Below are 57671 nucleotides of genomic sequence, written 5' to 3'. Positions count from 1 at the left end.
GGTCTCAGTGTGTCACCGAAGGGCGCTACCTGCCGTTGAGAAAGGCCAGCACGGCCAGCACGCGGCGGTTGTCGTCATCCGAGGGGGCGAGACCCAGCTTGGCGAAGATGCTCGCCGTGTGCTTGCCGACCGCGCTGTCGCTGAGATACAGCCGCTGGCCGATCGCGGTGTTGGACCGGCCCTCCGCCATGAGTTCGAGCACCTCGCGCTCGCGCGGGGTGAGGCGGCCCACGGGCTCGTTGCGGGCGTTGCTGACCAGGAGCTTGGCGATGACCTCCGGGTCCATCGCCGTCCCGCCGGCGGCCACGCGGCGGACGGCGTCGATGAACTGCTCGCCGTTGAAGACCCGGTCCTTCAGCAGGTAGCCGATCCCGCCCGTGCCGTCGGCGAGCAACTCCCTGGCGTAGAGCTGCTCGACGTGCTGCGAGAGCACCAGGATCGGCAGTCCCGGGATCCGCCGCCTGGCGGCCAGCGACGCTTGGAGGCCCTCGTCGGTGAACGTGGGCGGGAGCCGTACGTCGACGACCGCGACGTCGGGGCGCTCCCTGACCAGGGCGTCGAGCAGCTCGGGGCCGGACTCGACCGCCGCGACGACCTCGCAGCCGTGCGCGCGCAGCAGATGGACGAGCCCCTCCCGGAGAAGGTGCAGATCCTCGGCCAGCACTACTCGCACGAGGCTCCCTCTTCCCGATGCTGCGCGGTCAGGACCGAGGCGACGGTGAGCATCGTGGCCCCGAGGGCGATCATGCCGACGATCACGGGCCATTGCCAGGGCTCGGGCAGGTAGAGCGCGAGGAACCAGGCCTTCTCTGACGCCCCGGCCAGCTTGAAGCCCATCGTGACAAATCCCTGAGGAATCAGCGGGATCCAGCACAGGGCCCAGCACAGGGCCATCGTGATCGCCCGCCACTTCGGAATCGGCGGCAGCCGGACCTCGAAGGCACGCGGCAGCTCGATCGTGACGGTGGTCGGGCCGCCGGCCGGGCTGCTCAGCGCCAGGACGCCGTCGAAGGCGGCGATCCTGCGCTCGATGCCCTGGAGGCCGGTGCCCCGCGACGGGTCGGCGCCGCCCTGGCCGTCGTCGGACACCATGATCCGCAGGGCCGTGCCCTGGTGGCTGAGGTCGATCCACGCCTCGGTCGCGCCGCCGTGCCGTACGGCGTTGGTGAGCAGTTCGCTGACGGCGAAGTAGGCAGCCGACTCCAGGGGAGGGTCGGGCCTCGCGGCCAGGTCGACGGTGACATGGGTCCGCAGCGGGCTGTCCAGGGCCATGGCCCGTACGGCGTCGCCGAGCCCGCGCTCGGCGAGCACCGGCGGGTGGATGCCGCGCACGAGCCGGCGGATCTCCTGGAGCGCGTCCGAGGAGGCGTCCCTCGCCTTGGCGAGCAGCGCCTTCGCGGCGGCCGGGTCCGACTCCATGAGCTGCTCCGCCGCGCCGATCGTCATGCCGACCGCCACCAGGCGCGCTTGGGCGCCGTCGTGCAGGTCGCGCTCGATCCGGCGCAACTCGGCGGCCTGCGAGTCGACGACCTCGGTGCGGGCCCGGGCCAGGGTGCTCACGCGGCGGGCCAGCCGGGCCTTCTCGGTCGGGCCGAGCAGCGCCCGGGCGATCTGCCCGTAGGACCGCAGAGCCCACGGGGCGTACCAGGGCGCGCTCGCCACGGCCAGAGCCACCCAGACCAGGCCGAGGGCGGTGCCTCCCACGAGCTGCGCCACGCCCAGGACGACCAGGAGCAGCGGCGCTCCGGCGATCAGACCCCCCGCCCACATGCCCGGCACGAGGAACGCGAGGTCGTGCCAGGTCGCCGAATCCTTCATCAGCCAGCTCAGCCGCTGGTTGAAGGCAGGGATCCGGGGCGTCTTGTAGAGCGAGCGGCCCTCCCGGTACCAGCCGTCGCGCTGCGGCACCGGCGGAGGGGGCGCCGGAAGGTAGGGCTCTTCGACGTCGACTCCGCACCACTCGCGGACCACGCGCCGGTTGAGTCCCGCCATCGCCCGTGCGAGCCGTACCGCCGGCGGGAAGAGGAAGATCATGCCGAAGAGGAAGGTGAGCAGGATGCCCACCAGCGCCACGAGGGCCACGACCTGCCCCAGCAGCGCCAGGAGGAACAGGGCGAGGCCACGCCGCACCGCCACAGCCGTTCGTCGGTTCATGCGCCCAGTCTGGAACGGGACGGGTGGGTCGCACAGTGGGCGCGGACACCCGATCGGGGTGGGGCCAGGTGCACCCCCAGTGGGTCTTCAGCCGCATTCCCCGCGCTTCCCCCGATCCCTAGCGTCATCGGCATGGCAATCATCACGGTGCGAAACCTCCGCAGGACGTACGGCACGCGGGTGGCGGTCGAGGATGTCTCGTTCTCCGTCGAGGAGGGCGAGATCTTCAGCCCGAAGTCGACTTCGTCGTACACGTCGGGATCGGCCAGGCCGAACCGCGCCCCCGTCGCCCTGCCCGTGGTCGTGTCCCACACCCGTACGGTCCGGCCGGCCGCCACGGCGAGGAAGCGGCCGTCCAGGACCGCCCGGCGCAGGCTGGGCCCCTCGACGTACTCGCTGACGATGTACGGCTTGGGACCGTCCAGGACCGCGGCGAGAACGGGGGCGGTGCAGAAGGAGGCCACCCGCTGCGACGCCGCGGCCTCCTTGCCCAGCTGAGCCCGCAGATCGGGGTCGCTGGCCGCGTCGCCGTGGAGCACCTTGACGGCGACCCGCCTGCCCTCGCTGTCGTAGGCCTCGTAGACGACCCCCTGCCCTCCGGCACCGAGGCGTCCGGCCAGCCAGAAATCCCCAGACGTGGAGGGTCTCCGGGCAGCAGAGCGGACGCCAATGCCATGTGATCACCCCGTCGTGTCGGACCGGCTCCCGAGGTTAGATGCCGGCAAGGGCACTGGAGTTGGCACAGGTCTCAGTCGCCGGGGATCCACGACCCGTGAAAGCCCGCCGGGACGCGGCGCGGGAGCCGTACGGACGCGACCTCCTTGAGGTCCGACGCGTCGAGGACGAGCAGCTCGGCCCCGTGGTCCGTACCGACGATCGACAGCAGCCAGCCCTCGTCCTCGGCGCCGCAATCGGAACCGGGGCCCGAGCCGGGACCGGCGGGCACGAACACCGCCTCACCCGGCGACGCCTCCCCCGTGCCGTGGGACTGGCTCCCGCCCGTCACGGTGTCGTACTTCACGATCGCGTCGGCGCCCGCGGTGTAGACATAGCGGTTGCCCAGGCCGGTGTACCTGTCGTTGATCGTGGGGAACTCGACATCGCGGTCGTCGAGCCGCTCCTCCCCGACGGCGCCTGTGGCGGGGTCGAGCACCCAGCGGTACAGGCCGGACCCTCCGGTCTCGGCGGCCGGGTTGACGCTCCCCCCGATCCGCGGCCACAGCGCGGTGAACGCCCCCGGCGAGTAGCGGATGCCGTCGAGGACGACGCGCCCGTGCTCGTCCTCCCGGGCGTTGCCGACGTGGAACACATAGCAGGGGTCGATGTCGAACCACCGCACCTCCCCGCCGTTTCGCGGCATGACCCCGAGGCGCGCGCCGTAGGAGTCGTCCCAGCGGTACGGCAGGCCGCGCCCGGCCAGCCTCAGGTCGAACACCACCGGCAGGTCCAGCCACACCACGGCGCTCCGGGTGATCGCGAAGTCGTGCATCATGGTCGGCCCCGGGACGGGGATCTCCCGGCTCTCCACCAGCTCCCCGCTCGCCGACAGGCGGTGATAGGTCAGGTACGGCGCGGCCAAGCCGTACCCGAAGAAGTGCAGCTCACCCGTGATCGGGTCCTCCTTGGGGTGGGCCGTCATCGCCGTGGTCAGCCTGCCCCCGAAGTCGCACGGCCCGACCGTCTCCAGCTCGCCCGTCATCTCGTACGGCAGGCCGTTCTCGACCAGCGCGAGGATCCGTCCGGCGTGGTGGATGACGTGGGTGTTGGCGCGCACCGCGGTCAGGTCGACGCCGTTCGGCCCGACGAACTCGGCGCCCTCCAGGCTCCGCGTGCGGACCCACCGGTTGCGGTACCACTCGGCGCGGCCGTCCCTGAGCCGGATGCCGTGGATCATGCCATGTCCGATGAACCAGTGACCCGGGTCCTGGCCGGCCAGCGGGTTGGGGCCGTTGCGGAAGTAGCGGCCGCTCAGCTCGGGCGGCAGCGATCCGGTAACGGGCAGGTCAAGGGCGTCGATCTCATCCGGGACCGGGGCGAACCGGCCGGTCAGGTAGTAGGAGGACATCGGACATCTCCTGTCAGGCGGCGTAGCGGGCTCGGACGATCTTGGGGTACTGGACGGTGAAGAGGGCGGGCAGGGCGAAGCCGCAGATCTTGACCGAGACGATGGCGGCGGTGGCGTGGGGCGCCACGGCGAACAACACGGCGAGGCCGGCGGCGTTCAGCGTGAAGGCGGCCGCCCACACGGCGGTGATGATGGCGTTGACCCGGTAGAACAGCGGGGTGCCGTGCACCTCCGGAGGAGTCTGGCCACGGGCGATGCCGAGCGTGAAGGGCCGGCGGATGGCCAGCGACAGCCAGGCGGTGATCGCCAGCCAGCCGACCGAGGCGGCCGGGCCGTACTCACCCAAGGGCGCCGGGGAGATCGTGAAGGCGGCGATGACGAGCCCCGCGAAGAACAGCCCCGAGCTGACCTCGATCACCAGCTCGTCCCATCCGCGCCCGGCCCGGCGGTCGGCCGCCAGGAGCACGGCGGAGAGGGCCAGTCCGGTGACCGCGCCGTACCGGGACTCGCCGTTCGTGCTGAGCACGGCGAAGGCGATCCAGGGGAGGAAGGTGCGGACGTAGCGGATCACGGAAGCTCCGGTTCAGACATTCCAATACTGACATGTCGAACGTAGAACCACTACTGGCGACATGTCAATACAGGAATGTAGGATCCATGCCATGAGCCTCCGTCACGCCATGCTGGGTCTGCTGGCCGCCGGCCCGGCCAGCGGCTACGACCTGCTGAAACTCTTCGAGATCTCCCTGGCGAACGTCTGGCCCGCCACCCAGAGCCAGGTCTACGCGGAGCTCAGTCGCCTGGCGAACGCCGGTCTGGTGAAGGCCGCCGCGGAGGGGCCGCGTGGCCGCAAGGAGTACGCGATCACCGACGAAGGGCTGGCAGAGCTGCGCCACTGGCTGACCGACGTCGAGCCGAAGCCGGTCAGGCGCATCGACATGCTGCTGCGTGTGTTCTTCCTCGACCGGCTCGACCCGGCCCAGGCCCACGACTACCTGGAACGGCAGGCCGCCGAGGCGGCGCAGGACCACGAGGAGCTGCTCGAGTTGCGGGAGACCGTGAGCCAGGGCGAGGACGCCCTGTCGGTCTACGGCAGCCTCGCCCTCGAATGGGGCCTGCGCTTCACCGCCATGCAGCGCGAGTGGGCCGAATGGGCCGCCGGTCAGGTCACCGCCCTGGGCGGACGGACATTCAACCCCGTGCCGACCGATCCGCGTCTTTTCGGGTCGGGTGATTGAGTCAACTGACTCAAGCCGGTCCGTCGTGGTTTCTCTAATGTCGTGTGCACCAGAACACTCGGAAGAGGAACCAATGCCCACAGGGGTGCTCGTCGGCAGGCAGCGAGAGATCGAGGTGCTGACCGAGATCATCGATCGTACGCCGCCGCGCGGAGCGGTCCTGCTGCTGCTCGGCGACCCCGGCATCGGCAAGTCGGCCCTGCTGAGCACGGCGGAGTCCAGGGCGCGCGCCCACGGCTACCGCGTGCTCAGCGTGGTCGGCGTGGAATGCGAGACGACGCTGCCGTTCGCCGGGCTGCACCAGCTCCTGCGGCCGTTGCTGCCCTCCGTCACCCGGCTGCCCGCCGGTCAGCGCGACGCGCTTCTGTCCGCTTTCGGGCTCGCCGAGGGCCCTCGGCCCGAGCCCTTCCTCATCGCGCTGGCGGCGGTCAACCTGCTGGCCGCCGCCGCCGCGGACCAGCCGATCGCCATCCTCGCCGACGACGTGCAGTGGCTCGACCCGCAGACGCATGAGGCCCTCACGTTCGCCGGCCACCGGGTGGACGAGAGCCCCGTCCTGATCATCGGAGCGATGCGCACCGGCCATTCCGGGCCCTTCCTGAACGCCGGATTCCCCCAGCTCACGGTGGAGGGCGTGGACGACGACGCCGCGACGGCGATCCTTTCGGCGCACGCCCCCAATCTGAGCGCCGGCGAACGGCTGCGCATCCGGCGCGAGGCGCTCGGCAACCCTCTGGCACTGCTGGAGTTGCCGAGCGCCTCACGCGGATCCCACGTCCAGGCCGCCGGGCTGCGGCCGTCGAGCCTGTCCAACCGGCTCGAACGGGCGTTCGCGGGCCGGATCGCCGAGCTGCCGCCGCCGACCAGGGACGCCCTGCTCATCACGACCGTCGACTCCACCAGCGACCTGACCGAGATCCTCGCCGCGACCTCGGTCCTGCGTGGGAGCGACGCCTCCCGGGAGGTCTTCGGCCCGGCCGAGGCGGCGGGACTGATCTACCTCACCGAGGGACGCGTCGAGTTCCGGCATCCGCTCATGCGCTCCGGAGTCCTGCAGGCGGAGACCCTCGTGCGGCTCCAGGCGGCCAACGCGGCGCTGGCCGACATCCTGGGGGACGAGCCGTACCGGCGCACCTGGCACCGCGCCCAGTCCATCATCGGCCCCGACGACCACATCGCCGACGACCTGGAGGCAAACGCCTCGGTAGCGCTGAGCAGGGGCGCGGTGATGTCGGCGATCGGAGACCTGGAGCGGTCCGCCCAGCTGACCAGCGGCTCCGCCCGGCGCGGGCACCGGCTTCTCGTGGCGGCCGAGCACGCCTTCGGGCTGGGCCGCGTCGACATCGTCGAGCAACTGCTTCAGGCGGCCGCCCGGACCAACCTGTCCGACCTCGACCGGGCCCGGATGGAATGGCTCCGCGAGATCTTCAACGACGGCATCCCCGGAGACGGGCGGCGGGTGATCGAGCTTTCCGACATCGCCGTGCGCTCGGCCGAGGCCGGCGACCTGGATCTCGCCCTGAACCTGCTGCTCGGCGCCGCTCTGCGGTGCTGGTGGGCGGACACCGGACCGGAGGCGCGCGCCCGGGTGGTCACCGTCACCGAGCGGATGCCGGAGACGGCGCACGACCCGCGGCATGTCGCGACCCTGGGGGTGGCCGAGCCGGTGCTCCGCGGCGAGGCCGTGATGACCGCCCTGGCGGGGATCGCCGTCGATGAGGTCGACAACGCCGACACCCTGCGCCTGCTGGGGATGGCCGCGCACGCGGTCGGCCACGAGGTCCTCGCCGCCGACCTCCTCGGGCGGTCGGAGGTGGCGCTGCGGGAGCAGGGCCGCCTCGGGCTGCTGTCCCACGTGCTCAGCATGCAGGTCATGGTCCGCGTCGTCCTCGGACACCTGGAGCGAGCGGCCGCCGCGGCCGAAGAGGGCGAGCGCCTGGCCGTCGAGACCGGACAGCCGATCTGGCGAACCGGCACGCTCGTCTGCGACTCGGTGCTGAACGCCTACCTTGGCAACGCGGAGGAGGCGCTGCGACTCGCCACCGAGGCGGAGCTCGAGGCCGGGCGCCGGAAGCTCAACGACCTGCTGTCCTGCGTGCAGCTCGCGCGGGGCGCCGCGTGGCTCGCGGCGGGCCGCGACCGGGACGCCTACCAGGCGCTGAGGCGCGCCTTCGACCCGGCCGATCCGAGCTTCCACCAGCGGGAACGGTTCACCGGCGTGATGTTCCTCGCCGACGCGGGACAACGCGCCGGTCACCGCGAGGACGCCCGTGAGGTGCTGGCCGACCTCGAAGACGTCGCCCTCGTCACGCCCTCGCCGATCCTGCACGTCAACCTGCTGTACGCGCGGGCGGTGCTCGCCGACGATCAGGAGGCGGAGAACCTCTACCTGCTGGCGCTCCAGCAGGACCTGTCCCGCTGGCCCTTCGCCAGGGCGAAGATCAAGCTGGCGTACGGCGGGTGGTTGCGACGCCACCGGCGGCTCGCCCAGGCCCGTTCGTTCCTGCGGGCGGCGCAGACCGCTCTGGACGGGATCGGCGCGGCGACCTGGGCCGACGAGGCCCGGATCGAACTCCACGCGGCGGGCGCGGAGATCTCCTGGCCGGCCGGAGAAGCAGGCGGCCCGGTGCGGGAACGGCAGATCGCCGTCTTCGTCGCCCAGGGCCTACCGGACGACGAGATAGCGCGGCAGCTCTACCTTTCGCCGGACATCGTGAGGCTGTACCGTCGAAAGATTCGCGAGGAAAGTGACATAACATGACACTCCTCCTCCTGGGCTCGCTTCGCACGACTCCTGAACGTGAGGAGACGTAACGTGACGGAACTCATCGGACGTGACGACGAGCTACAACAACTCCGGGACCTCATCGAACGGGTCCCCGGCACCGGCGGCGCGGTGGTCATCGCCGGCGAGGCCGGAATCGGGAAGTCGTCGCTCCTGCGCGCGGCCGTCCGCGATGGCCTGGCGGCGGGTCTCGACGTTTTGGAGACCACCGGCGTGGAGTCGGAGGCACGGCTGCCCTTCGCCGGGCTGCACCAGCTGCTGCGGCCGATCATGCGCCTCTCCGGAGCGCTGCCGGCGCCGCAGCGGAGAGCGCTGCTGTCCGCGTTCGGCGCCGACGACGGCCCACCGCCCGACGCTTTCCTGATCGCGCTGGCCGCGCTGAACCTGCTGACGGAGGCGGCGGCCCGGCGGCCCGTCCTCGCCGCGGTGGACGACGTGCAGTGGCTCGACCATCCCACCCAGGAGGCCCTGGCTTTCGTCGCCCGCCGGGTGAGCTCCGACCCGATCATCATCATCGGCACCCTGCGCAGCGGGCACGCCGGGCCGTTCGTCACCGCGGGCCTGCCCCAGGTTGAGGTGCACGGGCTGGGCGACTCCGCGTCACGGCACGTCCTGACCGTCAGCGCCGCCGACCTGAGCCTCGCCGACCGGGAGCGCATCCTGCGGGACGCACGCGGCAACCCGCTCGCCCTGGCGGAGCTCCCCGCCGCGTGGCGCGCGGCCAAACAGCGGGGTGCGGAGTCCCTGCCGGCGTTCCTCCCGCTCACCGCCAAACTGGAGCGTGCGTTCGCCGGCCGCATCGCGGAGCTTCCCGGACCGGCGCGTGACGCCGTCCTCATCGCCGCCGTCGACTACGAAGACGAACTGCCGGAGATCCTCGCCGCCGCCTCCCTGCTGTCCGGGCGGCAACTCGCCGTGGACGTCCTGGACGGAGCCGCGAGGACGGGACTGCTCCACATCGAGGGTACGCATGTCCGCTTCCGTCATCCCCTGGTCAGATCCGCCGTGGTGCAGTCCGAGACGCTCGCGCGCCGGTTGGCGGCGAACGCCGCGCTGGCGGACGTCATGGTGAGCGAGCCGTACCGGCGCACCTGGCACCGCGCCCAGTCGATCGTGGGACCCGACGACGACGTCGCCGACGAGCTGGAGGCGAGCCACACCGTTTCGCTGCGGCGCGGCTCCGTCACCGCGGCCATCTGGGCCCTGGAGAGAGCCGCACAGCTCACCACCGACTCCGCCCGGCGCGGTCGCCGGCTGCTCCTGGCCTGCGAGCACGCCTTCGGGCTCGGCCAGGTGGACATGGTCGACAGGCTCCTCAGGGCCGCCGAGCAGACCGCCCTGTCGGAGCTCGACTGGGCCAGGATGGAATGGCTCCGCGAGATCTTCAACGACGGTGTCCCGGGAGACGCCGGACGCGTCTTCGAGCTGTGCGACATCGCCGAACGGTCGGATCACGCCGGCGACACCGACCTGGCGTTGAACCTGCTGCTCGGTGCGGCACTGCGCTGCTGGTGGGCGGACACCGGACCGGAGGCGCGGGCTCGGGTGGTCGCCGTCACCGAGGGACTCCGGGACAGGGAGACCGATCCGCGCTACATCGCGGCGGTGGCGGTGGCCGAGCCCGTGCTGCGCGGCACCGCCGTGGACCGCATGCTGTCGCGGGCCGCCTCGGACGAGAGCAACGACGCCGACGCGCTGCGGCTGTTCGGCATGGCCGCACACGCGACCGGCGACCTGGTGCGCGCGACCGAACTGCTGGGCAAGGCGGAGACCATGCTGCGCGAGCAGGGCAGGCTCGGCCTGCTCTCACACGTGCTGACCATGCAGATCAACGACCACCTCCTGCTGGGCGACTGGGAGCGGGCCGCCGCCGTGGCGGAGGCCGGCCGCAGGGTCGCCGGAGAGACCGGGCAGCCGCTCTGGACCACCGGCTCGCTCGTCCAGGACGCCATCGCGGCCGCCTTACGCGGCGACAGTGACCAGGCGCTGCGAATGGCGGCCACGGCGGAGTCGGCCGCCAACCAGCAGCGCCTCAACGACCTGCTGGCCTGCGTGCAACTCGCCAGGGGCCTCGCGTGGGCCGCCACCGGCAGGTACGCCGAGGCGTACGAGGCCCTGCGTCGGCTGTTCGACCGCGCGGATCCCAGCTACCACCAGCGGGAGTGCTTCGACGGCGTGATGTTCCTGGCCGAGGCCGGGGCGCACAGCGGCAATCGCGATGAGGCCCGGCTCATCATCGGCGAGCTGGAGGAGGTCGCCCTCGTCACCACCTCACCGCTCCTGCACGTCCATCTGATGTACGCCCGCGCGGTGCTCGCGGACGACGCCGAGGCCGAGGAGCTCTACCTGACGGCGCTGAGCAAGGACCTGACCCGGTGGCCCTTCGTCAAGGCGAAGACCCAGCTCGCGTACGGCACCTGGCTTCGCCGGCAGCGCCGCGCCACCGAGGCCCGGACACCGCTGCGGGCGGCGCAGACCACGCTTGGCCTCATCGGCGCCACCACCTGGGCCGCGCAGGCCCAAGCCGAGCTCCGGGCCGCCGGCGAACGCGTCGAGCAGCCGAGCTACGACGGGTCGCCGGCGCTGTCGCCGCAGGAGCTGCAGATCGCCCGGCTCGCCGCCGAGGGGCTGTCCAACCGGGAGATCGGGGAAAGGCTCCACCTCTCACCGCGGACGATCGGCTCGCATCTGTACCGCATCTTTCCCAAGCTCAACATCACGTCGCGGGCACAGCTCGCGTCCCGGCTGACCCTGGACGCCACCTGAGCGGCCGTCAGTGGGTCGCCATGTCGACGAACCGGCTGTAGTGGCCCTGGAAGGCCACTGTGACGGTCGCCGTGGGCCCGTTACGGTGCTTGGCCACGATCAGGTCGGCCTCTCCCACCCGGGGGGACTCCCGCTCATAGGCGTCCTCCCGGTGCAGCAGGATGACCATGTCCGCGTCTTGCTCGATGGAGCCGGATTCGCGCAAATCGGACACCTGGGGGCGCTTGTCCGTGCGCTGCTCCGGACCGCGGTTGAGCTGGGAGATCGCGATGACGGGGACCTCGAGCTCCTTCGCCAGCAGCTTGAGGGCACGTGACAGCTCGGAGACCTCCTGCTGGCGGCTCTCGGTCTTCTTGGGCGAGCTCATCAGCTGGAGATAGTCAACGATCACGAACCGGAGATCGTGGCGCTGCTTGAGGCGGCGGCACTTGGCCCGGATCTCCATCATCGACATGTTCGGGGAGTCGTCGATGAAAAGCGGCGCCTCCGCGACCTCGCCCATCCTCCGGGCCATCCGGGTCCAGTCGTCGTCGCTCATCATGCCCGACCGCATGGCCTGCAGACTCACCCGCGCTTCGGCCGACAGCAGTCGCATCGTGATCTCATTGCGCGACATTTCAAGCGAAAAGATGACAGTCGTCATCCCATGCTTGATAGCGGCAGATCTGGCGAAATCTAGCCCCAAAGTAGATTTGCCGATCGCGGGGCGGGCGGCTACGACGATCATCTGGCCGGGGTGGAGGCCATTCGTGAGGGAGTCGAGGTCCTGGAAGCCGGTGGGCACGCCGACCATCTGGCCACTGCGGCTGCCGATCGCCTCGATCTCGTCGAGCGCCGACGGCATGATCTCCGAGAGCGGCAGGTAGTCCTCCGAGGTGCGCCGCTCAGTGACCTTGTAGATCTCGGCCTGCGCGCGGTCGACCAGGTCGTCGACCTCCTCGCCCTGCCCGCCGTACCCGTAGGAGACGATGCGGGTGCCGGCCTCGATGAGCCGCCGCAGCACGGCCTGCTCGCGGACGATCTTCGCGTAGTAGCCCGCGTTGGCGGCGGTGGGGACGATCGCCGTCAGCGTGTGGAGGTAGGCGCCGCCGCCCACGCGGGCGACCTCGCCGCGCTTTTGCAGCTCGTCGAAGACGGTGACGGAGTCGGCCGGCTCGCCACGGCCGTACAGGTCGGTGATGACCTCGAAGACGATCTGGTGGGCGGGACGGTAGAAGTCGTCTGAGCGCAGCAACTCGACCACGTCGGCGATGGCGTCCTTGGACAGCAGCATGCCGCCCAGCACCGACTGCTCGGCCTCGATGTTGCTCGGCGGTGTCCGCTCGAACGTCGAGTCCGATCCCCCGGGGCCCCCCGGGAAGTCGATCACGCTCACCTTCACACCCCCCTACCCAGCCGCCCCAGCATCCCCAACTTGTAGCGGCCGGGTCCGACAGTTTCGCGCTCCCGGCTACCGGGCGGCAACCTGAGCTGTTGACAAGGCTGTGGACAACGTGTGCAGACGCGCCCCGCCACGTGTGGGAACCCTGGGGACAGGCCTGTGGACAACGCCGGGCTCCGCCGCGAAAAGCCCACCTGGCCAGGGCTGTTCATATCCACGTGGTGTGGAGGAAAGAAAGTCGGCACGGCAGGCCGATACCGATCGGGCATGGGTCCGTAAGCTGCAAAATAGGCCTATGCCTCTTACGACCGGAACCGGCCGCGACGACCGGCGGGGCCGAACCCATGACAGGGAGATCCTGCGGCTGGCGGTTCCGGCGTTCGGGGCCCTGGTGGCCGAGCCGCTGTTCCTGCTCACCGACTCGATCATCGTCGGCCACCTCCCCGATCCGGCGCTCGGCGCTCTCGGCGTGGCCAGCGCCGCGCTGACGGCCCTGGTGGGCCTGTGCGTGTTCCTCGCCTACGGCACGACGGCGGCCGTGGCCCGGCGGCTCGGCGCGGGCGACGTCAGGCAGGCGATGCGACAGGGCATCGACGGCCTGTGGCTGGCGGCGGCCATCGGCCTCGCGATCGGCGTGGTGGGCTGGCCCCTTGCGCCATTTATCGTACACCTGTTCGGTGCCACGGGCGAGCTCGCCACGCTCGCCGTCACCTACCTGCGCGTGAGTCTGCTCGGCACCCCCGCCATGCTGGTGGTCCTCGCGGGCACGGGCGTGCTGCGCGGCCTCCAGGACACCCGGACCCCCCTCGCCGTGTCGGTCGGCTCGTTCGTGCTGAACGGGCTGCTCAACCTCTGGTTCGTCCTGGGGCTGGGCTGGGGGATCGCGGGGTCGGCCTGGGGCACGGTCGCCGCCCAGACGCTGTCCGCCGCGGTCTATCTCACGCTGGTGGTGCGGGCCGCCCGGCGGCACGGCGCCGCGCTGCGGCCCGACCTTCCCGGTGTGCGGGCCGCCGGCACCGCCGGACTCGCCCTGGTCATCCGTACGGCATGCCTGCAGATCGTCCTGCTCGTCGCCACGTCGATCGCGACCCGCATGGGGGAGGACCAGATCGAGGCGCACACGATCGCCGCCCGGATCTGGACCTTCCTCGCGTTCGCTCTCGATGCCATCGCCATCGCCGGGCAGGCGATCACCGGCCGCGCACTGGGCGCCGGAGACACGGCGGCCACCCGCGCGGCGACGAAGCGCATGGTCATGTGGGGGATCGTCTGCGGCGTCCTGTTCGGCGCCGTCGTGCTGCTGGCCCGGCCGCTCATCCCCCGCCTGTTCGACGCCGACGCGGCGGTCACGGCGCAGCTCCTGGCCGTGCTGTGGCCCGTGGCGCTCTTCCAGCCGATCGCGGGCATCGTCTTCGTGCTGGACGGCGTGCTGATCGGCGCGGGCGACCAGCGCTATCTGGCCTGGGCCGGAGTGTGGAGCACGCTCGCCTACCTGCCGTTCGCCGCGATGGCCGGGAGCCTGGTCGCGCTGTGGCTGGCGCTCGGCGTCTGGATGGCCGCCCGCATGATCACCCTCGCCACCCGCGCGTACGGCACGGCCTGGCTGGTCACCGGGGCCTGAGCCGCAGACCGGGGAACACGGACCTAGAGACGGCCGGCGTCGAGCACGCGCTGGAGGAACTCGCGGGTCCGGGGATGCTCGGGGGCGGTGAAGATCTGCTCGGGCGGCCCGTGCTCCAGCAGCACGCCGCCTTCGAGGAAACAGACCGTGTCCGCGATGTCGCGGGCGAAGCTCATCTCGTGGGTCGCCAGGATCATCGTCATCCCCGAGTCCTTGAGCTCGCGGATGACGCCCAGGACCTCGGTGACGAGCGTGGGGTCGAGCGCCGAGGTGACCTCGTCGAGCAGGAGCAGCCGCGGCTGGGTGGCGAGCGCACGGATGATGGCGACGCGCTGCTGCTGGCCGCCCGAGAGCCGGTCGGGGTACGCCCGCGCCTTGTCCGAAAGGCCGAACCGGGCGAGCAGCTCCCCTGCCTGTTTCTCCGCCTGCACCCGGCTGACCTTCTGCACCTTGCGCGGCGCGAGGGTGATGTTGTCCAGCACGGTCATGTGCGGGAAGAGGTTGTACGACTGGAAGACCATGCCGATCCGGCCGCGCACCTGGTCGGCGTCGGCCCGCACGTCGGTGATCTCGGCGCCGTCCAGGTAGATCGCGCCGTCGTCGATCGTCTCCAGCAGGTTGACGCAGCGCAGCAGCGTGGACTTCCCCGAGCCGGAGGCGCCGATCAGGCAGACCACCTCGTGCGGCGCCACCTCCAGGTCGATCCCGCGCAGCACGCTGTGATGGTGGTAATGCTTCCACACGCCTTCGATCGTCAGCAGGCTCATACGTGCCCCGCTCCCATCTGGCGGCGGGCCGCGCGGGCGGCGAGATGGTCGGTGAAACGGGCCATCGGCACGGTCAGCGCGATGAACAGCGCCGCGGCGCACAGGTAGGGCGTGTAGTTGAACGACGACGCCGCGTGGATCGAGGACTGGCGAAGCGCCTCCAGCGGCCCGAGGAGGGCGACGAGCGCGCTGTCCTTCTGCAGCGAGGCGAAGTCGTTGAGCAGCGGCGGCACCACCCGCCGGACGGCCTGGGGGACGACCACGTAGCGCATCGTCTGGCCGTGGCTCAGCGCCAGCGACCGGGCGGCCGACCGCTGGCTCGGGTGGACCGACTCGATCCCCGAACGGAACACCTCCGCGACGTACGCGCCGTAGGACAGCACGAGCGCGATGATGCCGAGCGTGACGGGGTCGTTGGGCGCGCCCTGGAGCTGGAGCGCGGGAATGCCGAAACCGACGAGGTAGATGAGCAGGATCGTCGGGATGCCGCGGAAGACATCGGTGTAGAAGACCGCCAGCGCCCGCAGCGGGAAGAACACCGGCGACCGCAGGCCCCGCACGAGCGCCACGACCAGGCCCAGCACCAGAATGATCGGCTCGGCGATGACGAAGATCTTGACGTTGAGCAGGAACCCCCGGAGCACGTCGGGGAACGACTCGGCGAGCTGCCCGAAGTCGAAGAACGTCTCCCGGACCCGGGGCCACCCCGGCGACGAAGTGACCAGGATGACGAGCAGGACGGCGACCAGCACGGTGGAGGCCGTGGCGATCGAGATCGACCGCCTGGCCCGGCCGCGCAGCTCGGCCTCGCGGCGGAGCTGCCGGTCGCTCTTCACCCACGCCGGGCCGGCCGGCTCTTCCACCGCCTCGGTTCCAGCCCCACGGGCAGCCACGACGGCGTGATCGCCTTCCGCCTCAGCTCCGGGCCCACGCCCTGCCGCGGCGGCGTGATCGCCTTCCGCCTCGGCTCCGGGCCGCAGCCCGCTGCCCGGCCGTCGGGCCGCGGCGGTCTCCCCTTCGGTCACTTCAGCCCGTCACTTCAGCTCGGGGGCGCCGGCGGCGGCCGTCAGCCACTGGCTCTCGATCTTGGCCAGCTCGCCGGACGACTTGAGCTCGCCCACGGCCTTGTTGACGCAGGTGACCAGCGCGTTGCCCTTCTGGAACAGCAGGCCGAACTCCTCCGGGGTGCCGGAGTTCGCCGCGAACTGGCCGACGATCGTGGAGCCCTTGATCTGGGCGGCGGTGACGTAGAACGCGGTCGGAAGGTCGACCACGATGGCGTCGATCTGCTTGTTCTTCAGCGCGTTGACCGCGTCGATCTGCTGGTTGAAGACGCTGGGGTCGTTGCTCGGCTGGATGACCTGCTGTACGGCCTGCAGGGCGGTGGTGCCGGCCTGCACTCCGATCTTGGCGTCCTTGAGCTGGGCCAGGCCGGAGACCTTGGCGTACTTCGAGCCCTCAAGGGCGACCACGCCCTGCTTGACCGTGTAGTACCCGTCGCTGAAGTCGACCGCCTTCTGGCGCTCGGGCGTGACGGAGGTCTGGTTGATGTCGAAGTCGAACTGCTTGGGACCGGGGGCGAACGACGAGTCGAACGGCACGACGGCCCAGGTGACCTCGTCCTTCGTGAATCCCATCTGCTGCGCGACCGCGTAGGCCACCGCGCTCTCGAAGCCCTGGCCGTTGGACGGGTCGTCGTTCTTGAACCACGGCTCGTAGGCGGGCTTGTCCGTGCCGATCGTCAGCTTGCCCGGCGTCGCCAGCTTGAGCTGGTCCTTGGCGCAGGTGGCGGAGGCGGCCCCGCTTGCCGTACCGGCCGGGCTCGCGGACGTGGACGTGTCGGAGGCCGGCGCGCACGCGGCGACGGCCAGCGTGAGGGCACCGGAGGCCAGTAGCAGCGACGGACGGGGCATTCCAGCCTCCAAGAGGGGCATCTTCGACGGAATCCGCAAAAATGGATTGGGAAGATAATAGCGTTGCCCGTATTCCGCCTTTACCTGGGGAGAATATCCACCTCCGTGAGGCCGGAGACGAGCAAGGGCCCCTCCCGCAGCGGGAAGGGGCCCTTGACGGCTTTCACCGGGGTCAGCCGGCGATGACCTCGACGTCGACGGTCGCCGCGACCTCCGGGTGCAGCTTGACGCTGACCTTGTGGGTGCCGAGGCTCTTGATCGCGTTGCCGATCTCGATGCGGCGGCGGTCGAGCTGCGGGCCACCGGCGGCCTTGACGGCCTCGGCGATGTCGCCCGTGGTCACGGAGCCGAACAGGCGGCCGGACTCGCCGGCGCGGGTCTTCAGCTTGACCTTGAGAGCGCCGAGCTGGCCGGCGACCTCCTTGGCGGTGCCCAGGTCGCGGATCTCGCGGGCGTCACGCGCCTTCTTGATCGAGGCGATCTGGGACTCGGCGCCGCGCGTCCAGCGGATCGCGAAGCCGCGCGGGATGAGGTAGTTGCGGCCGTAGCCGTCCTTCACCTCGACGATGTCGCCGGGAGCGCCGAGGCCGGAGACCTCAGTGGTGAGAATGAGCTTCATGTCCTGAGACTCCTTTCCTTAGCGCGCGGTGCTCGTGTACGGCAGCAGGGCCATCTCACGAGCGTTCTTGATAGCGGTGGCCACGTCGCGCTGGTGCTGGGTGCAGTTGCCCGTGACCCGGCGGGCACGGATCTTGCCGCGGTCGGAGATGAACTTCCGCAGCAGCGCCGTGTCCTTGTAGTCGACGTAGGAGATCTTGTCGTGGCAGAACAGGCAAACCTTCTTCTTCGGCTTGCGCAGTGCCGGCTTCGCCATCGTGGTGCTCCTTTCAGAGCCCCGCATGATGCGGGAATGGTCGCTCGGATTACTTGTGGTGATGTGACGAGACAGGTGTGACTAGAAGGGCGGTTCGTCGCTGAAGTCGCCGCCGCCGAAGCCGCCGCCGCCCTGGCCGCCACCGCCGCCGAAGCCACCGCCACCCTGGCCATAGCCGCCACCCTGCGGAGCAGGGGCGGCGCTCGCCCAGGGGTCGTTGGCCGGGCCGCCGCCGAAACCACCGGCGCCACCCTGGCGGGCGGTCTTGTTCACCTTGGCGGTGGCGTTGCGCAGCGAGGGGCCGACCTCGTCGACCTCGACCTCGTAGACCGTGCGCTTCTCGCCTTCCTTGGTCTCATACGACCGTTGGCGCAGCCGTCCCTGCACGATGACCCGCATGCCGCGCTGCAGGCTCTCGGCGACGTTCTCCGCCGCCTGCCGCCACACGTTGCAGGTCAGGAACAGGCCTTCGCCGTCCTTCCACTCGTTGGTCTGCTTGTCCAGATACCGCGGAGTGGACGCGATGCGGAATCGGGCCACGGCTTGCCCCGTCGGGGTGAAGCGCAGCTCCGGATCGTCGACTAGGTTGCCGACGATGGTGATCGTGGTGTCGCCTGCTGCCATCGGTCGCTTTCGCCTTCCTATCCCGTCAGCTAAGCCGTTAAGGGCTCAGAGTACGGCTACCGCCCGACAATTGGCCGGGGTTCGCCGCACCGTCAGTGAAGCTCGGGGCGGATGACCTTGGTGCGGAGAATGCCCTCGTTCAGGTTGAGCTGACGGTCCAGCTCCTTGACGGTGGCGGGCTCGGCGCTCAGGTCGACGACGGCGTAGATGCCCTCGGACTTCTTGGCGATGTCGTAGGACAGCCGGCGGCGTCCCCAGACGTCGACCTTCTCCACGGTGCCGCCGTCATTGCGGACGACGCTGAGGAACTGGTCGAGCGAGGGCTGCACGGTGCGCTCATCGAGGGACGGGTCGAGGATGACCATCATCTCGTAACGACGCATGCGGAATCCAACCTCCTCTGGACTCTTGCGGTCACGACGCCTTGCCGTGACAGGAGGACACTGCGAACGGACCCGGGCGGATTGCGCCCCGGCCCATACCAGACGCAGCCGAATAAGGCTATCAGGCACCTGGTTGTGCGAGGCCACGCGCGGCAAACTGGGAGGAAGAGAGGGGGTGACCGCGATGCGGCACGCCACTGACTCCGCGGGAGACGGGACCGGCTCCGCGAAGGGCGGACATTTCCACTTCACCCTGAACACCGACGGCAGACGGCATCCGGCGGAGAACGCCCTGGTGGTCTGCACCCTGGTCTTCGGACTCGTGGCTTTCGTGACGGGATTCGTCGTCAGGGCGCATGTGATCGCGTCGTGGGTGGGCGCGATCGGGTTCTGCGGCGGTCTCTACGCGCAGTACGTCTCGTCCACCACGGCACAGCGCAGCCTCATCATCGTGGGCGTCGTGGCGTCGTTCGTCGGCGTGGCACTGGGGATCGCGCACGGGGGCTTCGTCCCGAGGCCCTGACGGGCGGGCCCCCGACAGGACCCGGACAGAGCCGGGAGGACCCTCGTGGAAGACACCGGGGGTCCTCGCCATCGTCTCGTGAACAACGTCTTGCAGGGCGCGTCCTGGGGCCGGGGACGGTCGGGCTCTGGGACCTCTGAGGACGTCTGAGGACGTCTTGGAAGCGTCAGCCTCCGATGTGCAGGTCCACGCCCAGGAGGACGAGGAACCAGAGGAAGATCGCCAGCAGGGCCTGCGCGATCTGCTTGAGGAGGGTCGGCGTCAGGTAGTGGTGCACCCAGGCCACGTACAGTCCGACCAGGATGTAGATGAGTAACAGGAAGCTGCCCAGCCGATATCTCATGCTCGTCTCCTTGTATCATCGGCGCGCGGGTCACAGGGCGTGCGACACAGCGACTGCCCGGCCGTGCCCTCTTGAAACGCTCTTGGAAGACGCCTACAGTTCGCCTTTCGCCTGGGCAGCCTGGAGACATGGCCAACGCCCGGAGGGACGGGGAAGAAGTGACATCACCGCAGCGACCCCAGCGCATCGGGGCCCACGTCGACCAGGACGACCCGCTCGCCCACGCCGCGACGCGCGACGCCGATGTCGTGCAGTTCTTCCTGGGCGACCCGCAGGGGTGGAAGGGCCCGGTCATCCCCGCGTCGGCCGACGCCCTGCGCGCCTCGGACGTGGACGTCTACGTCCACGCGCCCTACGTCATCAACGTCGCGACCGGAAACAACCGGATCCGCATCCCCAGCCGCAAACTGCTGGAGAGCCATCTGAAGGGCGCCGCGTCACTCGGGGCCAAGGGCCTGATCGTGCACGGCGGGCACGTCAACGCCGGCGACGACCCGCAGGCCGGGTTCGACAACTGGCGCAAGGTGTTCGAGCGCATGGAGTGCCCGATCCCCGTGCTGATCGAGAACACGGCGGGCGGCGGCAACGCGATGGCGCGCAGGCTGGACCGGATCGCTCGTCTCTGGGACGCGGTCACGGCGGGCTCGCCGGACGCGTCGGTCATCGGATTCTGCCTCGACACCTGCCACTTCCACGCGGGCGGCGAGGAGCTCCTCGGCGTCGTGGACCGGGTGATGGCCATCACCGGCCGGATCGACCTCGTCCACTGCAACGACTCGCGGGACGCCTTCGACTCGGGCGCCGACCGCCACGCCAACCTGGGCGCCGGCCAGATCGACCCGGAGCTGATCTTGGCCGTCTGCCGGGCGGCCGGGGCCCCGATCGTGGTGGAGACCCCGTTCGAGGGGCAGGCCGACGACATCGCGTTCCTGCGGAAGAACCTTTAGCTACAGCCGTACGGCCCCGCACCCGCGGAGTGCATGATCACGAAGTACGTACGCGCAGTTCAGCGTGTCACTCCGCGAACCCGTGCATGATCACGACGGACGGGGGCGCAGCTGAGCACGCGGCCACGGGAACCTGTGCATGATCACGGCGGGTTTGGGGGGGGCGGTCGTCCACAGCCTGTGGATAAATCTCTGGATTCGCGCACTCACGAAGTGGGTATGCGGACCGGACGCGCCGCCACCGTCCCGGTTCGGCGACGGGTGCTCCGCCAGAGCTGGACGAACGAGACGACCGCGGCGGCGAGAAGCACGAGGTTACGGGCCACCAGGACGAGGGTCCCCGGCAGGTCGCCCCGCCAGCTGTAGTCCTCCTCGATCCACGGGTACATGATCCCCGTGAGCAGCGTCGCCGCCAGGACGAGCCAGGCGGCCGGCCGCTGGCTGGGGCCGGGGCGGGTTCGCGGCAAGGTCAGCACGACGGCCGCGACGCCGACCACCCACACGAGATACTGCGGCGACAGCACCCTGCTGGTGACCACGAGAAAGAGCACCGCCGTGAGCGCCGCGTCGTAGAACGACCGGGCGGTCGGCACAGCGAGGAACCACCAGATGGCCAGCAGCCCGAGCGCCACCGGAGTGGCCACCAGGCTCAGCCGTTCAGCCGTCCTCACGCCGGTTCCCACGAGCTCCATCGCGCCGTGCTGGTAGTTCGTGAAGCCGCCCCACCAACCGAGGGCCCGCGCCAGCGCGAACGGAGTGGCGGCCAGCGACTCGACCTGCAGCCCCCGGTCGTGCTGGGCCGTCAGGAAGTCGAGCGCGTGCGGCATCACGAGGGCCGCCACGCCGCAGCCGGTCACGGCGATGACCAGCATGGAGGCGGTGCCGGTGAGCAGTTCGCGCCAGCGCCTCAGGCCCACCAGGAGCGCGACCGGCCACACCTTGATGATCAGCCCGATCCCGATGAGCGACCCGCGCACCGCCGGATCGGTCGAGGCGGTCAGCGCCATGACCGCTACGAGCGTGACCATCAGGTCATAGCGGGAGATCAGGAGAGGCCCCAGCAGCGCCGCGCCCACGGTCCAGGCCCACAGTCCCGTACGGCTCCCGCCCCCTCCACCGGCTTCACGGGCTTCACCGGCGAAGCGCCACAGCAGCAGCCAGATCCCGAGGTCGCAGAGCAGGGCGAGCACGTAGAAACTGACCCGGTAGTCCCACGGCAGCAGGTGAGGGGCGAGCATGGGAAGCGCGGCGAACGGCGGGTACTGCCATTTGTCGTCGCCATCGGGGAACTGGCCGCCCAGCAGGACGCCGGACCAGTCCCGGTAGAGCGAGACGTCGTTCTCGAAGGAGCCGGCGTGGCCGACGGGGATGATCTGCATCGCGGCGAGGAAGAGCGCCGCCCTCGTCAGCGCCCAGACCAGCATCGCCGGCAACGGCACCCTGTTTCGCACGTGAGGCCCTGCCCCCGCATCCCGCTCGCGCCTTCCGGAAGGCTCTCCGAAACCCCGCCTCAAGGCTATCGGTGTCAGGTGGCCAATAAACCCAGGGGAAACCCCGCGCCCAGGGGAAACCCGGCGCTCAGGGGAAAGCCCGCGTCGGGGGCCGGTCGCCGTACGGGCCGGTTCACTTGGTGGCGGGGAGCAGGACGAGGCGGTCCGGCGCCTGGTCGAAGACCCCGCCCGACTGGTCGTCCACACCGCCCTGCCGTACGGCGTCCTGCTCCGGCCGGAGGACGTCTCTCACCACGAGCGCCATGAGGACGACGATCGTGATCAGCCGCGCCCACACCGACAGGAAGTAGGCCGTGTCACCGATGCCGAGGTTCGCGTGCTCGGGATCGCGGCTCACGAGGTAGAGCCAGATCGAGAAGAAGTACCAGCATTCGGCGATCTGCCACGCCGCGAGCGCGCCCCACTTCGGCCTCGCCAGCACGGCGAACGGCACGAGCCACAGCACGTACTGCGGCGACCAGACCTTGTTGGTGATCATGAAGGCGGCGAGGGCCAGGAAGCACAGCTGCATGAGGCGCGGCCTCTGGGGCGCCAGCAGCGCCAGCGCGGCCACTCCCAGCAGCAGCACGGCGAGCACCGCCATCGCCATGGTGTTCAGCGAGTCGGCGTCGGCGAGGAAGCCCCACTGCTTGGTCTGGAAGAAGTACCACAGGCCGCCCCAGTCGGCGCCGCGCTCGCTGCTGAAGGCGTAGAACCGCTTCCAGCCCTCGAAATTGATCAGCATGACCGGCACGTTGACCACCAGCCACGTCAGCACCGCCGCGCCGGCCGTCTTGAGGAACGGCAGCCACTTCGCCGTGCGGACGGTCAGCAGGAACAGCGCCCCGAAGAACATCAGCGGGTAGAACTTCGTGGCCACGGCCAGCGCGAGCAGCGCTCCGGCGAGGTACTGCCGCTCCCGCGCCCATGCCAGCAGGCCACCGAGGGCGAGGGCTCCGGCGGCCAGGTCCCAGTTGATGTACGCGCAGAGAATGACCGCCGGGCCGATGGCGTACCACAGGGCGTCCCAGCGCCGTGTGGGCCCGGCGAGAGCGGCCATCAGCAGGACACCCGCGACCAGCGAGATGCCCATCAGGATGACCGTGATGTCGTAGAACCGCACGCCGTCCCCGCCCGCGAGGCGGCGGGCGAACTCCATGATCCCGCCGATGCCGACCGGGTACTCGACCGGGTAGTCGACGTAGGGGATCTTGCCCTCGTTCAGGTGCTCCGCCCAGAACAGCGGATAGATGTCCGTGTAGCAGAAGTTCGTGAACTGGCCGACCCCGGTGTTCCACACGCCGCCGAAACGGCAGGGCGCCTTCCACAGGAAGGCGAGCACGGCACCGAGGCCCGCGAGAAGCCCGAGAGGCAGGTACGGCACCGCCCTCTGGGCGACCGCGGACAAAGGGCCGGAAGCGTTCGTGGTCCGGGTCGTCATGGCAGGTATTGCATCACTCATGGATGGCAGTACGCGACCTTCGGCCCAATAAAGCTTTCGTGTCCCTGCCGTCCCGTGCGGTGTCCGGAGACGCGAGCGGACCCACGACTCCACCGGCGTCCTGGGCCCGCCCGATCACGACGTGGGTATTCCCCGCCGATCACCGGTCGCCACCGGTGTCGGAAGGGCGGCCGACGCCGGGGAGCCGTTTCCGTTCCCGTTGCCGTTCCCATTGCCGTTGTTGCCGAAGGGGTTGCCGCCGTCGCCGAGGTCCACCTGGCAGGACACGTCGCCCGGCTGGCACTCCTCGCCGCCACCCGGGGGCGGGAAGTCGGTCGGGAAGATGTCCGACGGAGTCGGCGTCGGCGTCGGGCTCGGCACGATGTTCTCAGGGGTGCCGATCCCGGCCTTGGGCGGGAACTGCTTGACCGGCTGCCCCGCGAGCGCCTCCATCATGAAGTTCCGCCAGATCGTGGTCGGAGCGTCGGCACCCTGAATGTTGCCCAGCGACACCTCGTAAGCCAATGTGTACGGGTTCTGCGGGCCGTACTTCTTGCTCGGCTTGCCGCCCGGAGTCTGCGGACAGTTCGAGGCTATCGGCTGGACGATCTTTCCACTCTTCGTCCGGCACTCCTCTCGGTACATACCGACGGCCGTGGAGATCTGTGGGGTGAAACCGACGAACCAGGCTTCCTTGTTGTCGTTGTTGGTGCCGGTCTTACCGGCGGCCGGGCGGCCGATGCCCCTTCCGGCGGCCGTACCGACCTTGAGGACCTGCTCCATCGCGGTCACCGCGTCGGCCGCCGACTCCGGAGCGATCACCTGCCTGAGGGCCTTCTTCTCCGGGAGGACGACGGTCTTGCCCTGCCGTACCTCCTGGATGACGTGGTAGTCCGCGTGCTTGCCCTCGTTAGCGAAGATCGAGTAGCCCGCGGCCTGCTCGACCGGCGTGACGCCGACACTGCCGATCGCCAACTGGTAGCCGTGGCCGTGCTGTCCGTTGACGCCATTCTTGTCATCGTCCAGCGCCTGCTTACTGATCCCCGCTGATTCGGCGATTGACCTGACGTCGTCGAGCTTGCCTGGCAAGTCGTACGCCATGGAGGCGAAGGCCGTGTTGATCGAGTGGGCGGTGGCGTAGGTGACGTCGATCGAAGCCGGGACGCGCTCGCCGTTGGTGATCTTCGTGGTGCCCGGCAGTGGGTCCAGGGGCTCCGTCTTCTTGCCGGGCACCCAGCTGTTGAGGCTGTGACCCGCCTCAAGCCAGGCGGCGAGCACGTAGGGCTTGAAAGCGGACGCCGCCTGCTTTCTCGACTGGAAGGGCTCGTTCCAGGGGTCCTTGAGGTAGTTGCTGCCTCCGTAGAAGGCCACCACACGGCCATTTGTGGGATCCACCGCCGCGAGGCCCGCGTGGAACTCCTTGGACATGTTCGCGGTCGTGCTCAGCACGGCCTTCTTCGCGACCTGCATGAGCCTCTTGTCGAACGTGGTGATGATCTTGTATCCGCCACTCCTGACCTGGGGAGGGAAGATGCCACGGGTTTTCAGCTCCTCGTAGGCCTGGATGACCATGTAGCCCTTGAGGCCGCCGAAGACGTTGCTGTTGTTTTCCGGAACGGTTTTCGGGAACTTCGCCGTACTCGGCAACTGGCCGTACTTCTGCGGGTTCAGGATCGCCATGGCGTTGACGACGTCCTTGAACCGGTTCTGAAGCTGAGGAGCGTCCGCCGACAGACTGGGCGTCTGGATGCGGGCGGCGAGGTAGGCCCCCTGCGCCTCGTTGAGCTGATCCACATGCTTGTGGAAGTAGGCCATGGCCGCAGCCTCAATGCCGTAGGCACGACCGAAGTTGACGGTGTTGAGGTAGCGGTTGAGGATCTCGTCCTTGGACATTGACTTGTCCAGCTTGACCGCGACGAAGATCTCCTTGAATTTACGCTTGATCGACACTTCCTGGCTTAGGCCGTCGTAGTAATTACGGGCCATCTGCTGGGTGATCGTCGAAGCGCCCTGCAACTGCTGACCGGTAGCCGTCATCCACACCGAGCGGACCATGCCCGGGATGGAAATTCCCGCGTCATCGCGAAACGTCCTGTTCTCGATTGCGATGACCGCGTCCTGCACATGCAGCGGGACCTTCTTGATATCGTCCACGATCACGCGAGGAGTGCCCAGATGGGCGATGGGGGTCTTGCCGTCGTTGTAGTAGAGCACGCTGCCCTGCGCGAGGGCATCGGCCTGTGTGGCCGTGGGCACCGGCGTGTTCGCGTAGGCCACGGCGATCATGCCGAAGATACCGGCGAAGAGCACGGTTACGGCGGCCACGACGATCTTCCAGCTTGGGATGAAGCGCTTCCAGCCTCGCCGGCGGGGCTCGTCGTCGAAGTCGCGCGGGTCACGAGGGCCGCGCCCGCCCGGTCCTCCAGGTCCGCCCGGTCCTCCAGGGCCGCCACGGCCCCGGCCACCGCGGCCCGGCTCGGGCCTGCGGCGCCGGCCACCCGAGGGGTCCCCTGAGGGCATCGCCTCGGTGTTCTGCACGTCCTGATCGCGGCGGAAGCCGCCCGTGGGCGCCGCGAGCGCCTGCGTACGGTCCCCCGGCCCAGCAACACCGGGGCCGCCGGGAACACCGGGGCCGCCGGCTCCGCGAGGGGCGTCCGGGCCACCGGGGTTGCCGGGGCCTCCCGGCCCGCCGGGGCGGGCGCCGTAACGGGGATCCCGGGCCGGGCCGGACTCGTGCCCGAGGCCGGTCTGGCGGGGGTCGAGTTGGCGGGGGTCGAGTTGGCGGGGGTCGGGCTGCCGGGGGTCGAGTTGGCGGGAGTCGGGACGGTGTCCCGGGCCGGGCTGGGACGCTCCGGGGCCGCCTAACGGGGGCACCGCGCCCATCGAGGCCGTGTCCTCGAACGCGGCGGCGTCCCTACGGCGGGGGTCCGACGCGCCCTGACGTCCGGAACGGGGATCCTGCGCGGCCTGCCGTACGGGGCCGGGGGCGGCGTGCGGGGGCTGGCCGTGCTGGGGACCCAACGGCTGGCCGTGCTGGGGACCCAACGGCTGGCCCTGCTGCGGACCCGACGGGCGGCCCTGTTGCATGCCCTGGTGTGGGCCCTGCTGGGCGGGAGGACGGCCCCAGCCGGCGGGGGCCTGCTGACCGGCGACGGGGTCCCGGTGGTCCCCGCGTTCTCCGTACTCGTCCGGGTCCTGGGGCGTGCGACGGCGGCGCCCAGGGCGGGCTGATCCACCGGAGCCCGAGGAGGAGTCCTCGGGACGGCCGGTCGGCTCCGGTCCGTAGCTGCTGTAAGTCACGCGTCCTCGTTAAGTGATCGGGGGTGTCGTCGACATCGGTCGGCAGGCCGGTGAGCGTACCTCCTGGAGCAGAAAGCCGCCCTAAACGGAGGAGCCCGGGGGATCGCCTGTGCCTGTGCCTGTGCCATTGCCTGTGCCGAGGACGAACGAGACCGCCAGGTGGTTCCAGGAACAACCTTGGCAGACCTCCACCACGTAGACCCTGAATTCGCCGTATTCCCGAGCCATCTCGGCGAGGTCGGCCGTGGCTTTCACCCGGCCGGCGAACCGTCCTAATTCGTCCCCGTACACGTATGTGACGTTGGTCACGTTCCGGCGCTCACAGATGGGGCAGTTGCGCTCGGTCGGCTCGCCGTGGAATCGGGCCGCACGCAGCAGATAGGGGTGAGCGTCGCAGACATCCCGTGCCGTCATGTGGCCGGAGCGGATCGACTGGATCGCCGCCCGCTTGGCGAGGCCGTAGTCCACGACCGCCCGCTGTGACCACATGTGGCCAGATTACGACTGTTTGCCAATTCTTGCCCAACGGTTGACACGTTGCGCGACATGACAGCCAGACGTATCCTGCAGATGTATCGGGTCGATACATCGGTCAGACACAGGAGGTGGTTCCAGTGACGGGCTCTCGTGGAGGTGTGCTGGAGCTCGCCGTCCTGGGATCACTGCACGAGACGCCTCTGCACGGTTACGAGCTGCGCAAACGGCTCAACACCCTGCTCGGGATGTTCCGCGCGTTCTCCTATGGCTCGCTGTACCCCTGCCTCAGGGGGCTACTGAACGACGGCCTCATCGTTGAGGAGGAGCCTCCACAGGACACGGTCATCGGCCGCCGGTCGAAGATCGTGTACAAGCTGACCGCGGACGGCAAGGAGCGGCTGCAGGAGCTTCTGACGCAGGCTGGTCCGTCCGCCTGGGAGGACGAGAGCTTCGGCATCCACTTCGCCTTCTTCCGCCATACGGAGGCGGAGGTGCGGCTGCGCATCCTCGAAGGCCGCCGCAGCCGCCTGGAGGAGCGCCTCGAAGGTGTCCGTACGGCTCTCGCCCGCACGCGGGAACGGCTGGACAGCTACACCCTCGAACTCCAGCGCCACGGGCTCGAGTCGGTAGAGCGTGAGGTCCGCTGGCTGAACGAACTGATCGACTCCGAACGGCGGAGCACCACGACTCCGCGCCAGGCGGATGAGGAACCGGGCGCTACCGGCCCGGACGCCGCGCAAGCCGTACAGGAAAGAACTCAGAGGGCTGAGACGCCCGAGGCGGATAGGTAAAGGAGCGGGTGCGATGGGTTCGGTGCGCGTAGCCATCGTCGGTGTGGGTAACTGCGCCGCGTCGCTGGTGCAGGGCGTCCACTACTACAAGGACGCAGATCCGGGCAGCCGAGTGCCGGGCCTGATGCACGTCCGGTTCGGCGACTACCACGTCGGCGACGTGGAGTTCGTGGCCGCTTTCGACGTGGACGCCAAGAAGGTCGGCCGCGACCTCTCGGAGGCCATCGTGGCCTCGGAGAACAACACGATCAAGATCTGTGACGTGCCGCCGCTCGGTGTCACCGTCCAGCGCGGGCCGACGTTCGACGGCCTGGGCGAGTACTACCGCGAGATCATCGAGGAGTCCGACGAGCAGCCGGTCGACGTCGTCCAGGCGCTCAAGGACGCGCGGGTCGACGTCCTCGTCTCCTACCTCCCGGTGGGGTCGGAGGAGGCCGACCGGTTCTACGCCCAGTGCGCCATCGACGCCCGGGTCGCCTTCGTCAACGCCCTGCCGGTCTTCATCGCGTCCGACCCCGAATGGGCCGCCAAGTTCACCGAGGCGGGCGTCCCGATCGTCGGCGACGACATCAAGTCGCAGGTCGGCGCGACCATCACCCACCGTGTGCTGGCCAAGCTGTTCGAGGACCGCGGCGTGGAGTTGCTGCGCACCTACCAGCTCAACTTCGGCGGCAACATGGACTTCATGAACATGCTGGAGCGCAAGCGCCTGCAGTCCAAGAAGATCTCCAAGACGCAGTCGGTGACGTCCCAGATCCCGCACGAGATGGCCAAGGCCGACGTGCACATCGGCCCGTCCGACCACGTGCCGTGGCTCGACGACCGCAAGTGGGCCTACGTGCGCCTGGAGGGCAGGTCCTTCGGCGACACCCCGCTCAACCTGGAGTACAAGCTGGAGGTCTGGGACTCGCCCAACTCCGCCGGCATCATCATCGACGCCGTCCGCGCCGCCAAGATCGCCCTCGACCGGGGCATCGGCGGGCCGCTGCTGTCGCCGTCGTCCTACTTCATGAAGTCGCCGCCGGAGCAGTACTCCGACGACGCCGCCCGTGAGGCCGTCGAGAAGTTCATCCGCGGCGAGGTCGAGCGCTAGATCGTCTGTCACCGCCGCACGCGCGGCGTGAACATATGGTGCCCCGGCTCACCGCTGAGCCGGGGCACTCGGCTGTTCAGGTGTGCTTCGGCCCTATCGTGCCGCGGGCGGCAGGTCGGCCGGGTCGGCCACCGGCCAGGCGAGCGGATCCGGGCCCAGCGCGACGAGCAGCGGCACCTGCAGGCGGGCCCACGGGGAGATCCCCATCTCCCCGGCCAGCACCAGGTCGGCGAACTGCTTCCACGGGATCCACCGGACCGCGTCCACCTCGTCGGCGTTCGGCGCGGCGTCGCCCGAGACGACCACCCGGTAGACGGGGCACAGCTCGTGCTCCATGACGCCGTTGTCCATGACGGCCTGATAGGAGAAGCGCGGCAGCACCAGGTCGACGGAGTCGACGCGCAGCCCGAGCTCGAAGGACAGCCGCCGGGTCACCGCCGAGGTCATGGGCTCACCGGGCAGCGGGTGCCCGCAGCAGCTGTTGGTCCACTCCCCCGGCCACGTGAGCTTGTGCCCCGCGCGCTGCGAGAGCAGCAGGCGGGCGTCCTCGTCGAAGACGTAGCTGGAGAACGCCAGATGCAGCGGCGTCTCCATGCCGTGCACCGTGGACTTGGGAGCGGTGCCGATCGGGTTTCCCTCGCCGTCGACCAGAACGACATGTTCGTCAGAGGTCACCTATCCGAGAGTAACTGATCATGTGCGTTACGGAAGGCAGACGCGCGTGCTCAGGGGTGTCCCAGGGTGATTCCCGATGTTCACCGATGATCGAGCCGCGTAGGCTGTCGCCGTGTCCTTCGTCTCCGATCTGCGTGTGGTCCTCGAAGGCCGGAACTTCCGGCGGCTGTTCGCCACCCGCCTGGTCTCGCAGTTCTCAGACGGGATCTTCCAGTTCGCGGTCGCCGGCTACGCCTTCTTCAACCCGGAGAAGCAGACCACCGCCGCGGAGATCGCCGCCGGCATGGCCGTGCTGTTCCTGCCGTACAGCGTTCTCGGGCCTTTCGCCGGGGTCTTCATCGACCGCTGGTCCCGGCGGCAGATCCTCGTCACAGCCCCGATCGTACGGGGGACGCTGCTGCTTCTGGCGGCCGGTCTCGTGGCCGCCGGAGCGTCGGACGGGATCTTCTACGCGGTCGCGCTGGCCGTCCTCGGCGTGAACCGGTTCTTCCTGGCGGCCCTCGGGGCGTCGCTGCCCCATGTCGTGCCCACCGACCGGCTGATGGTCGCCAACGCCGTCACGCCAACGTCGGGCACGGTCTTGACGTTCGTCGGCGCGGGCGTGGGCTTCCTGCTGCGTGAGCTCTTCGGAGCCGGCACGGGTGGGACGGCGCTGCTGCTGCTCTGCTCGGGGCTGGTCTTCGGGCTGACCCCGCTGGTCGCGAGGACGATGGAGCGGTCGTTGCTCGGCCCGGCGTACGATCCGGCGCTTCCCCAGGCGCGCGAGGCCGTACGGCACGTGCTGAGTGGCCTGGCCGACGGGGCCAGGCACATCGCGCACCAGCGGTCGGCGGCCGCGGCCCTGGGCGGCATGGCGACCCACCGCCTGCTGTACGGAACGTCGGTGGCGGCCGTGGTGATGCTCTACCGCTACTACTTCACCACCGACACCGAGGCGGCGCTGAAGGGGATCGCGCTGGTCCTGGCCACATCGGGCGCGGGCTACTTCGTGGCGGCGCTGATCACACCGTGGGCCACCGAGCGGTTCCGGATCGAAAACTGGATCCCCGCGATGCTGGCCGCGTGCGGGGTGCTGGAGTTCGCCCTCTGCGCGACCTTCCATCCGTGGGCCTTCATGATCGCCGGGTTCGTGCTCGGCGTGGCCGGTCAGAGCGTCAAGATCTGCGCGGACACGGTCGTGCAGCGCGACGTCGAGGACGCCTACCTCGGGCGGGTGTTCTCCCTCTACGACATGCTCTTCAACGGCATGACGGTGCTCGGGGCGGTGCTGGCGGCGGTGCTGCTGCCGCCGAACGGCAGGTCCTACCTGGCGCTCGGCGTGATCGCGGCGGGCTACCTGCTGGGCGCTCTGATCTACCGGCTCGTCGTCCCCACGGCCGCCAGGCAGCCCGCCGTCGCGACGGACTGAGCGCTGGGGTGCTCAGGTCGTGTCTGACACTCCCTAGAGGGCAGCCGCGGCGGCCGTCATGGCGTCGGTGATCCTCTCGATGTCGCCGGGCTCGCAGGCGTAGGGCGGCATGGCGTAGATCAGGCGGCCGAAGGGCCGGAGCCAGACGCCCCGCCCCATCACGATGTCCTGAATTTTCGGGACATCTACTGGCTCGTCGGTCTCGATCACGCCGATGGCGCCGAGCACGCGGACGTCCTTCACCCCGGGCATACGCGCGGCATCCGCCAGGCCGTCGAGCAGCCCGGCCTCGATCCGCTTGACCTCGTCCCGCCAGGGACGATCGGACAGCAGCCGCAGCGAGGCGCCTGCCACGGCGGTCGCGAGCGGGTTGCCCATGTAGGTCGGCCCGTGCATCAGGACGCCGATCGCCTCGGCGACCTCATCGGTGCACAGGGTTGCCGCCAGCGTCATGTATCCGCCGGTCAGGGCCTTGCCGACGCACATGATGTCGGGCCGGATCCCCGCGTGGTCGCACCCGAACATCTCGCCCGTGCGGCCGAAGCCGGTGGCGATCTCGTCGGCGATCAGCAGGATGCCGTGCTCGTCGGCCAGCTCCCGCAGCCGCCGGAGGTAGATGGGGTGGTAGAAGCGCATTCCCCCCGCCCCCTGGACCACCGGCTCCACGATGATCGCCGCCAGCTCATGCGCGTGGGCCGTGACGAGGGCGTCCAGCTCATCGAGGTAACCGGCGTCGTGAGCCGCCTCAGAGCCGTGCCAGGCGGGGGGAAGCGGCGCGAAGACGTGCTTCGGGAGCACCCCGGAGAACAGGTGGTGCATGCCGTTGACCGGGTCGCAGACGGACATCGCGCCGAACGTGTCGCCGTGGTAGCCGCCCCGCACGGTGAGCAGCTTCGATCCCCGGCCCGTGGCGACGCCGTACTGGACGGCCATCTTGATCGCGACCTCGACGGCCACGGAGCCGGAGTCCGCGAGGAAGACCCGGCCGAGCCCGGTCATCTCGGCGAGCGTCCGCGACAGCCGTACGGCCGGCTCGTGGGTGAGGCCGCCGAACATGACGTGGGCCATGGCGTCGAGCTGGTCGCGGATCGCCTGGTTGAGCCGGGGGTGGTTGTAGCCGTGGATGGCCGCCCACCACGAGGACATGCCGTCCACGAGCTCACGGCCGTCGGCGAGCGTCAGCCGCACCCCTTCGGCGCGGCGGACGGCATGGACGGGAGCACCGGAGGACACCGCCGTGTAGGGGTGCCAGACGTGCTCGCGATCCAGCCGCAGGATCTCCTCAGCCTCCACAACCCCACCCTATGAGCTGATCACGCCAAAGCCTGCGCGTGATCATGTCGTGATCATGCACAGCTTCCCCCTCATGGCGGCTCATCAGGCCCTTCCCCGATCGTGATCATGCACGGATTCCCAGACCGCAGCTCTTACCTGCGATTTCTTGTGGCGTGATCATGCACCTTAGACGTCGCGCATGATCACGCAACGCAAATGCGCAGCTCGGGAGCCATTACCGGGAGCCCGCGCATGATCACGGCTCGTGAAGGCGCAGCTCAGGCAGCATGATCAGGAATCTCTGCATGATCACGCGAGGTTTTGGGTGCGGGACCACTTCAGCAGGGCCTCTTTGGCGGCCTCCTTGCCGATCAGGCCCTCGTCCATGCGGATCTCCAGCATGTGCTTGTACGCCTGGCCGATCATCGGGCCCGGAGGGATGCCGAGGATCTCCTGGATCTCGTTGCCGTCCAGCTCCGGGCGGATCTTGGCCAGCTCCTCCTCCTCGGCCAGCCGGGCGATGCGCTCCTCCAGCTGGTCGTACGTCTGGGAGAGGGCGGCCGCCTTCCGCTTGTTCCGGGTCGTGCAGTCGGCCCGGGTGAGCTTGTGCAGCCGCTCCAGCAGATGCCCGCCATCCCGGACGTATCGCCGGACGGCGCTGTCCGTCCACTCCCCGGTCCCGTAGCCGTGGAACCGCAGGTGCAGCTCGACCAGCCGGGACACGTCGGACACGACGTCCTTGGGGAACTTGAGCTCGGCCATCCGCTTCTTGGCCATCTGCGCCCCGACCACCTCGTGGTGGTGGAACGAGACCCGGCCCCCCGGCTCGTTGCGGCGGGTCTTCGGCTTGCCGATGTCGTGCAGCAGCGCGGCCCAGCGGAGCACCCGGTCCGGGCCGGAGGTCTCCAGCGCGATCGCCTGCTCAAGGACGATCAGCGTGTGCTCGTAGACGTCCTTGTGCCGGTGGTGCTCGTCGATCTCCAGCCGCAGCTTGGGCAGCTCGGGGAGCACGTGGGCCGCCAGCCCGGTGTCCACGAGCATCGTCAGCCCCTGGCGCGGCCACGCGCCCCCGATCAGCTTGTCCAGCTCCTCGCGGATCCGCTCGGCGGACACGATCTCGATGCGCCCGGCCATCGCCCTCATCGCCGCGATCGCCTCCGGGGCGACCGTGAACCCGAGCTGCGAGGCGAACCTGGCCGCGCGGAGCATCCGGAGCGGGTCGTCGTCGAACGACTGCTCGGGCGTCCCCGGAGTCCGCAGCACCTTCGCGGCGAGGTCGGGAAGCCCGCCGTACGGGTCGACGAACTCGTGCCCGGGCAGGCGCACCGCCATCGCGTTGACCGCGAAGTCGCGGCGGGCGAGGTCGCCCTCCAGCGTGTCGCCGTACGCCACCTCGGGCTTGCGCGACGCGGGGTCGTACGACTCGCTGCGGTAGGTGGTGATCTCCAGCAGCCAGCCGGCCTTGCGGACGCCGACCGTGCCGAAGTCGATCCCGATCGTCCAGATGGCGTCCGCCCAGTCCTTGACGATCTCCAGCACGCGCTCGGGGGCGGCGTCCGTGGTGAGGTCGAGATCGTTCCCGATGCGGCCGAGGAAGACGTCGCGCACGGAGCCCCCGACGAGGGCCAGCTCGTGCCCGCGGGCCGCGAACAGCTCGCCGAGCTCGTCGGCCACGGGAGCGATCCGACGGAACAGGTCGTTGACGGCGCGCTGCTGGCTGTCGCTCAGATTTGAAACGGACAAGGCTGGGTAGGTCCTTCGGTCACGGAACAGGTTCTCCCCCGATGCGTCTGGTGTCACCTAGGGGAGATACACACCTAGCGATCACCAGGCTACGGTCGGTTCGGGGGCGCTGGACGACGCAAGGAGCACACGAGATGAAGAACGCTCTCGCGATTCACCGCTGGCTCCTCGCCCACCAGATCCACCATGAGATCGTACGTCTTCCTCGCCCGTTGACGTGCTCGGACGACTTGCCGGACGTTCTGGGCGCCGCACCTGAGACCTGCGTGTGCGTTTCGGTCTTCGAGGTGCCGGTGCGGGGCGGCAGGGAGCCCGTGGCCGTGGTGAGCGCCGTGAACAGCCCGCCGAAAGCGGCCGCCGTCAGCGCCCTGCTCCGCGCCCCTCAGGCACGCCCCGCGTCGGCTTTCACGGTCAACTCGGCCACCGACTACGCGGACGGTCTGGTCTGCCCGATCCTGCTGCCCGACGATCTGACCGTTCTCGTGGACCAGCGCCTGATCGACCACCTCGACCCCGACGAGATCGTTCACACCGCCACGGGGGAGCGCCGGACGGCCCTCCGGCTGCGCGCTCTGCATCTGTTCTCCCTGGTCTCCGCCAAGCCGGTCGACCTCACGGCTCCCCCGGTCCGGGGCGCGGCGAGCCTCGCCCGTCCAATGCGGACGGCTTAGGCCATAGCATTCTGGGCGTGCGCCGTACCTCACCCCTGGCCCGCACATGATCTGTAAGGCCGCTCTGCTGACCCTGATGACCGCAGCCCTGCTCGCCCCCCCGAGCATGGCCGGTACGGCTGTCGCGGCCCCGCGACGTGTGGTCGCAGTGTCCACGGCTCCGGCGGATCCGCTCCTCGTGGGCCAGATCACCCCGGAGGTCACGAGCGAGCCCGCCACACCGATCACGATCTCCGGCACGGTCACGGGCAGGCCGCAGACGCCCGTCCAGGTCCGGATTCACTACGCGAAGGGCCAGCCGTTCCGGCTGCGCTCCGACATGGCGAGCTTCGCGGCCGACGGCTCCCTTCCCCCGTCGTACAACACGATGGTCCAGGCCACCCCACTCGACGAGTCGGGAAAGCTGCCTTTCCAGTTCACCGTGACGCCGCAGGAGCTCGGCATGTCGCGGCTCGGGGTCTACCCACTCGCCATCGAGGTGCTCGACGCCACGACCGGCCAGCGGATCGCGATCGAGCGGACCTTCCTGCCGTACGTCCCCAAGGGTGAGCCGGTTCCCAAGGTCAAGCTGGCCCTCGCGCTGCCGATCGTGGACCGGCCACACCGCGCGGACGACGCGAGCTTCATGGACGACGATCTCCGCACGTCGGTCGCCTCCGGTCGCCTCGCCCAGTTGCTGAAGCTCGCCCAGGGGGCGAACAAGAACGTCACGTGGTTCGTCGACCCGGCTCTGCTCGAGGACGTCCGCCAGATGTCGGCCGGGCCGTACACCGTGCGGAGCGGCGACAGCGGCGAGCGGAAGACGGCCGACGCCGGGGCCGGGCAGTGGCTCGACAGCCTGCGCACGGCTCTCGCGGGCAAGCACGTGGTGGCGACGCCGTACGCCGACCCGGACATGGCCGCGCTCGTCCATAACCGGCTGGACGCGCCGGCGGTCGCGGCCCTGCAGCGCGGCGCGGCGGTGGCCACCGGACTGCTCGGCCGGGAGATCGGAACCTCGACGGCGTGGCCGGCCGGCGACACGATCGACCGCGACACGATCGACGAGCTGGCGACGGCCGGAGTGACGTCCGTGGTGCTCTCCGGCGACGCGCTCCCCCCGGCCTCTCCCCCGGCTACGCATGACCCCGCGACGGCCGACCCAGCCGCCGCGGCCGCCGCGACGGAGGCGGCGACCGGCCTCGACACCGTGTCCGGGCGGATCACCGCGCTGCTCGCGGATCCGGTGCTGAGCCAGATCCTCAGCGGGGAGGTCTACGCGCCGGGAAGCGCGACCCTCGCCCGGCAGCGGTTCCTCGCCGAGACCGCCATGCTCGCCTTCGAGCAGCCGAATCAGACAGGCCAGCCCAGCCAGCAGCTCTCACCGGACCAGAGCGCGCGGCACGCCGCGCGGACGGTCGTCGCGGCGCCCACGACGCGGCTCTGGAACCCCGATCCCGCCTTCCTCTCGGCGCTGCTCCAGGCGACGTCGAGCGCCCCCTGGCTGCGGTTCACCTCGCTCGACTCGGTCAAGCCGGCGCGGTCTCCGGCGCCGCGGGCGGACCTCGTGTACACCGAGCGCGACCGGCAGGCCGAGCTGGGCCGCTCCTACCTGAGCACCGTGCGCAAGCTCGGCCAGAAGGCCGACGCGGCGGCGACGATCACCAAGGAGCACACCCAGCTCTTCCACGACGCCATCCTCAGGCTGACCTCGGCGTCGTGGCGGGGCGACACCAAGCGGGCCGGCGCCTACGTCCTCCAGGTCCAGGCCGCGATCGACGACCGTTTGGACGACGTGTCGGTCATCGACAGCCCGCGCGCGGTGGCGGGGGCCAACGGCCAAGTGCCGGTCAGCGTGGCCAACAACCTGGACAAGGACATCGTCATCAAGATCCGGGTCACCTCGGACAACACGTCCCGGCTGGCGATCGACGTCCCCGGAGGGGCGTACGAGACCGACCAGATCACCGTCCTGAAGGCGCGCAGCCAGCTCGTGAACGTGCCGGTGACCGTGCCGGGCGGCGGTGGCGAGGCGACCATCGCCATCCAGCTCCTCACAGGCGAGGACAAGCGGTACGGCAAGCCTGTGCACGTCACCGTGCGCGCCACCGGCTACACCGGCATCGCCCTCGTCATCGTCGGAGCCGCTCTCACGATCATGCTGGCGGCGGTGGTCATGCGGATGCTCCGCCGCCGGTCCAGGAAGTCCTTCCCGTTCAGCCCGGCGCAGCCGGCCGCCGAGTCTTATCCCGGGGGCGAGCCCGCGCTCGACCCCCTCCCCGGCGCCCATGCCGTACCGGTCGAGCGTGGGGAGACGCCGCCCGCGTAGTTTGGACCACCCGAGGAGGCGTCCGGCGGTGCTCCCCGCACTCCCGGCGCCACGAACTGAAGGAACGACATGAGCAGGATGCTGCGGGCCAGCGCGATCATGGCGGCTGGGACGATGGTCTCGCGGCTCACCGGTTTCCTGCGTACGGCGGTGCTGGCGGGGGCGATCGGCACGCTCGCGCTCGGCGACGCCTACAACGCGGCCTACCAGATTCCGTTCATCCTGTTCGACCTGCTGATCGGCGGCGTGCTGAGCAGCGTGATCGTCCCCATGATCGTGCGCGCGCAGAAGCGGGATGCGGACGGCGGCAAGGCCTTCGAGCAGCGCCTGATGACGCTGGCGATCGTCGTGCTCACCCTGATCGCCGCGATCGGCGTGCTGCTCGCCCGGCCGATCATGGAGCTGTACACGGCCGCCAACTGGACGCCGCACAAGCTCGACGTGGCCACCACGCTCGCCAGGTTCATCCTGCCGCAGATCGCGTTCTTCGGGGTCGGGGCCATGGCCGGGGCGATCCTGAACACGCGGGACAGGTTCGCCGCGCCGATGTGGGCGCCCGTGCTGAACAACGTGGTCGTCATCGGCATCGGCATCGCCTACTGGGCGGTCGGCTCCGACAGCATCGACAAGGTCACCGGCCGCGACCTGGCGCTGCTGGGCGCCGGCACCACGGCGGGGATCGTGGCCCAGGCGCTGGTCCTCGTCATCGCGCTGCACCGGGCCGGCTTCCGGTTCCGCCTGCGGTTCGGGGTGCGCGACACCGGCCTGGGCGAGGCGGGCAGGACGGCCGCCTGGACGTTCGTGTACGTCGGCGTCACGCAGCTCGGGTTCTGGGTCACCACTAAGCTCGCCACCGGCGCGGGCGAGCGGGCCCCCGGCGCGGGAAACAGCGCCTACGCGTACGCCTTCCAGCTCTTCCAGCTCCCGTACGGGATCATCGCGGTGTCCGTGATCACCGCGATGCTGCCCAGGATGAGCAGGTTCGTCCACGACGGAGAGCTTGGCTCGGCGCGGGCGGAGTTCGCCTCGGGCGTGCGGCTCGTGGCGGCGGCCATCGTCCCGGCCGGGCTACTGCTGCTGGTCCTCGGCCCGGCCGTCACCACGCTGATCTTCTCGTGGGGCCACATGACACCGGAGAACGCCCGCTACATCGGCAACGTGCTCCAGGTCTTCGGCCTCGCGCTGGTGCCGTTCTCGATCTTTCAGCTGCTGCTGCGGATCTTCTACAGCTTCGGCGACACGAAGACCCCGGCCGTCATCGCCGGAGTCAACGTAGTGATAAATGCGACTTTGAGCCTCGTAGCGTATTTCATCCTTCCGGCTCGCTACATCGTCATCGGCCTGGCGTTCGCCTTCACGATCACCTACGTCATCGGAAGCGGAGTGGCGTGGGTCCTGGCGAGCCGGAAGGTGGGCGGCCTCGGCGGCCGAGACGTGGCGTCCGGGCTGTCGCGGATGTACGTCGCGGCGATCCCGGCGGCCGTCCTCGCGTTGGCCGTACTATGGCTGACCAGGGAGATCACCGAGATAACCGCGTTCAGCTCCGCTGTCGTGCTGGCGGCCGGCGGAGGGCTCGGCCTGGCGCTGTACATGCTGACGGCCCATCGGATGCGGGTCCCCGAGGTGAGCTCCATCATTGGACTCGTGACAAGCCGGGTAGGACGATAAGAGTCCTCAAGAGTGACCGGAAGCGGAAGCTAACCCAAAAGTCCGATTCGGACGTCTTCGATCGGGAAGGCGGGCAGGACCGGCACGGCACTAGCATGGTCGCCTAGAGTTCGACCGGCGAGCGGAAGCGGGAAGGCGTGGGCGAAACCACCCGGCATCGGCTGATGCATGCCGATCGGCCGCGGATTGAGGCGGCCCCATGAGTATGTCCACAGTCGAACCAGGAACCCGGCTGGCGGACCGCTTCCGCCTGGAGGACCGGGTCAACGAGTCCGGCGGTGCGACGCTCTGGAAGGCCATCGACGAGATCCTCGCCCGGCCGGTCGCCGTCCACACCTTCAGTCCTGAATTCTCCCGCGTCGACGAGGTCGTGACCGCCGCGCGCTCGGCGAGCCGCCTCACCGACCCCCGCCTGACCCAGGTCTTCGACGCCGCCGACGAGGACGGCACGGCCTACGTGGTGAGCGAGTGGGTCACCGGCGAATCGCTCCTCGACCTGCTGGCCGCCGGGCCCATCGACCCCGAGCGGGGCGCAGCCCTGGTGGCCGAGGCCGCCGAGGCGCTCGCGCACGCCCACGCGGCCGGGCTCATCCACCTGCACCTCACGCCGGACCGCCTCGTCTGGACGTCCGGCGGGACGGTCAAGCTGCTCGGCCTCGCGGTGGACGCCGCGATCCTCGGCCTGTCCAGCGACGAACCCGCCCGGGAGGACGCCGAGGGCCTGGGCCGCCTGCTGTACGCCGCGCTCACGGGCCACTGGCCCGGCGACATCGACTGCGGGCTTCCCCCCGCGCCGCTCGACGACGGCAAGGTCTGCACACCGCGCCAGGTCAGGGCGGGAGTGCCCAGCTATCTGGACGCCATCGCCTGCCGCGCGCTGCTGCAGGAGGCACGGCGGGGCCAGCCGCCGCTGCCGACCCCCGCGGACGTCGCGGAGGCGCTCTCCGAGGTGCCGCGTCCCGCGCCCGCTCCGGCGTCGGCCACGCCGCCGGCGCTCAACCTGCGATCCGAGGCGCCGGACACGATGGCCCCGGGCGCCATCCCCATGCCGCAGACCCTGCCCAACCCGGCCGCCCCGCGTCCGCAGACCGGGGCCGCGAGCAAGGTCCTCCTGACGATCATCGTCCTGCTCGTCATGGCCGCGGTCGGCGTCAGCGCGTGGACCGTGGGCAAGAGCCTCGGCAACAACCCGCGGACGACGGAGACCACCGTCGCCTCCCCCTCGGCGTCGCACAAGCCGGTGACCCTCAAGCCCACCAGCGCCACGGGCTTCGACCCCCTGGGCAACGACAAGGCGGAGAACCCGGACATGGCCGCCCTCGCCATCGACGGCAAGTCCTCCACCGACTGGCACACCGACACCTATCAGAGCCCGGAGCTCGGGCGGCTCAAGGACGGCGTCGGCCTCATCCTCGACATGGGCAAGCCGGTCCCGATCGCCAACGTGGTCGTCTCGCTGGCCGACACCGCGGGGTCCGACGTGGAGCTCAAGGTCGGCGACGTCGCCGACCTCTCCTCGCTCAAGACCGTGGCCAAGGCGGACAACGCGTCCCGTACGGTCACACTCACGCCGTCCAAGGCCACAACCGGTCAGTACGTTTTGATCTGGTTCACACGTCTGCCCCCCTATGAGGGGAAGTATCGTGGCACCATCTACGACGTAACGGTGCATTCCCCAGGATCGGCATAGCAGGCCTTGTGAACTCCCCACCAGAGAATCCCCCAACGGCTGAGCACGCCGCGCGTCCGGCGCTGACCGATGCCGATCTTCTTACCCGCCACATCGGCGGCGATCCGCACGCGTTCAGCGAGATCGTCAAGCGCCACCGCGACCGCATGTGGGCGGTCGCGCTGCGGACGCTCGGCGACCCGGACGAGGCGGCCGACGCCGTACAGGACGCCTTCGTGTCGGCCTACCGCAAGGCCGAGAGCTTCCGTGGCGAGGCCGCCGTCACCACGTGGCTCCACCGCATCGTGGTCAACGCGTGCCTGGACCGGATGCGCCGCAAGACCGTGCGGCCCGTCGCCGACGACGAGCTGATGGAGGCCGCCGAGCGGGACGCCCCGACGGCCGACCAGACCGGCGATCGCGAGGTCTCCATGGAGGTCACGGCCGCGCTCAAGCTTCTGCCCGCCGACCAGCGAGCGGCTCTCGTACTGGTCGACATGATGGGCTACTCGGTCGAGGACGCGGCCACGGTGCTCGGCGTCCCCGCCGGAACCGTCAAGAGCCGATGCGCCCGCGGTAGGGCGAAACTTGTTCCGATTCTTTCGCATCTGCGGAACCGATCAGACCTCACTCGCGTCTCATCCGCGAAGGGAGCAGAACTTCGTGACGGGTGAAACGCACTACGACCTGGAGATTCTCGCCGAGCTGGCAGAGGGCCTCCTTGACGACGCCACGGCCCGGCAGGTCCGCGAGCATATCGCGATCTGCGATCCCTGCGGGGAGAGCCTTGCCGACCTGGCGGCGGTTCGCGAGGTCCTCGCGGCGATGCCGGTGCCGGCGATGCCTCTCGGCGTCGCCATGCGCATCGACCGCGCGCTGGCCGCTGAGACGACCCGCTCGCTGGGCGAGCACGATCTGGAGGGCCGTCGCGACGGCGGCCTCCGTGTCGCCGAGGCGCCCGACTGGGACCGCATCATGCAGGATTCCCCCTGGGAGACCGCACCCGATCCGGCGCCCGCCCCCGACCTCGCACCGGTCTCCCTGGGCGTGGTCGCGGACGACGGGACGATCGTGACACCGGTCAGGCGGAAGAAGGGGTCCCGCCGGCGCCTCTGGGCGATGCCGGTCGCCGCTGCCGCGGCGGCGGCCGTCGTCATCGGCGGCGCGGGACTGGCCACCAGCCTGATCTCGGCGGGCGGCTCGCAGTCGCCGTCCGTGGTGGGAGCGGGAGGCCCGAGCGTCACGCCTTCCAAGACGGAGCTCAAGGGGAGGATCTCCTACTCGGTCTACGCCAGCGGCCACAACTACACCACTCGCGAGCTGAGCGGGCCGCTGCTGGGCTACTTCGGCGTCGCGCCCGGCTCGGGGACCAACGACGACCAGGACCTCGACAAGTGCGTCAAGCGGTTCTCCAGCCAGCTCGACCGCAAGCCGATCGGCGTCGACAAGGCCCTCTACAACGGCAACGAGGCCACGATCATGGCCTTCTGGGAGGACAAGACCATCAACGCCGTGCGCGTGGTGGTCGTGGACTCAGACTGCAAGAGCCTGCGCCCGCAGGGCCTCGCCACGTGGCGCTGACGGGACGCGGCAGCCGTACGACTGACTGAACGAAGCCCCTCAGGCGACCCGCCCGGGGGGCTTCACCGTGTCCGCATGTCGGGGGCGGGAATCCGCAACGCCTAGGATCTGTTGACGCGACTGCACACACCGCATCGGGAAGGCGATTCCGTTGAGCGACGTCCGTAACGTGATCATCATCGGGTCGGGGCCGGCCGGCTACACGTCGGCCGTCTACTCGGCGCGCGCCGACCTCAAGCCTCTCGTGTTCGAGGGGTCGGTGACCGCCGGCGGCGCCCTCATGAACACCACGGAGGTGGAGAACTTCCCCGGCTTCCCCGACGGCATCATGGGGCCGGACCTGATGGACAACCTGCGCAAGCAGGCGGAGCGGTTCGGAGCCGAGCTGGTCGCCGACGACGTGATCGAGGTCGACCTCGAGGCCAACCCGAAGGTCGTGAAGACTCACACCGACACGTTCTACGGCAAGACCGTCATCCTGGCCACCGGGTCGCGCTACCGCGAGCTCGGCCTGGAGAAGGAGAAGCACCTATCCGGCCGCGGCGTGTCATGGTGTGCCACGTGTGACGGCTTCTTCTTCCGCGACCAGGACATCGTGGTCGTCGGCGGCGGCGACACGGCGATGGAGGAGGCCACCTTCCTGACCCGGTTCGCCCGCTCGGTAACGGTCGTCCACCGGCGGAACGAACTGCGTGCCAGCAAGATCATGCAGGACCGCGCGTTCGCCAACGAGAAGATCCGCTTCATCTGGGACAGCGAAGTCGTCGACATCCTGGGCGACACCCGCGTCACCGGGGTGCGAATCCGCAACGTCAAGACGGGCGAGGAGACCGAGCTTTCCGTCAGCGGCGTGTTCGTCGCGATCGGCCACGAGCCGCGCACCGAGCTGGTCAAGGGCCAGGTGGCTCTCGACAAGGAGGGCTACATCCTCGTCGAGGCGCCCACCACCCGGACGAACATCGACGGAGTCTTCGCGGCGGGCGACGTCGTCGACCACATCTACCGGCAGGCCATCACGGCCGCCGGCACCGGCTGCTCCGCGTCGCTCGACGCCGAGCGCTGGCTCGCCAGCCAGGGCTGACCGGAGCTGAACCGGGGGGCTGACCGGGAATGCGGGGGCCGCCCCCGCGGTTACACCGACCACACAGAGCTAGGGGAGAAAACCTTGGGCGCCATCAAGAGCGTGACCGACGGCAACTTCGAGGCCGAGGTCCTCAAGAGCGACAAGCCGGTCCTGGTCGACTTCTGGGCGGAGTGGTGCGGGCCGTGCCGCCAGGTCGCGCCGATCCTGGAGGAGATCGCGAACGAGCACGCGGAGAAGCTGACGGTGGTCAAGCTGAACATCGACGAGAACCCGTCGGTTCCGCGGGACTACAACGTACTCCAGATCCCGACGATGAACGTCTACAAGGGTGGAGAGGTCGTGAAGCAGATCATCGGCGCGAAGCCGAAGGCGATGCTGCTCCGCGAGCTCGAGGGCATCATCTGACGCCCCCTGCGGCACGCGAGCCGTACCACCGCCTTTCCGGCGGCACCCCACCCAACGGAAAACCCCCCGCGCTCCGGCACGGGGGGTTTTTCACGATCAGGCGGCCTCCTGAGATGGCCTCAAACGGGCCGTAGAGCCCGCTCGGGGGACATCGACCCAAGAAGCCGCTCCAGGGCCACCTCGACGTCCTCACGCCAGGAGACGGCCGTCTTGAGCTCCAGGCGGAGCCGGGGGAACCGCAGATGCGGGCGCACCGTCTTGAACCCGACGGACAGCAGGTATTCGGCCGGCATGACGCAGCTCGGCTGCTCCCATTTGAGGTCGCCGAACGCCTCGATCGCGCGGACGCCCCGGCGGGTCAGGTCCTTCGCGACGCCCTGGACGAGCATCCGGCCGAGCCCTCCCCCGGAGAACTCGGGGATGATGTGCGCCGTCATCAGCAGCACCGCGTCCGAGCTCACCGGTGAGGTCGGGAACGCGATCGAGCGCGGCACATAGAGCGGCGGCGCGTAGAGCACGAAGCCGGCCGCCACCCCGTCGACATAGGCGATCTTCCCGCAGCTCCCCCACTCCAGGAGCGTTCCGGAGATCCACGCCTCCTTCTCCAGGCCCGGATCACCGGCCTGTACGGCCCGCTCGCCGCTGACGGGGTCGAGCTCCCAGAACACGCAGCGCCTGCATCGGCGTGGCAGGTCGTCGAGATTGTCGAGAGTGACGTTGGCCAGCCGACGCGACACGTGATGCCCCAATCCCCGCCAGGAGTGCTGCCAGAAAAGCGCGCGAATACGGCGTCTCCAGCTCGCATCGTAACTCAGGGAGACGTCACGGGTCGGCCGCCACAGCGTTCATCCGCCCCTCTTTCCACGGCGGTCTTATGCGTATCACCGGCCACTGGGCCCTCAGGAATGGCATGGAGCAGCAAGGACGGCGGCCCTTCATCGTCAAGGGCCTGCTGTGATCGGCGTGGCGCGCTACCGTACTCTAGATTTCTCGGCTATGTGATCGGAGGTGGACCGTGTCGCAGGAGCTCGATCACGGTCGGACTAACGCGCCCCAAGGGTCGCGCATTGACGCCTACGTCGACCGTTACGCCGCCCGCGCCGCCGGAATGGTCGCCTCCGAAATCCGAGCTCTCTTCGCCGTCGCCTCGAGGCCCGAGGTGGTCTCGCTCGCCGGCGGCATGCCGTACGTCACGGCCCTGCCCCTCGACGTGGTCGGCGAGCTCGTCGCCGAGCTGGTCGCCAAGCGCGGCCCCGTCGCCCTCCAGTACGGCTCGGGCCAGGGCGACCCCGCCCTCCGTGAGCAGATCTGCGAGGTCATGCGGCTGGAGGGCATCGAGGCCGGGGCCGACGACGTCGTCGTCACGGTCGGCTCGCAGCAGGCCCTCGACCTCATCACGCGAATCTTCATCGACCCGGGCGACGTCGTCCTGGCCGAAGGGCCGTCCTACGTGGGCGCTCTCGGCACGTTCAGCGCCTACCAGGCCAAGGTCGTGCACATCGCGATGGACGACCAGGGGCTGATCCCCGAGTCGCTCGCGCAGACCATCTACGCCCTGCAGACCGCGGGCAACCGCATCAAGTTCCTCTACACGATCCCGACGTTCCAGAACCCGGCGGGCGTAACCCTCAACGAGGTGCGCCGCCGCCAGGTGCTGGAGATCTGCCAGCGGGCGGGCGTGCTCGTCGTCGAGGACAACCCCTACGGACTGCTCGGCTTCGACGGGGAGCCACTGCGCGCGCTCCGCGCCGACGACCCCGAGGGCGTCGTCTACCTGGGCTCGTTCTCCAAGACGCTCGCGCCGGGCTTCCGCGTCGGCTGGGCGCTCGCTCCGCACGCCGTGCGCGACAAGCTCATCCTCGCGATGGAGTCGGCCGTGCTGTCGCATTCGTCCTTCACCCAGCTCGCCGTGGGGCACTACCTCGCCACCCAGCCGTGGCGCGAGCAGATCAAGACGTTCCGGGAGCTCTACCGCGAGCGACGCGACGCGCTGCTCGGCGCTCTACAGGTGCTCATGCCGCCCGGCTGCTCGTGGACCCATCCCGCGGGCGGCTTCTTCGTCTGGATGACCCTTCCCGCGGGGCTGAACTCCAAGGCCATCCTCCCGCGCGCGGTCGCCGAGCGCGTCGCGTTCGTCCCGGGCACCGGCTTCTACTCGGACGGCGGCGGCGCCCAGCACATGCGGCTGTCCTATTGCTACCCCGAGCCCGACCGCATCCGTGAGGGCGTACGCCGCCTCGCCGGGGTGATCGACCAGGAGTTGCAGCTCCGCGACACGTTCGGCACCGGGTCCGCCCCCGGGCACGCCGGCGTCGACACGCCAGGCCCCGACCTCGCCTGAGTCGCTGTACGGCTAGCCTGTTCGGGCTGGCCGTACAGGACTCCTCGAGGCGAGAAAGGCCCTCTCCGTGAGCGAGCGAACGATGACCGAAGGACGGCTCTCCGTGGCGGCGCCGCGAGGGGGGCCGGTGCGAGCGCGTACCGGGCGGGCGGGCACCCGGCCGCTTCCGGGGAGCTCCGCATGAGCGATCTCGGGCACGTGCTCATCCTGGCGGGCGGGCTGTCGTACGAGCGCGAGGTGTCCATCCGCTCGGGCCGCCGGGTCGCCGAGGTGCTCCGGGCGGCGGGGGTCGACGTGGAGACGCGGGACACCGACGCCACTCTGGTCCCCGCCGTGCTGTCGGATCCGCCCGACGCGGCCTTCGTGACGCTCCACGGCGGCGCGGGTGAGGACGGCGCCATTCGGTCCGTCCTGGAGCTCCTCGGCGTGCCGTACGTGGGCGCCACGCCGGACGCCTGCCGTGTGGCATTTGACAAGCCGACGGCGAAGGCGGTCGTCCGGTCCTGGGGACTGAACACGCCGGACTCGGTGGCGCTGCCCAAGGAGACCTTCCACGATCTCGGCGCGGCCGCCGTCCTCGCCCGGATCGTGGAGCGGCTCGGGCTGCCCCTGTTCGTCAAGCCGTCACGCGGTGGCTCCGCGCTGGGCGCATCGATCGTGCGGACCGCCGAGGAACTGCCCGCCGCGATGGTCGGGTGCTTCGCGTACGGCGACACCGCGCTGATCGAGAAGTACATCAAGGGAGTGGAGGTCGCGGTGTCCGTCGTCGATCTGGGCGACGGGCCGGTGGCGCTGCCGCCCGTGGAGATCGTGGCGGACGGCGGCGTGTACGACTATGCGGCCCGCTACACAGCCGGGCACACGGAGTTCTTCGCTCCGGCCCGGCTGCCCGCCGAGGCGACGGAGGCATGCGCGGCGATGGCCGTGGCCGCCCATACCGCGCTCGGCCTCCGGGATATCTCCCGCACGGACCTCATCGTGGACGCCGCCGGCCGGCCGTACTTCCTTGAGGTGAACGTGGCACCCGGTATGACGGAGACATCGCTGCTTCCGATGGCGGCCGGGGCGGCCGGGCGGGATCTCGGCACGCTCTGCAAGGGCCTCCTGGAGATGGCCGCCCACCGAGGGTAGATCCTGGGCCCGGTTTCACGTGAAACAGCGGTCCGGCATTGGACTTCACGTGAACCGGGCCCAGGCGCATAACGACGCTCGTGCTGTTTCACGTGAAACACAACGGTAAGCGCATCAGGGCAGGGCGGAAGTGCTGGTGCTGTTTCACGTGAAACGAAGCCGATGCGAGAGCGGGCGGGCACTCCGGCCGACCGTGATGCTTGCGGTCTGGTGAGGCCGCGTTCGCGGCCGGGCGCGGGCACGGGCGCGGTGGTCTCGTGGCACGGTCTTACGACGGCCTCCGCACCCGGCCGCTCTCGCTCCGCGAGCCGTCTACTCGGCCGAGAGGCCGCGCATCGTGTTGCTCGCCTCTGGGGCCATCGTGCCGATGATGCGCTCCAGGTCGTCGATCGTGGAGAACTCGACGACGATCCGGCCCTTGCGGCGGCCTAGGTCGACCTTCACCTTGGTCTCGAAGTGATCCGAGAGCCGGTCCGCCAGATGGCGGAGCGCCGGGGCGGTGGGCTGCTTCGCCCTCGGCTTGCGCGGCGCGGGCCCCGAGGCGGCGTCTCCCAGCGCGACGATCTCCTCGACCGTCCGGACCGACAGCCCCTCGGCGACGATCCGGCTCGCGAGCCGCTCCTGGGCCGCGTGGTCGTCAAGCGACAGGAGCGCTCGTGCGTGGCCCGCGCTGATGGTGCCGGCCGCGAGGCGGAGCTGGACGTTGGGCGGGAGGTTCAGCAGGCGCAGCGTGTTGCTGATGTGCGAGCGGGATCGGCCGACCTTCTTGGCCAGCACCTCATGGGTGGCGCCGAAGTCGTCGAGCAGCTGCTGGTAGGCCGCCGCCTCCTCCAGGGAGTTGAGCTGCTCGCGCTGGAGGTTCTCGATGAGCGCCTCGCGCAGCATCTCGTCGTCCTGCGTGGTCCGGACGATCGCCGGGATCCGCTCCAGACCGGCGAGCTTCGAGGCACGCCACCGCCGCTCCCCCATGATGAGCTCGAAGCGCTCGTCACCGACAGAGCGGACGACCACCGGCTGGAGCAGACCCACCTCGGCGATCGAGGCGGCGAGCTCCTCCAGGCGCTCCTCGTCGAAGACCTCACGCGGCTGCCGCGGGTTGGGCGAGATCGCGGTGACGGCGATCTCCTGGAAGTGGGCCCCTTCGACCGGCCTCAGCCCGGAGTCGCCCGGATCCTCGGAGGGAGAGCTCGTCGCGACCGCTGGGTCGACGATCGGTCCCGTGGGAATCAGAGCCCCAAGGCCCTTGCCCAGTCCCCGACGCTGCTGAGTCACCGCTGCTCCTTAAGCACCGCACAGAAGGCAGTGCCCAGCGACCTTCGGCCGCTGGGCACTCTACGCACACCACGAGAGGTTACCGCTGCGCGGACTCCTCTATGAGCATCACCACACGGAGCCGGGCCGACGAGGGGTCTACGGCTGGTGCAGGGCCGCCGCCCGGTAGGCGATCTCGCGGGCCGCCTCCATATAGGCCATGGCCCCGCTCGACCCGGGGTCGTAGGTCATGACGGACTGCCCGTAGCTCGGCGCCTCGGAGACCCGGACGCTACGCGGGATGACCGCGTCGAGCACCGTGTCGCCGAAGTGGGAGCGCACCTCCTCGGCCACCTGGGAGGCCAGCCTCGTCCTGCCGTCGTACATCGTCAGCAGGATCGTGGAGACCGACAGCGTCTGGTTCAGGTGGACGCGAACCAGCTCAACGTTCTGCAGAAGCTGGGTGAGACCTTCGAGCGCGTAATACTCGCACTGGATAGGGATCAGCACCTCCTGCGCCGCCGCCATCGCGTTCACGGTCAGCAGCCCGAGCGACGGCGGGCAGTCGATGAGGATGTAGTCGAACTCCATCGCCTCGAAATTGGCCAGCGCGCGCTTCAACCGGGTCTCGCGGCCGACCATGGGGACCAGCTCGATCTCCGCGCCCGCCAGGTCGAGGGTCGCGGGCGCGCAGAACAGCCCCGGCATATCGGGGACCGGCGTCACGATGGACGACAGGGCAAGGTCGTCGACCAGGACCTGATACACCGAGGGCACACCCGCCCGGTGCTCGGTCGCCAGGGCGGTCGAGGCATTGCCCTGCGGGTCGAGGTCCACAACGAGCACCCGCTGTCCGTGCATGGAGAGCGCGGCGGCAAGGTTGACGGCCGTGGTGGTCTTCCCTACCCCGCCCTTCTGGTTGGCCACGGTCATCACCCGGCATTTGGGCGGCCTCGGCCAGTCCCCTTCACTGCGTGCCGAATAACCGACGGCAGGCGCAGCCGCGAGTGGGGGCGCGGCTGTTTCACGTGAAACCACAGAGCTCAGTGCCTCTCGTACCAGCGGCGAATCACCGGAGTTAAGGGGGGTCTGGGACACGGTCGTCGTCCTTTCGACCTGCGAAGCAGAGAAAAGAGGCCAGCCAACCCCCGAAGGCCGGCTTGCTGTCGCGATCTCCAAGGGTAGGCCGAGGGGGCTCTCCGGCCAACCCAGGCCCTGTGCCGCACCCGGCAAGACGCTCACCTCTTCCGTCGCCGCCGCGCACCCCGTCCACTCGACTGCGCCGCTGTCGCATATGGAGATGGTCCGGCGACCACGCGGACCAGAGTGGCGGGCGGCTCGACCCTACCGCGCCCCACCGTGACAAGCTCGGCCGATCTCACCCCTGAGGCTTTCAGTAGAGGTCTGGCCGCCTCCAGTTCCTCGGCGGCCCGCTCTCCCTTCATCGCCAGCAGCTCTCCGCCGTCCCGGAGCAAGGGCAGGGACCAGGCGAGCAGGCGGTCGAGCGGCGCCACCGCGCGTGCCGTCGCCACGTCGAAGCTCCGCTTTCCCGCCAGCTCCTCCGCCCGGCCGCGCGCCACCTCGACATTGCCGAGCTTGAGCGCCTCGGCGCACTCGGAGAGGAAGACCGTCCGGCGCAGCAGCGGCTCCAGGAGCGTCACCGTGACATCGGGCCGGACGATCGCGAGGACGAGACCGGGCAGCCCGGCGCCGGAGCCGATGTCGACGACGGTCGTGTTCTCCCCGAGCGCCTCCGCCACGACGGCGCAGTTCAGCAGGTGCCGGTCCCAGATTCGGGGAACCTCACGCGGGCCCAGCAGCCCGCGGACGACTCCGGGCCCGGCGAGCAGCTCGGCGAACGTCCGGGCACGGTCCAGCGCCTCCCCGGTGAAAACCTCAGGCGCCACAGGAGGCGGCTCGGGCAACTCGTTGCTCTCGGTCATTCACTCACTCATCCAGGAACGCTCTCGGGCCAAGGGTAGTGCTCCCACCCCCGCCCGGAGGGCAAGGCCGTACAGGATGGAGAAAGCCGCCGGTCCCGCGAGGAGGACCGGCGGCTTTCCCGCACTACGATCGCTGTGATTACCCCGGCTACGCGGGAAGGACGACGACGAACCGGCGCGGCTCCTCGCCCTCGGACTCGCTACGGAGCCCGGCCGCGGCGACCGCGTCGTGCACGATCTTCCGCTCGAACGGCGTCATCGGCTGGAGCGCCTTCGGCTCGCCGCTGCGCTTGACGTCCTGGGCCGCGGCGGACCCGATCTTGGTCAGCTCGGCCCTGCGCCGCTCCCGGTAGCCCCCGACGTCCAGCATGAGCCGGGACCGCTCCCCCGTCTGGCGGTGCACCGCGAGGCGGGTCAGCTCCTGGAGCGCCTCCAGCACTTCTCCCCCAGGCCCCACGAGGTCGCCGCCTTTGATGCCAACGACCGAGACCACCGCCCGGTCGCCCTCGACGTCCATATCGATGTCACCGTCGAGGTCGGCGATGTCGAGCAGGCCCTCCAGGTAGTCGGCCGCGATCTCGCCTTCCTGTTCCAGGGCCTCGACGTTGGGAGCAGGCTTGAGGGTCTCCTCAGTTTCGGTCACTTCCGGACTCTCCTTCTCCTACGGCTTCTTGCTGCCGGTGCGCTTGCTCCGCGGCTGGCGCGCCGGCTGCTGACGGACGATCTTGGCCTCCGGCTCCGGGGACGGCTCCGCCGGGGCCGCTGCCTTGGGCTTTCCCACCAACTTCGTGAAGATGCCGTTCGTCGGTTCGGGCGTGGTGACGTTGCCCTTCTCGTCGATGACCGGCATCGGGTGACGGCTGTAAAACCAGTGCTGCTGGCCAAGCGTCCACAGGTTGGTGGTCACCCAGTAGAGGATCAGGCCGAGGGGGAAGTTCAGGCTGAAGACGGCGAACAGCGGCGAGATGTACATGAGGATCTTCTGCTGCTGCGCCATCGGGTTGTCCGGCATCTGCTGCATGGAGCGCGTCACGCTCTGCCGGACGGTGAGGAACGTGGTGAAGGAGCTGATCGCGACGAAGCAGGCCAGCACGATCTTCGTCATCACGGGATCGGCGCCGAACTTCGCGACGTCCGCGGCGTTGGTGAAGAAGGTGGCCGGCAGGGGTGCGCCCAGGATGTGCGCATGACGCGCGCTGTCCACCAGCTCCTTCGTCATGCCGAAGGCGACCCGGTCGCTCGCGATGGCCCGCAGCACGGTGAACATCGAGATGAAGATCGGGAACTGCGCGACGACGGGAAGGCAACCGCCGAGAGGGTTGGCGCCGGCTTCCTGGTAGACGCGCATGACCTCCTGGTTCATGCGCTGCTTGTCGTTCTTGTACCGCTTGCGGAGCTCCTGCACCTTGGGGGCGAGCTCCTGCATCTTCCTCGACGAGCGCATCTGCTTGAGGAAGAGCGGGAAGATGAGCAGGCGCATCAGCACGGTCAGCGTGATGATCGTCAGCGCCCAGTTCAGCCCGTTGTCTGAGGGGATGAAGGTGCTGTAGCCCGTGTGGATCCGGGTGATCACCCAGGCCACTGCCGTATACAGCCAATTCAGGAATGGCAGCTCCACCGAGCTAGCTCCCTTGCGTTTCGTCGTGAGACCGGACTCGGGGTGGGGGCACCGGGTCGAAACCGCCCGGATGGAACGGATGGCATCGCCCGATACGCCTAACGGTCAGCCATACCCCCATAGGGGCCCCATGAACGGCGATCGCTTCCAGGCCGTAGGCGCTACAGGACGGCTCGAACCGGCAACGTGGCCCGAGCACCGGGCTGATGAAGGCCCGGTAGAACCGGATCAGGGCAATCAGGACGCAGGCGACCGGGCCGGCCGAGGCGGCCGGCTGGGTGCCCACGGCTGCGATCCCCTGCTCCGGGATCGGCTGCTCCCCTGTCATGACCGTCCATCCGTAGGGGTCCGGGACTCGGACCCTCGCCGCCGGAGTAAACGATCGAGCGCGACGTCGAGTTCGGCGGCCAGATGCTCGCTTCGCGCGGACGCGGCCGGTGGATTGGCGCGTACCACGAGCAGGCTACCTCTCGGCAGCCGGTCCATACGGGTCCGCATCAGGTGTCTGAGCCTGCGCTTCACCTGGTTCCTGATGACGGCGCCGCCGACGGCCTTGCTCACCACGAACCCCACCAGTGGCGGCTCGTCGGCTTCGCGCACGCTGAAATGCGCGACCAGGGTGGGACGGCCGGCGCGTCGCCCGCGGCGTATCGCGTCGGCGAACTCGTCACCCCGTCGCATGCGCGACGCGGACGGCAGCACCGGGTCTTCCTCAAGGTACGGCTGTCGCCCGCCGACGCTGGGGACGGCGGGCGACGGCGGCTTCGCGTCGTCAGACGGTCAGCTCGGCGCGGCCCTTGCGGCGCCGGGCGGCAAGGATCGCACGGCCGGCACGGGTGCGCATGCGCAGCCGGAAACCGTGGGTCTTCGCACGGCGACGGTTGTTCGGCTGGTAAGTACGCTTGCTCACGAGTGGGCTCCCAGGCTTCAGATGCGCCCGCAGCAGTCTGCGGGCGCGGTACATTCCAAGGTTACGGCTCGTCAAATGCGTGGGCATGCGAAATAGCCGTCGCGTGATTAGCCGACCGGCATACGTTACGGGCCGATCGCACGTCAGGTCAAACCAGCCACCACCCTACCCACCGTCTCCACATGCTCCGGCCACCCGTCGTCCAAGGAGGACCTCCACGGCGGCCGGACGACCCCCGGGCATCCCCAACGCACGGAGGAACGGGAAAGAACAAGCCCGTACGGTGAGCAACCCCAGCCCGTTAGGCTGTGGACAACGTCTTGAACGCAGGTTGGGCACACCACTACTCTCGGCCCTCCGGCCCTTCCCCTCATCACCGTGGATTGCGCCCGGGGACGATGTGCGGGCTGTGCACATCGTGTGGATCTCATGTGGATCTCCATGTGGATCACGTAGCGGGGACCGGGACCACCGGGCGCCCCCGGCCGGGCTGGAGTGGAAACGGATCGCGGCGAGCCAGCGGGGGCCGCGCAAGGGAGGAGGGGCCGAGCCATGGAAGGCGTCGACCTCAACGCGGTATGGGCTCGGGCGCTCGGGACCTTGCTCGACGAGGGCGTCTCGGGACAGCAGCGCGCGTTCCTCCAGATGACCCAGCCGTCCGGCCTGATCAACGACACGATCCTCCTGGCCGCGCCCAACGACTTCGCCAAGGAGGTCCTGGAGGTGCGGCTGCGCCCGCTGATCGCGCACGCGCTCTCCCAGGAGTTCGGCCGCCCGGTGCGCATCGCCGTGATGGTCGACCCCACCGCGACCGTGGACGACGGCGGCCGGCGCGACGGCTATCCCCCTCAGCAGGACCAGGGTTATCCCCAGGCCGGGCAGCCCGGTGGGCAGAGCAGTGGACAACATGGTGGACAACGCGGTCCACAGCCGCAGCCCCCGTACGGCCAGCATCATCGGCCGGGTCCCCCCAACTCGTCCACCGACTATCCACAGGGCCGCCCACAGGGTCAGGGTTTCCCCTTCGGCCAGGACGACCCTTCTCCACAGGACATGGCCGAGCCGTACGGCTCGCAGCAGTACCAGCCGGGGCAGCAGTATCCGGCCGCGCCGCAGTATCAGGCGCCCAACGGCGGGTTCTCGCCCGAGCCGCCCCCGGCGCCCAAGCCGGAGCCTGTGCAGAACCGCTGGGACAGCCGCGGCGGCCGCACCACCAGCGAGCCGGCCAGGCTCAACGCGAAGTACACCTTCGAGACCTTCGTCATCGGCGCGAGCAACCGGTTCGCGCACGCCGCGGCCGTCGCGGTCGCCGAGGCCCCGGCCAAGGCGTACAACCCGCTGTTCATCTACGGCGACTCCGGGCTGGGGAAGACCCACCTGCTGCACGCGATCGGCCACTACGCGCAGAGCCTCTACGACGGCGCCCGCGTGCGGTACGTGAGCTCCGAGGAGTTCACCAACGACTTCATCAACTCGATCCGCGACCACAAGGCGGACGGCTTCCGCTCCCGCTACCGCGCGGTCGACATCCTGCTCGTGGACGACATCCAGTTCCTGGAGGGCAAGGAGCAGACGCAGGAGGAGTTCTTCCACACCTTCAACACGCTCCACAACGCCAGCAAGCAGATCGTCATCTCCAGTGACCGGGCGCCCAAACAGCTCGTCACCCTGGAGGACCGGCTCCGCAACCGCTTCGAGTGGGGCCTGATCACCGACGTCCAGCCGCCCGAGCTGGAGACCCGCATCGCGATCCTCCGCAAGAAGGCGATCCAGGAGGGCCTGGCCGCGCCGCCCGACGTGCTCGAGTACATCGCCAGCCGGATCGCCACCAACATCCGCGAGCTGGAGGGCGCCCTCATCCGGGTCACCGCCTTCGCGAGCCTCAACCGCCAGTCTGTGGACATCGGGTTGGCCGAGATCGTCCTGAAGGACCTGATCAGCGAGGACGCCAGCCCGGAGATCACCATCTCGCTGATCATGTCGACGACCGCCGAGTATTTCGGCGTATCGCTCGACGATCTGTGCGGCAGCTCCCGGTCACGCGCCTTAGTCACGGCCCGGCAGATCGCCATGTACCTGGCCCGCGAGCTCACCGACCTGTCCCTGCCGAAGATCGGCCAGCAGTTCGGCGGCCGTGACCACACAACCGTGATGCACGCCGAGCGCAAAATCCGGTCGCTCATGGCGGAGCGCCGCTCGATGTACAACCAGGTCAACGAGCTGACGACGCGGGTGAAGCAGCGCGCTCGCAACACGTGATGCACAGCCTGTGGATATCTCTGTGGATCAAATCCGCCGCACGCTGGCGGCGTCTTCTCCCCGCTTCTCCCCGGCCCCTGCCCATCGCTCGCCCGAAATAGGCTGTTAAGAGTTGGGGACGAACATGGGGAAAGCCTGGGGATGGCCTTGGGACAACTCGTGGACGACTTGGGGACGCCCTGTGCGTTCCCGTTCCGCCGTTCTCGCCGGCCCCTTTTGTCCCGTGGACAACCGGTGGAAACATCGTGGGTAACTCGTGGATGAAGGGCCCCCAAGCTGGGGAACCGGTGTGGGAACACCGTCCTTCCCCACAGTCACAGCGCTCCCATCCACCCCTTCCCCACATGGGCGGTGGATGAAACATCGCGCCTGACCTGCGAATATGCTCGACATCCACATATCCACGGCCCCTAATGAGATGACCAATATCTCTCTCACTAAGAACTCAAGAACCATAGAAGGGTTCTGGAGGAGCCACGGTGCGAGAGATGGAACACTTGACGACGCACCGACACCCAGGAGGCTGATCCCCGTGATGTTCCGGATCGAACGCGATGTGCTCGCCGAGGCCGTGGCGTGGACCGCACGCAGCCTTCCGGCCCGGCCTTCGGTGCCGGTGCTGGCGGGCATGAGGCTGGAGGTCACCGAGGAGCAGCAGTTGAAGCTCTCCGGATTCGACTACGAGGTCTCGGCGGAGGTGACCCTCGAACCGCAGACCGGCGAGCCCGGCGTGGTCCTGGTCTCCGGCAAGCTGCTCGCCGAGATCACTCGCGCGCTGCCCGCCCAGCCCGTCGACTTCGTCGTGGACGGGGCCAAGGCCGTCGTCACGTGTGGCAGCGCCCGGTTCACCCTGTTGACCATGCCTGTGGAGGACTACCCTTCGCTGCCCGCTATGCCCCCCGCCGCCGGACGGGTCGGCAGTGACGTGTTCGCCTCGGCCGTCGCCCAGGTCGCCGTGGCCGCGGGCAAGGACGACACGCTGCCCATGCTGACGGGCGTCCGGATGGAGATCGAGGGCGACACCGTCACCCTGGCGGCCACCGACCGCTACCGGCTCGCCGTGCGTGAGCTGAAGTGGCAGCCGGAGCAGCCCGGCTTCCAGGCGATCGCGATGGTGCCGGGCCGTACTCTCGCGGACACGGCCAAGGCTCTGGGCGCCACGGGGGCCGAGGTCGAGATCGCGCTGAGCTCGGTCGGCGGCACCGGTGAGGGCATGATCGGGTTCTCCAGCTCCGGCCGGAGGACGACGACCCGGCTTCTCGACCCGGAGTTCCCCAAGTACCGCTCGCTGCTTCCCACCGAGTTCTCCGCGCGCGCCGACCTGTCCACAGGCGCGTTCGTCGAGGCGGTCAAGCGCGTCGCCCTGGTGGCCGAGCGCAACACCCCCGTACGGCTGGCCTTCCGCGGCGACGAGGTCGTCCTGGAGGCGGGCAGCGGCGACGAGGCGCAGGCGGTCGAGGCGCTCCCGGTCGAGTTCGACGGCGAGGAAATCAACATCGCGTTCAACCACCAGTTCCTACTGGAAGGCCTGGGGGCGATCGACTCCGACGTCGCGCGGCTGCAGTTCACCACGTCCACCAAGCCGGCCATCCTCACTGGGGGCAAACCTGTGGATGACGGGGTGAGCGAGGACTACCGCTACCTCATCATGCCGATCCGCCTCTCCAGCTGACGCAGGCGTAGCATCTCCCGGGGGCATGGACCCCTTATGCCGGGGTACTTGCGTGCCCGTGGGCGAGTGACACGCATTGGGGAGTGGCTGAAATGCAGATCGGCATGATCGGGCTCGGCAAGATGGGCGGGAACATGGCCGAGCGGCTCCGCCGTGGCGGCCATGACGTGGTCGGCTATGACCGTGATCCGTCGATCAGCGACGCCGGCAGCCTCAAGGATCTCGTCGATCGGCTCCAGGCGCCGCGCCTGGTGTGGGTCATGGTCCCCGCGGGCGGGCCGACCCGGGCCACGATCGAGCAGCTCCGCGACCTGCTCTCCCCCGGTGACCTCGTCGTCGACGGCGGCAACTCGCACTACAAGGACGACCTGAAGCACGCCGCCGAGCTGAACGAGCATGGCATCGAATTCGTCGACGTGGGCGTGAGCGGTGGCGTCTGGGGGCTGCAGAATGGCTACGCCCTGATGGCCGGGGGGAGCGCCGAGGACGTCCAGAGGCTCGACCCGATCTTCCAGACGCTCAAGCCGGAGGGCGAGGACGGCTTCGTCCACGCCGGCTCGGTGGGCGCCGGCCACTTCGCGAAGATGGTCCACAACGGCATCGAGTACGGCATGATGCAGGCCTTCGCGGAGGGCTGGGAGCTCCTGGAGGCCAGCGACGTCGTCAACGACGTCCCCGGGACGTTCAGGAGCTGGCGGAACGGCACGGTGATCCGCTCGTGGCTGCTCGACCTCCTGGTCCGGGCCCTTGAGCACGATGCCGACCTGGACGATCTCAAGGGCTACGCCGAGGACTCCGGCGAGGGCCGGTGGACCGTCCAGGCCGCGGTGGACCACGCCGTGCCGCTTCCGGCGATCACGGCCGCCCTCTACGCGCGGTTCTCCTCCCGCCAGGCCGACTCGCCGGCGATGAAGATGGTCGCCGCGCTGCGCAACCAGTTCGGCGGGCACGCGGTCGCGTCGGTCGAGGGCCAGACGAGCAAGGGCGCCGACTCCCCCGGCGCCGACGTGACGCCCCCCGTCGAGGCCGACCGCTGATCCCGGCCGGGCCCTGCCGTACGTCCCGGAGCCGGGAGGGCGGTAC

The 57671-nt window shown here is 69.6% G+C and carries 53 protein-coding genes; 23 read left to right on the top strand and 30 right to left on the bottom strand.

The genetic code is table 11. The annotated features are described in order from the left end of the window. Positions 1-25 precede the first annotated feature (25 nt). From N5079_RS31405 to N5079_RS31385, 5 genes are all read right to left on the bottom strand, one after another. Complete coding sequence (locus N5079_RS31405; RefSeq protein WP_261587802.1) at positions 26-673, bottom strand: response regulator transcription factor; 648 nt, start codon at positions 671-673, stop codon at positions 26-28. Then, a complete protein-coding gene (locus N5079_RS31400) occupies positions 664-2154 on the bottom strand; it encodes a sensor histidine kinase (RefSeq protein WP_261587801.1) in 1491 nt (496 codons plus the stop codon). Before N5079_RS31400 ends, N5079_RS31405 begins: the two co-directional genes overlap by 10 nt. Then, positions 2151-2693: a hypothetical protein gene (locus N5079_RS31395; protein WP_261587800.1), complete on the bottom strand. Its 543-nt coding sequence runs from the start codon at positions 2691-2693 to the stop codon at positions 2151-2153. Before N5079_RS31395 ends, N5079_RS31400 begins: the two co-directional genes overlap by 4 nt. A 209-nt stretch (positions 2694-2902) precedes the next feature. After that, positions 2903-4219 carry a carotenoid oxygenase family protein gene (locus N5079_RS31390; RefSeq protein ID WP_261587799.1) on the bottom strand — a complete coding sequence of 439 codons (1317 nt, stop codon included), beginning with the start codon at positions 4217-4219 and terminating at the stop codon, positions 2903-2905. 13 nt (positions 4220-4232) lie between these two features. Next, complete coding sequence (locus N5079_RS31385) at positions 4233-4790, bottom strand: hypothetical protein (protein WP_261587798.1); 558 nt, start codon at positions 4788-4790, stop codon at positions 4233-4235. A gap of 91 nt (positions 4791-4881) precedes the next feature. On the opposite strand from N5079_RS31385, the gene N5079_RS31380 reads away from it, so the two are divergent. The 3 genes from N5079_RS31380 to N5079_RS31370 all read left to right on the top strand — a co-directional run bounded on the left by N5079_RS31380 (position 4882) and on the right by N5079_RS31370 (position 11008). Next, positions 4882-5457, top strand: coding sequence for a PadR family transcriptional regulator (locus N5079_RS31380; RefSeq protein WP_261587797.1), 576 nt, complete (start codon positions 4882-4884; stop codon positions 5455-5457). A 73-nt stretch (positions 5458-5530) separates the two neighbouring features. Next, positions 5531-8218, top strand: a complete 2688-nt coding sequence (locus N5079_RS31375; RefSeq protein ID WP_261587796.1) for an AAA family ATPase — start codon at positions 5531-5533, stop codon at positions 8216-8218. Between the two features lie 54 nt (positions 8219-8272). Next, a complete protein-coding gene (locus N5079_RS31370; RefSeq protein ID WP_261587795.1) occupies positions 8273-11008 on the top strand; it encodes an AAA family ATPase in 2736 nt (911 codons plus the stop codon). 7 nt (positions 11009-11015) lie between these two features. On the opposite strand, the gene dnaB is transcribed toward N5079_RS31370, so the two are convergent. Then, the gene (gene dnaB, locus N5079_RS31365; protein WP_261587794.1) at positions 11016-12383 is read right to left on the bottom strand and encodes a replicative DNA helicase; all 1368 of its coding nucleotides are present in this window, start codon (positions 12381-12383) and stop codon (positions 11016-11018) included. 301 nt (positions 12384-12684) lie between these two features. Here dnaB and N5079_RS31360 point away from each other — a divergent pair, with 301 nt between their 5' ends. Beyond that, positions 12685-14010: an MATE family efflux transporter gene (locus N5079_RS31360; RefSeq protein WP_261587793.1), complete on the top strand. Its 1326-nt coding sequence runs from the start codon at positions 12685-12687 to the stop codon at positions 14008-14010. Positions 14011-14033: 23 nt separating this feature from the next. Here N5079_RS31360 and N5079_RS31355 read toward each other — a convergent pair whose 3' ends face one another. The 7 genes from N5079_RS31355 to rpsF form a co-directional block, all read right to left on the bottom strand. Then, positions 14034-14777: an amino acid ABC transporter ATP-binding protein gene (locus N5079_RS31355; protein WP_315967901.1), complete on the bottom strand. Its 744-nt coding sequence runs from the start codon at positions 14775-14777 to the stop codon at positions 14034-14036. Beyond that, complete coding sequence (locus N5079_RS31350; protein ID WP_261587792.1) at positions 14774-15640, bottom strand: amino acid ABC transporter permease; 867 nt, start codon at positions 15638-15640, stop codon at positions 14774-14776. Before N5079_RS31350 ends, N5079_RS31355 begins: the two co-directional genes overlap by 4 nt. Before the next feature lie 171 nt (positions 15641-15811). After that, positions 15812-16690 (bottom strand): ABC transporter substrate-binding protein, encoded by an 879-nt coding sequence (locus tag N5079_RS31345; protein ID WP_261587791.1) that lies wholly within the window; start codon positions 16688-16690, stop codon positions 15812-15814. 172 nt (positions 16691-16862) lie between these two features. After that, positions 16863-17309 (bottom strand): 50S ribosomal protein L9, encoded by a 447-nt coding sequence (gene rplI / locus N5079_RS31340; protein ID WP_261587790.1) that lies wholly within the window; start codon positions 17307-17309, stop codon positions 16863-16865. An 18-nt stretch (positions 17310-17327) separates the two neighbouring features. After that, a complete protein-coding gene (gene rpsR / locus N5079_RS31335) occupies positions 17328-17564 on the bottom strand; it encodes a 30S ribosomal protein S18 (RefSeq protein WP_061256131.1) in 237 nt (78 codons plus the stop codon). 81 nt (positions 17565-17645) lie between these two features. Beyond that, a complete protein-coding gene (locus N5079_RS31330; protein ID WP_261587789.1) occupies positions 17646-18188 on the bottom strand; it encodes a single-stranded DNA-binding protein in 543 nt (180 codons plus the stop codon). A 92-nt stretch (positions 18189-18280) separates the two neighbouring features. Further along, entirely contained in the window at positions 18281-18571 is a 291-nt protein-coding gene (gene rpsF, locus N5079_RS31325; protein ID WP_261587788.1) for a 30S ribosomal protein S6, read from the bottom strand. Positions 18572-18755: 184 nt separating this feature from the next. Here rpsF and N5079_RS31320 point away from each other — a divergent pair, with 184 nt between their 5' ends. Continuing rightward, positions 18756-19094, top strand: coding sequence for a hypothetical protein (locus N5079_RS31320; RefSeq protein ID WP_261587787.1), 339 nt, complete (start codon positions 18756-18758; stop codon positions 19092-19094). A 166-nt stretch (positions 19095-19260) separates the two neighbouring features. Here the strand turns inward: N5079_RS31320 and N5079_RS31315 are convergent, their stop codons facing one another. Further along, positions 19261-19437: a hypothetical protein gene (locus N5079_RS31315; RefSeq protein ID WP_261587786.1), complete on the bottom strand. Its 177-nt coding sequence runs from the start codon at positions 19435-19437 to the stop codon at positions 19261-19263. Positions 19438-19565: 128 nt separating this feature from the next. On the opposite strand from N5079_RS31315, the gene N5079_RS31310 reads away from it, so the two are divergent. After that, positions 19566-20384, top strand: a complete 819-nt coding sequence (locus N5079_RS31310; protein WP_261587785.1) for a deoxyribonuclease IV — start codon at positions 19566-19568, stop codon at positions 20382-20384. A gap of 206 nt (positions 20385-20590) precedes the next feature. On the opposite strand, the gene N5079_RS31305 is transcribed toward N5079_RS31310, so the two are convergent. From N5079_RS31305 to N5079_RS31295, 3 genes are all read right to left on the bottom strand, one after another. Next, positions 20591-21835, bottom strand: coding sequence for a glycosyltransferase family 87 protein (locus tag N5079_RS31305; RefSeq protein WP_261587784.1), 1245 nt, complete (start codon positions 21833-21835; stop codon positions 20591-20593). Between the two features lie 172 nt (positions 21836-22007). Continuing rightward, positions 22008-23315, bottom strand: coding sequence for a glycosyltransferase family 87 protein (locus N5079_RS31300; RefSeq protein WP_261587783.1), 1308 nt, complete (start codon positions 23313-23315; stop codon positions 22008-22010). A 135-nt stretch (positions 23316-23450) separates the two neighbouring features. Continuing rightward, positions 23451-26336: a transglycosylase domain-containing protein gene (locus N5079_RS31295; protein WP_261587782.1), complete on the bottom strand. Its 2886-nt coding sequence runs from the start codon at positions 26334-26336 to the stop codon at positions 23451-23453. On the opposite strand from N5079_RS31295, the gene N5079_RS31290 reads away from it, so the two are divergent. Beyond that, positions 26322-26546 (top strand): hypothetical protein, encoded by a 225-nt coding sequence (locus N5079_RS31290; protein WP_261587781.1) that lies wholly within the window; start codon positions 26322-26324, stop codon positions 26544-26546. The two genes, N5079_RS31295 and N5079_RS31290, sit on opposite strands and share 15 nt — an antisense overlap. 150 nt (positions 26547-26696) lie before the next feature. Here N5079_RS31290 and N5079_RS31285 read toward each other — a convergent pair whose 3' ends face one another. Continuing rightward, positions 26697-27104 carry a DUF5318 domain-containing protein gene (locus N5079_RS31285; protein WP_261587780.1) on the bottom strand — a complete coding sequence of 136 codons (408 nt, stop codon included), beginning with the start codon at positions 27102-27104 and terminating at the stop codon, positions 26697-26699. A gap of 125 nt (positions 27105-27229) precedes the next feature. Here N5079_RS31285 and N5079_RS31280 point away from each other — a divergent pair, with 125 nt between their 5' ends. Both N5079_RS31280 and N5079_RS31275 read left to right on the top strand, forming a co-directional pair. Continuing rightward, a complete protein-coding gene (locus N5079_RS31280) occupies positions 27230-27883 on the top strand; it encodes a PadR family transcriptional regulator (protein WP_261587779.1) in 654 nt (217 codons plus the stop codon). Positions 27884-27896: 13 nt separating this feature from the next. Beyond that, a complete protein-coding gene (locus N5079_RS31275; RefSeq protein ID WP_261587778.1) occupies positions 27897-28976 on the top strand; it encodes an inositol-3-phosphate synthase in 1080 nt (359 codons plus the stop codon). A gap of 93 nt (positions 28977-29069) precedes the next feature. Here the strand turns inward: N5079_RS31275 and idi are convergent, their stop codons facing one another. Beyond that, the gene (gene idi / locus N5079_RS31270; RefSeq protein ID WP_261587777.1) at positions 29070-29651 is read right to left on the bottom strand and encodes an isopentenyl-diphosphate Delta-isomerase; all 582 of its coding nucleotides are present in this window, start codon (positions 29649-29651) and stop codon (positions 29070-29072) included. A 112-nt stretch (positions 29652-29763) separates the two neighbouring features. Between idi and N5079_RS31265 the strand changes: the two genes are divergently transcribed. Next, positions 29764-31059: an MFS transporter gene (locus N5079_RS31265; RefSeq protein WP_261587776.1), complete on the top strand. Its 1296-nt coding sequence runs from the start codon at positions 29764-29766 to the stop codon at positions 31057-31059. 33 nt (positions 31060-31092) lie between these two features. Here the strand turns inward: N5079_RS31265 and N5079_RS31260 are convergent, their stop codons facing one another. Both N5079_RS31260 and N5079_RS31255 read right to left on the bottom strand, forming a co-directional pair. Continuing rightward, entirely contained in the window at positions 31093-32352 is a 1260-nt protein-coding gene (locus N5079_RS31260) for an adenosylmethionine--8-amino-7-oxononanoate transaminase (RefSeq protein ID WP_261587775.1), read from the bottom strand. A 291-nt stretch (positions 32353-32643) separates the two neighbouring features. Continuing rightward, a complete protein-coding gene (locus tag N5079_RS31255; protein WP_261587774.1) occupies positions 32644-34077 on the bottom strand; it encodes a CCA tRNA nucleotidyltransferase in 1434 nt (477 codons plus the stop codon). A 134-nt stretch (positions 34078-34211) separates the two neighbouring features. On the opposite strand from N5079_RS31255, the gene N5079_RS31250 reads away from it, so the two are divergent. From N5079_RS31250 to trxA, 8 genes are all read left to right on the top strand, one after another. After that, on the top strand, positions 34212-34748 hold the full coding sequence (locus N5079_RS31250; RefSeq protein ID WP_261587773.1) for an aminoacyl-tRNA deacylase: 537 nt from the start codon (positions 34212-34214) through the stop codon (positions 34746-34748). 46 nt (positions 34749-34794) lie between these two features. Beyond that, on the top strand, positions 34795-37056 hold the full coding sequence (locus tag N5079_RS31245) for a DUF6049 family protein (protein ID WP_261587772.1): 2262 nt from the start codon (positions 34795-34797) through the stop codon (positions 37054-37056). A gap of 69 nt (positions 37057-37125) precedes the next feature. Further along, positions 37126-38724 carry a murein biosynthesis integral membrane protein MurJ gene (gene murJ / locus N5079_RS31240; protein WP_261587771.1) on the top strand — a complete coding sequence of 533 codons (1599 nt, stop codon included), beginning with the start codon at positions 37126-37128 and terminating at the stop codon, positions 38722-38724. Positions 38725-38923: 199 nt separating this feature from the next. Then, positions 38924-40414, top strand: a complete 1491-nt coding sequence (locus N5079_RS31235; RefSeq protein ID WP_261587770.1) for a protein kinase family protein — start codon at positions 38924-38926, stop codon at positions 40412-40414. Between the two features lie 8 nt (positions 40415-40422). After that, positions 40423-41067, top strand: coding sequence for an RNA polymerase sigma factor SigM (gene sigM / locus N5079_RS31230; RefSeq protein ID WP_261587769.1), 645 nt, complete (start codon positions 40423-40425; stop codon positions 41065-41067). Continuing rightward, the gene (locus tag N5079_RS31225) at positions 41057-41974 is read left to right on the top strand and encodes an anti-sigma factor family protein (protein ID WP_261587768.1); all 918 of its coding nucleotides are present in this window, start codon (positions 41057-41059) and stop codon (positions 41972-41974) included. Before sigM ends, N5079_RS31225 begins: the two co-directional genes overlap by 11 nt. Before the next feature lie 151 nt (positions 41975-42125). After that, the gene (gene trxB, locus N5079_RS31220; protein WP_261587767.1) at positions 42126-43055 is read left to right on the top strand and encodes a thioredoxin-disulfide reductase; all 930 of its coding nucleotides are present in this window, start codon (positions 42126-42128) and stop codon (positions 43053-43055) included. Positions 43056-43139: 84 nt separating this feature from the next. After that, positions 43140-43463 carry a thioredoxin gene (trxA, locus tag N5079_RS31215; RefSeq protein ID WP_261587766.1) on the top strand — a complete coding sequence of 108 codons (324 nt, stop codon included), beginning with the start codon at positions 43140-43142 and terminating at the stop codon, positions 43461-43463. A 119-nt stretch (positions 43464-43582) separates the two neighbouring features. Here the strand turns inward: trxA and N5079_RS31210 are convergent, their stop codons facing one another. Beyond that, complete coding sequence (locus N5079_RS31210) at positions 43583-44200, bottom strand: GNAT family N-acetyltransferase (RefSeq protein ID WP_261587765.1); 618 nt, start codon at positions 44198-44200, stop codon at positions 43583-43585. A 278-nt stretch (positions 44201-44478) separates the two neighbouring features. Here N5079_RS31210 and N5079_RS31205 point away from each other — a divergent pair, with 278 nt between their 5' ends. Beyond that, a complete protein-coding gene (locus N5079_RS31205) occupies positions 44479-45804 on the top strand; it encodes a PLP-dependent aminotransferase family protein (RefSeq protein ID WP_410007847.1) in 1326 nt (441 codons plus the stop codon). A 180-nt stretch (positions 45805-45984) separates the two neighbouring features. Beyond that, positions 45985-46935 carry a D-alanine--D-alanine ligase gene (locus N5079_RS31200; protein ID WP_261587764.1) on the top strand — a complete coding sequence of 317 codons (951 nt, stop codon included), beginning with the start codon at positions 45985-45987 and terminating at the stop codon, positions 46933-46935. 312 nt (positions 46936-47247) lie between these two features. Here the strand turns inward: N5079_RS31200 and N5079_RS31195 are convergent, their stop codons facing one another. The 8 genes from N5079_RS31195 to rpmH all read right to left on the bottom strand — a co-directional run bounded on the left by N5079_RS31195 (position 47248) and on the right by rpmH (position 52657). Continuing rightward, on the bottom strand, positions 47248-48207 hold the full coding sequence (locus N5079_RS31195; protein ID WP_261587763.1) for a ParB/RepB/Spo0J family partition protein: 960 nt from the start codon (positions 48205-48207) through the stop codon (positions 47248-47250). 138 nt (positions 48208-48345) lie between these two features. After that, the gene (locus tag N5079_RS31190) at positions 48346-49119 is read right to left on the bottom strand and encodes a ParA family protein (RefSeq protein WP_261587762.1); all 774 of its coding nucleotides are present in this window, start codon (positions 49117-49119) and stop codon (positions 48346-48348) included. 305 nt (positions 49120-49424) lie between these two features. Next, positions 49425-50129, bottom strand: coding sequence for a 16S rRNA (guanine(527)-N(7))-methyltransferase RsmG (rsmG, locus tag N5079_RS31185; protein WP_261587761.1), 705 nt, complete (start codon positions 50127-50129; stop codon positions 49425-49427). A gap of 148 nt (positions 50130-50277) precedes the next feature. Then, the gene (locus N5079_RS31180) at positions 50278-50772 is read right to left on the bottom strand and encodes a protein jag (RefSeq protein WP_261587760.1); all 495 of its coding nucleotides are present in this window, start codon (positions 50770-50772) and stop codon (positions 50278-50280) included. Positions 50773-50790: 18 nt separating this feature from the next. Then, positions 50791-51747: a membrane protein insertase YidC gene (yidC, locus tag N5079_RS31175; RefSeq protein ID WP_261587759.1), complete on the bottom strand. Its 957-nt coding sequence runs from the start codon at positions 51745-51747 to the stop codon at positions 50791-50793. A gap of 4 nt (positions 51748-51751) precedes the next feature. Beyond that, the gene (gene yidD, locus N5079_RS31170; protein WP_410007848.1) at positions 51752-52033 is read right to left on the bottom strand and encodes a membrane protein insertion efficiency factor YidD; all 282 of its coding nucleotides are present in this window, start codon (positions 52031-52033) and stop codon (positions 51752-51754) included. Positions 52034-52071: 38 nt separating this feature from the next. Further along, the gene (gene rnpA / locus N5079_RS31165; RefSeq protein ID WP_261587757.1) at positions 52072-52449 is read right to left on the bottom strand and encodes a ribonuclease P protein component; all 378 of its coding nucleotides are present in this window, start codon (positions 52447-52449) and stop codon (positions 52072-52074) included. A 70-nt stretch (positions 52450-52519) separates the two neighbouring features. Further along, positions 52520-52657, bottom strand: coding sequence for a 50S ribosomal protein L34 (rpmH, locus tag N5079_RS31160; protein ID WP_015772801.1), 138 nt, complete (start codon positions 52655-52657; stop codon positions 52520-52522). A 552-nt stretch (positions 52658-53209) separates the two neighbouring features. On the opposite strand from rpmH, the gene dnaA reads away from it, so the two are divergent. The 3 genes from dnaA (at position 53210) to gnd (ending at position 57625) form a co-directional block, all read left to right on the top strand. Further along, complete coding sequence (gene dnaA, locus N5079_RS31155) at positions 53210-54916, top strand: chromosomal replication initiator protein DnaA (protein WP_261587754.1); 1707 nt, start codon at positions 53210-53212, stop codon at positions 54914-54916. A 532-nt stretch (positions 54917-55448) separates the two neighbouring features. Continuing rightward, complete coding sequence (dnaN, locus tag N5079_RS31150; protein WP_261587753.1) at positions 55449-56588, top strand: DNA polymerase III subunit beta; 1140 nt, start codon at positions 55449-55451, stop codon at positions 56586-56588. Between the two features lie 92 nt (positions 56589-56680). Further along, on the top strand, positions 56681-57625 hold the full coding sequence (gene gnd / locus N5079_RS31145) for a phosphogluconate dehydrogenase (NAD(+)-dependent, decarboxylating) (protein ID WP_261587752.1): 945 nt from the start codon (positions 56681-56683) through the stop codon (positions 57623-57625). Positions 57626-57671: the final 46 nt, after the last annotated feature.

The organism is Planotetraspora sp. A-T 1434 (assembly GCF_025420585.1).
Lineage (GTDB): Bacteria > Actinomycetota > Actinomycetes > Streptosporangiales > Streptosporangiaceae > JAOEGB01.
The sequence above is the reverse complement of the archived record's forward strand: the minus strand, read 5'-3'. Positions and strand labels throughout refer to the sequence as shown.

Coding starts and splice junctions, on each gene's coding strand:
- N5079_RS31400 (WP_261587801.1), bottom strand. CDS start 2,154: ATGAACCGACGAACGGCTGTGGCGGTGCGGCGTGGCCTCGCCCTGTTC.
- N5079_RS31390 (WP_261587799.1), bottom strand. CDS start 4,219: ATGTCCTCCTACTACCTGACCGGCCGGTTCGCCCCGGTCCCGGATGAG.
- N5079_RS31380 (WP_261587797.1), top strand. CDS start 4,882: ATGAGCCTCCGTCACGCCATGCTGGGTCTGCTGGCCGCCGGCCCGGCC.
- N5079_RS31375 (WP_261587796.1), top strand. CDS start 5,531: ATGCCCACAGGGGTGCTCGTCGGCAGGCAGCGAGAGATCGAGGTGCTG.
- N5079_RS31360 (WP_261587793.1), top strand. CDS start 12,685: ATGCCTCTTACGACCGGAACCGGCCGCGACGACCGGCGGGGCCGAACC.
- N5079_RS31355 (WP_315967901.1), bottom strand. CDS start 14,777: ATGAGCCTGCTGACGATCGAAGGCGTGTGGAAGCATTACCACCATCAC.
- N5079_RS31345 (WP_261587791.1), bottom strand. CDS start 16,690: ATGCCCCGTCCGTCGCTGCTACTGGCCTCCGGTGCCCTCACGCTGGCC.
- rplI (WP_261587790.1), bottom strand. CDS start 17,309: ATGAAGCTCATTCTCACCACTGAGGTCTCCGGCCTCGGCGCTCCCGGC.
- rpsR (WP_061256131.1), bottom strand. CDS start 17,564: ATGGCGAAGCCGGCACTGCGCAAGCCGAAGAAGAAGGTTTGCCTGTTC.
- N5079_RS31330 (WP_261587789.1), bottom strand. CDS start 18,188: ATGGCAGCAGGCGACACCACGATCACCATCGTCGGCAACCTAGTCGAC.
- rpsF (WP_261587788.1), bottom strand. CDS start 18,571: ATGCGTCGTTACGAGATGATGGTCATCCTCGACCCGTCCCTCGATGAG.
- N5079_RS31320 (WP_261587787.1), top strand. CDS start 18,756: ATGCGGCACGCCACTGACTCCGCGGGAGACGGGACCGGCTCCGCGAAG.
- N5079_RS31315 (WP_261587786.1), bottom strand. CDS start 19,437: ATGAGATATCGGCTGGGCAGCTTCCTGTTACTCATCTACATCCTGGTC.
- N5079_RS31310 (WP_261587785.1), top strand. CDS start 19,566: ATGGCCAACGCCCGGAGGGACGGGGAAGAAGTGACATCACCGCAGCGA.
- N5079_RS31300 (WP_261587783.1), bottom strand. CDS start 23,315: ATGACGACCCGGACCACGAACGCTTCCGGCCCTTTGTCCGCGGTCGCC.
- N5079_RS31285 (WP_261587780.1), bottom strand. CDS start 27,104: ATGTGGTCACAGCGGGCGGTCGTGGACTACGGCCTCGCCAAGCGGGCG.
- N5079_RS31275 (WP_261587778.1), top strand. CDS start 27,897: ATGGGTTCGGTGCGCGTAGCCATCGTCGGTGTGGGTAACTGCGCCGCG.
- N5079_RS31250 (WP_261587773.1), top strand. CDS start 34,212: ATGAAGAACGCTCTCGCGATTCACCGCTGGCTCCTCGCCCACCAGATC.
- N5079_RS31245 (WP_261587772.1), top strand. CDS start 34,795: ATGATCTGTAAGGCCGCTCTGCTGACCCTGATGACCGCAGCCCTGCTC.
- murJ (WP_261587771.1), top strand. CDS start 37,126: ATGAGCAGGATGCTGCGGGCCAGCGCGATCATGGCGGCTGGGACGATG.
- N5079_RS31235 (WP_261587770.1), top strand. CDS start 38,924: ATGAGTATGTCCACAGTCGAACCAGGAACCCGGCTGGCGGACCGCTTC.
- N5079_RS31200 (WP_261587764.1), top strand. CDS start 45,985: ATGAGCGATCTCGGGCACGTGCTCATCCTGGCGGGCGGGCTGTCGTAC.
- N5079_RS31190 (WP_261587762.1), bottom strand. CDS start 49,119: ATGACCGTGGCCAACCAGAAGGGCGGGGTAGGGAAGACCACCACGGCC.
- rsmG (WP_261587761.1), bottom strand. CDS start 50,129: ATGACCGAGAGCAACGAGTTGCCCGAGCCGCCTCCTGTGGCGCCTGAG.
- dnaA (WP_261587754.1), top strand. CDS start 53,210: ATGGAAGGCGTCGACCTCAACGCGGTATGGGCTCGGGCGCTCGGGACC.
- gnd (WP_261587752.1), top strand. CDS start 56,681: ATGCAGATCGGCATGATCGGGCTCGGCAAGATGGGCGGGAACATGGCC.